Source organism: Erwinia sp. AnSW2-5 (genome assembly GCF_045107195.1).
Taxonomy (GTDB): domain Bacteria; phylum Pseudomonadota; class Gammaproteobacteria; order Enterobacterales; family Enterobacteriaceae; genus Erwinia.
Genome location: NZ_JBJGXA010000005.1, coordinates 460,073 through 513,752 on the forward strand (window position 1 = coordinate 460,073; position 53,680 = coordinate 513,752).

General features: G+C 55.6%; 46 protein-coding genes, 3 pseudogenes and 1 riboswitch (1 of these 50 only partly in view). Of the genes and pseudogenes, 18 read left to right on the plus strand and 31 right to left on the minus strand.

All coding sequences use genetic code 11. The features are described from left to right. Positions 1-1,493, minus strand: the 5' portion of a protein-coding gene (locus ACFL9S_RS06525; protein ID WP_405261015.1) for a phospholipase effector Tle1 domain-containing protein. The gene continues 256 nt to the left of window position 1, outside the view; the window shows 1,493 of its 1,749 coding nt (coding positions 1-1,493); the start codon lies at positions 1,491-1,493; its stop codon lies beyond the left edge, outside the window. Positions 1,494-1,751: 258 nt separating this feature from the next. Here ACFL9S_RS06525 and ACFL9S_RS06530 point away from each other — a divergent pair, with 258 nt between their 5' ends. Beyond that, positions 1,752-2,768: a lipoate--protein ligase A gene (locus ACFL9S_RS06530; protein WP_405261016.1), complete on the plus strand. Its 1,017-nt coding sequence runs from the start codon at positions 1,752-1,754 to the stop codon at positions 2,766-2,768. A gap of 165 nt (positions 2,769-2,933) precedes the next feature. On the opposite strand, the gene uca is transcribed toward ACFL9S_RS06530, so the two are convergent. The 6 genes from uca to ACFL9S_RS06560 all read right to left on the minus strand — a co-directional run bounded on the left by uca (position 2,934) and on the right by ACFL9S_RS06560 (position 10,677). Continuing rightward, positions 2,934-6,530, minus strand: a complete 3,597-nt coding sequence (gene uca / locus ACFL9S_RS06535; RefSeq protein WP_405261017.1) for an urea carboxylase — start codon at positions 6,528-6,530, stop codon at positions 2,934-2,936. Positions 6,531-6,626: 96 nt separating this feature from the next. Further along, positions 6,627-7,262, minus strand: coding sequence for an urea amidolyase associated protein UAAP2 (locus ACFL9S_RS06540; RefSeq protein ID WP_405261018.1), 636 nt, complete (start codon positions 7,260-7,262; stop codon positions 6,627-6,629). Positions 7,263-7,272: 10 nt separating this feature from the next. Beyond that, the gene (locus ACFL9S_RS06545) at positions 7,273-7,980 is read right to left on the minus strand and encodes an urea amidolyase associated protein UAAP1 (RefSeq protein ID WP_405261019.1); all 708 of its coding nucleotides are present in this window, start codon (positions 7,978-7,980) and stop codon (positions 7,273-7,275) included. After that, entirely contained in the window at positions 7,964-8,782 is an 819-nt protein-coding gene (locus ACFL9S_RS06550) for an ABC transporter ATP-binding protein (protein WP_405261020.1), read from the minus strand. The genes ACFL9S_RS06545 and ACFL9S_RS06550 overlap by 17 nt, the downstream gene beginning before the upstream one ends. Continuing rightward, positions 8,779-9,594 (minus strand): ABC transporter permease, encoded by an 816-nt coding sequence (locus ACFL9S_RS06555; protein ID WP_405261021.1) that lies wholly within the window; start codon positions 9,592-9,594, stop codon positions 8,779-8,781. Before ACFL9S_RS06555 ends, ACFL9S_RS06550 begins: the two co-directional genes overlap by 4 nt. Before the next feature lie 24 nt (positions 9,595-9,618). Further along, positions 9,619-10,677: a putative urea ABC transporter substrate-binding protein gene (locus ACFL9S_RS06560; protein ID WP_405261022.1), complete on the minus strand. Its 1,059-nt coding sequence runs from the start codon at positions 10,675-10,677 to the stop codon at positions 9,619-9,621. A 58-nt stretch (positions 10,678-10,735) separates the two neighbouring features. Then, a riboswitch (guanidine-I (ykkC/yxkD leader) is annotated at positions 10,736-10,834 on the minus strand. A gap of 239 nt (positions 10,835-11,073) precedes the next feature. Here ACFL9S_RS06560 and ACFL9S_RS06565 point away from each other — a divergent pair. Further along, positions 11,074-11,340 (plus strand): hypothetical protein, encoded by a 267-nt coding sequence (locus tag ACFL9S_RS06565; protein ID WP_405261023.1) that lies wholly within the window; start codon positions 11,074-11,076, stop codon positions 11,338-11,340. A gap of 175 nt (positions 11,341-11,515) precedes the next feature. On the opposite strand, the gene ACFL9S_RS06570 is transcribed toward ACFL9S_RS06565, so the two are convergent. Beyond that, positions 11,516-13,006, minus strand: a complete 1,491-nt coding sequence (locus tag ACFL9S_RS06570; protein WP_405261024.1) for a putative phage abortive infection protein — start codon at positions 13,004-13,006, stop codon at positions 11,516-11,518. A gap of 318 nt (positions 13,007-13,324) precedes the next feature. On the opposite strand from ACFL9S_RS06570, the gene ACFL9S_RS06575 reads away from it, so the two are divergent. From ACFL9S_RS06575 to ACFL9S_RS06590, 4 genes are all read left to right on the plus strand, one after another. Next, on the plus strand, positions 13,325-14,566 hold the full coding sequence (locus ACFL9S_RS06575; protein WP_405261025.1) for an MFS transporter: 1,242 nt from the start codon (positions 13,325-13,327) through the stop codon (positions 14,564-14,566). 23 nt (positions 14,567-14,589) lie between these two features. Then, the gene (locus tag ACFL9S_RS06580; RefSeq protein ID WP_405261026.1) at positions 14,590-15,663 is read left to right on the plus strand and encodes a sugar phosphate isomerase/epimerase family protein; all 1,074 of its coding nucleotides are present in this window, start codon (positions 14,590-14,592) and stop codon (positions 15,661-15,663) included. After that, complete coding sequence (locus ACFL9S_RS06585; protein ID WP_405261027.1) at positions 15,656-16,807, plus strand: Gfo/Idh/MocA family protein; 1,152 nt, start codon at positions 15,656-15,658, stop codon at positions 16,805-16,807. Before ACFL9S_RS06580 ends, ACFL9S_RS06585 begins: the two co-directional genes overlap by 8 nt. A 117-nt stretch (positions 16,808-16,924) precedes the next feature. Further along, positions 16,925-17,902: a LacI family DNA-binding transcriptional regulator gene (locus tag ACFL9S_RS06590; protein ID WP_405261028.1), complete on the plus strand. Its 978-nt coding sequence runs from the start codon at positions 16,925-16,927 to the stop codon at positions 17,900-17,902. An 82-nt stretch (positions 17,903-17,984) separates the two neighbouring features. On the opposite strand, the gene ACFL9S_RS06595 is transcribed toward ACFL9S_RS06590, so the two are convergent. Both ACFL9S_RS06595 and ACFL9S_RS06600 read right to left on the minus strand, forming a co-directional pair. Then, positions 17,985-18,845 carry a sugar phosphate isomerase/epimerase family protein gene (locus ACFL9S_RS06595; RefSeq protein WP_405261029.1) on the minus strand — a complete coding sequence of 287 codons (861 nt, stop codon included), beginning with the start codon at positions 18,843-18,845 and terminating at the stop codon, positions 17,985-17,987. A gap of 225 nt (positions 18,846-19,070) precedes the next feature. Then, positions 19,071-20,258 (minus strand): PLP-dependent aminotransferase family protein, encoded by a 1,188-nt coding sequence (locus ACFL9S_RS06600; RefSeq protein ID WP_405261030.1) that lies wholly within the window; start codon positions 20,256-20,258, stop codon positions 19,071-19,073. A 583-nt stretch (positions 20,259-20,841) separates the two neighbouring features. On the opposite strand from ACFL9S_RS06600, the gene ACFL9S_RS06605 reads away from it, so the two are divergent. Next, positions 20,842-21,264 carry a hypothetical protein gene (locus tag ACFL9S_RS06605; RefSeq protein WP_405261031.1) on the plus strand — a complete coding sequence of 141 codons (423 nt, stop codon included), beginning with the start codon at positions 20,842-20,844 and terminating at the stop codon, positions 21,262-21,264. A 76-nt stretch (positions 21,265-21,340) separates the two neighbouring features. On the opposite strand, the gene ACFL9S_RS06610 is transcribed toward ACFL9S_RS06605, so the two are convergent. After that, positions 21,341-22,588 (minus strand): MFS transporter, encoded by a 1,248-nt coding sequence (locus ACFL9S_RS06610; RefSeq protein WP_405261032.1) that lies wholly within the window; start codon positions 22,586-22,588, stop codon positions 21,341-21,343. A 283-nt stretch (positions 22,589-22,871) separates the two neighbouring features. Between ACFL9S_RS06610 and ACFL9S_RS06615 the strand changes: the two genes are divergently transcribed. Next, positions 22,872-23,081, plus strand: a complete 210-nt coding sequence (locus ACFL9S_RS06615; RefSeq protein ID WP_405261033.1) for a YdgH/BhsA/McbA-like domain containing protein — start codon at positions 22,872-22,874, stop codon at positions 23,079-23,081. Positions 23,082-23,157: 76 nt separating this feature from the next. On the opposite strand, the gene ACFL9S_RS06620 is transcribed toward ACFL9S_RS06615, so the two are convergent. From ACFL9S_RS06620 to ACFL9S_RS06630, 3 genes are all read right to left on the minus strand, one after another. Then, positions 23,158-25,116 carry a methyl-accepting chemotaxis protein gene (locus ACFL9S_RS06620; protein WP_405261034.1) on the minus strand — a complete coding sequence of 653 codons (1,959 nt, stop codon included), beginning with the start codon at positions 25,114-25,116 and terminating at the stop codon, positions 23,158-23,160. A 284-nt stretch (positions 25,117-25,400) separates the two neighbouring features. Next, entirely contained in the window at positions 25,401-25,973 is a 573-nt protein-coding gene (locus tag ACFL9S_RS06625) for a flavin reductase family protein (protein ID WP_405261035.1), read from the minus strand. Positions 25,974-26,133: 160 nt separating this feature from the next. Further along, the gene (locus ACFL9S_RS06630) at positions 26,134-26,517 is read right to left on the minus strand and encodes a nuclear transport factor 2 family protein (protein ID WP_405261036.1); all 384 of its coding nucleotides are present in this window, start codon (positions 26,515-26,517) and stop codon (positions 26,134-26,136) included. 146 nt (positions 26,518-26,663) lie between these two features. Here ACFL9S_RS06630 and ACFL9S_RS06635 point away from each other — a divergent pair, with 146 nt between their 5' ends. The 6 genes from ACFL9S_RS06635 (at position 26,664) to ACFL9S_RS06660 (ending at position 31,521) form a co-directional block, all read left to right on the plus strand. Next, positions 26,664-27,296, plus strand: a complete 633-nt coding sequence (locus ACFL9S_RS06635) for a TetR/AcrR family transcriptional regulator (RefSeq protein ID WP_405261037.1) — start codon at positions 26,664-26,666, stop codon at positions 27,294-27,296. Positions 27,297-27,360: 64 nt separating this feature from the next. Continuing rightward, complete coding sequence (locus ACFL9S_RS06640) at positions 27,361-27,942, plus strand: TetR/AcrR family transcriptional regulator (protein ID WP_405261038.1); 582 nt, start codon at positions 27,361-27,363, stop codon at positions 27,940-27,942. A gap of 53 nt (positions 27,943-27,995) precedes the next feature. Further along, entirely contained in the window at positions 27,996-29,099 is a 1,104-nt protein-coding gene (locus ACFL9S_RS06645) for an alkene reductase (protein WP_405261039.1), read from the plus strand. Positions 29,100-29,279: 180 nt separating this feature from the next. Next, entirely contained in the window at positions 29,280-29,702 is a 423-nt protein-coding gene (locus ACFL9S_RS06650) for a hypothetical protein (protein ID WP_405261040.1), read from the plus strand. 284 nt (positions 29,703-29,986) lie between these two features. Continuing rightward, positions 29,987-30,178: a hypothetical protein gene (locus ACFL9S_RS06655; RefSeq protein WP_405261041.1), complete on the plus strand. Its 192-nt coding sequence runs from the start codon at positions 29,987-29,989 to the stop codon at positions 30,176-30,178. A 278-nt stretch (positions 30,179-30,456) separates the two neighbouring features. Continuing rightward, entirely contained in the window at positions 30,457-31,521 is a 1,065-nt protein-coding gene (locus tag ACFL9S_RS06660; protein WP_405261042.1) for a mechanosensitive ion channel family protein, read from the plus strand. Positions 31,522-31,557: 36 nt separating this feature from the next. On the opposite strand, the gene ACFL9S_RS06665 is transcribed toward ACFL9S_RS06660, so the two are convergent. The 5 genes from ACFL9S_RS06665 to ACFL9S_RS06685 are packed head-to-tail and all read right to left on the minus strand — an operon-like array spanning position 31,558 to position 37,372. After that, a complete protein-coding gene (locus tag ACFL9S_RS06665; RefSeq protein ID WP_405261043.1) occupies positions 31,558-32,346 on the minus strand; it encodes an ABC transporter ATP-binding protein in 789 nt (262 codons plus the stop codon). A gap of 12 nt (positions 32,347-32,358) precedes the next feature. Then, entirely contained in the window at positions 32,359-33,390 is a 1,032-nt protein-coding gene (locus tag ACFL9S_RS06670; RefSeq protein WP_405261044.1) for a FecCD family ABC transporter permease, read from the minus strand. Beyond that, on the minus strand, positions 33,383-34,372 hold the full coding sequence (locus ACFL9S_RS06675) for a FecCD family ABC transporter permease (protein ID WP_405261045.1): 990 nt from the start codon (positions 34,370-34,372) through the stop codon (positions 33,383-33,385). Before ACFL9S_RS06675 ends, ACFL9S_RS06670 begins: the two co-directional genes overlap by 8 nt. Further along, positions 34,369-35,286: an ABC transporter substrate-binding protein gene (locus tag ACFL9S_RS06680; protein ID WP_405261046.1), complete on the minus strand. Its 918-nt coding sequence runs from the start codon at positions 35,284-35,286 to the stop codon at positions 34,369-34,371. Before ACFL9S_RS06680 ends, ACFL9S_RS06675 begins: the two co-directional genes overlap by 4 nt. Then, a complete protein-coding gene (locus ACFL9S_RS06685; protein ID WP_405261047.1) occupies positions 35,276-37,372 on the minus strand; it encodes a TonB-dependent receptor in 2,097 nt (698 codons plus the stop codon). Before ACFL9S_RS06685 ends, ACFL9S_RS06680 begins: the two co-directional genes overlap by 11 nt. Before the next feature lie 455 nt (positions 37,373-37,827). Here ACFL9S_RS06685 and ACFL9S_RS06690 point away from each other — a divergent pair, with 455 nt between their 5' ends. Further along, positions 37,828-38,223 (plus strand): cupin domain-containing protein, encoded by a 396-nt coding sequence (locus ACFL9S_RS06690; protein ID WP_405261075.1) that lies wholly within the window; start codon positions 37,828-37,830, stop codon positions 38,221-38,223. Positions 38,224-38,249: 26 nt separating this feature from the next. Here the strand turns inward: ACFL9S_RS06690 and ACFL9S_RS06695 are convergent, their stop codons facing one another. Beyond that, the gene (locus ACFL9S_RS06695) at positions 38,250-39,107 is read right to left on the minus strand and encodes a hypothetical protein (protein WP_405261048.1); all 858 of its coding nucleotides are present in this window, start codon (positions 39,105-39,107) and stop codon (positions 38,250-38,252) included. A 1-nt stretch (position 39,108) separates the two neighbouring features. Further along, positions 39,109-40,665 (minus strand): GIY-YIG nuclease family protein, encoded by a 1,557-nt coding sequence (locus ACFL9S_RS06700; RefSeq protein WP_405261049.1) that lies wholly within the window; start codon positions 40,663-40,665, stop codon positions 39,109-39,111. 110 nt (positions 40,666-40,775) lie between these two features. On the opposite strand from ACFL9S_RS06700, the gene ACFL9S_RS06705 reads away from it, so the two are divergent. After that, positions 40,776-41,690 carry a LysR family transcriptional regulator gene (locus ACFL9S_RS06705; RefSeq protein WP_405261050.1) on the plus strand — a complete coding sequence of 305 codons (915 nt, stop codon included), beginning with the start codon at positions 40,776-40,778 and terminating at the stop codon, positions 41,688-41,690. A gap of 51 nt (positions 41,691-41,741) precedes the next feature. Here ACFL9S_RS06705 and yghX read toward each other — a convergent pair whose 3' ends face one another. The 5 genes from yghX to ACFL9S_RS06730 form a co-directional block, all read right to left on the minus strand. Continuing rightward, on the minus strand, positions 41,742-42,629 hold the full coding sequence (gene yghX / locus ACFL9S_RS06710; RefSeq protein WP_405261051.1) for a YghX family hydrolase: 888 nt from the start codon (positions 42,627-42,629) through the stop codon (positions 41,742-41,744). Between the two features lie 78 nt (positions 42,630-42,707). Continuing rightward, complete coding sequence (locus ACFL9S_RS06715; protein ID WP_405261052.1) at positions 42,708-43,652, minus strand: aliphatic sulfonate ABC transporter substrate-binding protein; 945 nt, start codon at positions 43,650-43,652, stop codon at positions 42,708-42,710. Beyond that, entirely contained in the window at positions 43,649-44,521 is an 873-nt protein-coding gene (locus ACFL9S_RS06720) for an ABC transporter substrate-binding protein (RefSeq protein WP_405261053.1), read from the minus strand. The genes ACFL9S_RS06715 and ACFL9S_RS06720 overlap by 4 nt, the downstream gene beginning before the upstream one ends. Next, positions 44,518-45,666, minus strand: coding sequence for an LLM class flavin-dependent oxidoreductase (locus ACFL9S_RS06725; RefSeq protein ID WP_405261054.1), 1,149 nt, complete (start codon positions 45,664-45,666; stop codon positions 44,518-44,520). The genes ACFL9S_RS06720 and ACFL9S_RS06725 overlap by 4 nt, the downstream gene beginning before the upstream one ends. A gap of 165 nt (positions 45,667-45,831) precedes the next feature. Further along, a complete protein-coding gene (locus ACFL9S_RS06730) occupies positions 45,832-46,494 on the minus strand; it encodes a DUF3313 domain-containing protein (RefSeq protein WP_405261055.1) in 663 nt (220 codons plus the stop codon). Positions 46,495-46,602: 108 nt separating this feature from the next. Here ACFL9S_RS06730 and ACFL9S_RS06735 point away from each other — a divergent pair, with 108 nt between their 5' ends. Beyond that, entirely contained in the window at positions 46,603-47,217 is a 615-nt protein-coding gene (locus ACFL9S_RS06735; protein ID WP_405261056.1) for a TetR/AcrR family transcriptional regulator, read from the plus strand. A gap of 30 nt (positions 47,218-47,247) precedes the next feature. After that, positions 47,248-47,544, plus strand: coding sequence for a SelT/SelW/SelH family protein (locus ACFL9S_RS06740; protein WP_405261057.1), 297 nt, complete (start codon positions 47,248-47,250; stop codon positions 47,542-47,544). A gap of 49 nt (positions 47,545-47,593) precedes the next feature. Here the strand turns inward: ACFL9S_RS06740 and ACFL9S_RS06745 are convergent. From ACFL9S_RS06745 to ACFL9S_RS06765, 5 genes and pseudogenes are all read right to left on the minus strand, one after another. Further along, positions 47,594-48,154: pseudogene (locus ACFL9S_RS06745) on the minus strand (DUF2931 family protein); the annotation flags it as partial. After that, positions 48,151-48,441: pseudogene (locus ACFL9S_RS06750) on the minus strand (hypothetical protein); the annotation flags it as partial. The pseudogenes ACFL9S_RS06745 and ACFL9S_RS06750, both read right to left, overlap by 4 nt. 58 nt (positions 48,442-48,499) lie before the next feature. Continuing rightward, a pseudogene (locus tag ACFL9S_RS06755) lies at positions 48,500-48,637 on the minus strand (type VI secretion protein); the annotation flags it as partial. A 283-nt stretch (positions 48,638-48,920) separates the two neighbouring features. Continuing rightward, positions 48,921-50,798 (minus strand): PAAR domain-containing protein, encoded by a 1,878-nt coding sequence (locus ACFL9S_RS06760; protein ID WP_405261058.1) that lies wholly within the window; start codon positions 50,796-50,798, stop codon positions 48,921-48,923. 152 nt (positions 50,799-50,950) lie between these two features. Beyond that, the gene (locus ACFL9S_RS06765) at positions 50,951-53,332 is read right to left on the minus strand and encodes a TonB-dependent receptor domain-containing protein (protein ID WP_405261059.1); all 2,382 of its coding nucleotides are present in this window, start codon (positions 53,330-53,332) and stop codon (positions 50,951-50,953) included. Positions 53,333-53,680: the final 348 nt, after the last annotated feature.

A 53,680-nucleotide genomic window follows, 5' to 3' on the forward strand; every position in this document is an offset into this window, starting at 1 on the left:
TTGCGCGTGGGGCGTTCAAGGGTCAGCGCGGCGCCGCTGCGTTTTTGCAGCGTGCCGTAGCGGTCGGCGGGCATTCGGTCATCATGCCAGGCTCTGAGTTTAATCGTGTTGCCCTGCAGCAGCGGCGCAATGGCCGGAAAATGTTGCAAAGTGCTGAACACTGCCCTGGCATGCCGGTACGTTTTAGTCTCTTTATCAGAAACAGAAACCGGCACGGTTTCAAACTGCGGGCGCGTAAGGAAACAGGCTTCGTACTCGTCGGGGTTATACCCACCGCCTATATCTGAGTGCGCCCCCGGCAACGCCAGTTCCGGCCAGGCAGGTTTTACGCTGTTCAGGGCGAAGTTAAAACGGCACTCATGCTGCGCGGTGATATGGAATACCTTCTCCGCCACGCCGGGGCGCAGCACAATATTCACCTCTCCGGTATCCGCGCTGTGCGGGTTAAAGCCGTTCACTGGCGTACCAATCCCCGCCACGGTATCAAATATCCCCAGGAAGCGTGTTTTACCACCGGGCGAGCCATTGAACTTAACCTCACCTAACCCGGCTTTAATCGCTGCCACAATGGCATCGTCCTGATCAAACACCCGGTTAGCAAAATGCCGTGCCGCTGCCGCACCACGACTAAAACCGAAGATATCAAACTGCAGTTCTTTGATAATACAGTCGTTGGCTTCAGTGAATCTGAAAAGATAATCCTGGATACCCTCTACCAGCAATGCCACCGCCTTGTCGGTTTTACTGAGCACCCCAGTGTTACCCCGTCCAGTCCCCATCCCGTAAGCGCTGTCGCCCTGTCCGCTTTCAGTCCCGATTCCCTCAATATAAATGGCACTCTGTCCATATCCGGTATCGGCGGTAATTTTCTGCTTATACAACCTATTAAGCCAATAAACATTGGTGTAATAACCAAGATAACTTCCTGCGGCAATACCGCTGTGACTCCGTTTCAGCCGCACGCACTGAGTCAGTGCGGATTCGGCATCACCGTCACTCATGCCAAAATGCTCGCCAGCACAGGCATTCTGACGGTCAGCACTGTTATCCGCATTATTCCCCGTCCCATCAAAAAACACCCCAATCGTCAGCGTGATCTCGCGGGGCTTTCTCTTCGCTGACTGGGCGTATTGTTGCGGTACGATGGCCTGGGAGGGGTTGAACAGGGAGATATCAATCGGTGCAACGGATTTTCGTTGCGTTACGCTGGCGGGTTCTTTGCCGTAACCGTCAGGAATGGAGGAAATAAACGTGGCCCCACAGGGGCAGGAACTGACGCTGTCGAGCGTACCGGCCAGCGGCATCCCGCCCACCCTTATTTTGCCCGGTCCGCTGATGATGCGGTACGTCATGCCCGGGTTCTTACCGCAGGAGACCAGACTGCCCTCCCGCGGAAGCTCCGCGCCACGCAGAAAGGCGTTCGAATGACCGCTCAGCACTTCCCCACCGCAGGTGGTTTTATCGCCAACGCGAAGAAAATAGCCTTTTGCCATATGCTGTCCTTAGCCAGTTTACGATGAATATAAAATGCACAAAAGAAAACGTAACCCAAATCAATCTGAAAAAAAATACGCGTCCCGGTAATGTTGCTGTGAATGGAAAATGAAATGGGATCTCAGATTAATATGCGGGCTTGCGCTCAACCTGGCACAGCTTTACAGCGCAGAGCACGCCTGCGCTGACAGCTTTCTGGATGTTTTAGTCGATGATGGTATTATCCCTGCGCCGCCAAAACTTCAATGGAGTCAAGCATGTCCACACTGCGTTTACTGTTATCGGATTCCTGGGACCCGTGGTTTAACCTGGCCGTAGAAGAGACGATTTTCCGCCAGATGCCGGCGACGCAGCGGGTGCTGTTTTTGTGGCGCAATGCCGAGACGGTGGTGATTGGCCGTTCACAGAACCCGTGGAAAGAGTGCAATACGCGGCGCATGGAAGAAGACGGCATCCGTCTGGCGCGACGCAGCAGCGGCGGTGGCGCGGTGTTTCATGACCTCGGTAACTGCTGTTTCACCTTTATGGCCGGGAAACCGGAATATGACAAAAGCGTATCGACCGGGATTATTCTACGGGCGCTGGCGTCGCTGGGTATAAAGGCTGAAGCCTCGGGGCGTAATGATCTGGTGGTGAATACCGCCGACGGCGTGCGTAAAATTTCCGGCTCTGCCTACCATGAAACCCACGATCGCGGTTTCCATCACGGCACTATCCTGCGCGATGCCGACCTCTCGCGCCTGGCCGATTACCTCAATCCTGATGTCAAAAAATTGCAGGCCAAAGGCATTACCTCCGTGCGCTCACGCGTGGCAAATCTGGAAGAGCTGGTGCCGGGCATCACCTTTGAAGCGATTTGCAGCGCGGTCACCACGGCGTTCTTCGATCATTTTGGCGAAACGTGTGAACCCGAGCATATCTCCCCGACCTCCCTGCCCGATCTGCCAGGCTTTGAGGCACAGTTCGCCAAACAGAGCAGCTGGCAGTGGAACTTTGGCCAGGCACCGCAGTTCCAGCATCTGCTGGATACGCGTTTTAGCTGGGGCGGCGTGGAGCTGCATGTGGATGTTGAGCGCGGCAAGGTCAGCCGCTGTCAGATTTTCAGCGACAGCCTGAACCTGGCACCGCTGGAGAAACTTGCCGAACAGCTGCCCGGCACCGAATACCGCCCGGAGGCACTGGCGGCTAAGGTGTCAGAGTTAAAGGTCGAGTTTCCGCAGCAGACGGAGGAGCTGACGCAGCTGGAATTGTGGCTGGCGGAAAGTGTGCGGTAATAAACGCCAGATTGGGATGGTATCGTTGTCGCCCTCTGTTCCGCGCAGGCAGTGCAAAAGGTCGACCAGTGAATTGAACCAGCACCCTATACAACATCACGGGCAGACCGGAAAAAAGGGTCTTCCCCTACAGATCGTGCGCCGTTCTGGCTGTTGATCTGGATATTAAACGCCCATCACCACCACGCATTGCCCGGCGCGCACTGATGACCCCGGTTCCACCCGGATGGACTCAATCACGCCACTACATGGCGCCAGCAGCGGGATCTCCATTTTCATCGCTTCGATAATCACCAGCACGTCCCCCTGCGTGACACTGTCACCCACTGCGCACTTTACCTGCCACAGATTGCCGGTGATCGCACTCTCTACGGCGAGTTTGCCCTCAGTCAGTACCTCCTCTTCGGTGACGTCCACCACCGCTTCATGGCTGTCGAAGTGCGCCTGGCCACTGGCGATCCAGCGCTCGCGTTCGGCGTTAAACGCCGACTGCTGATGCTGACGGAAATCGCTGATGCCCGTTGCCTGCTCCGCCAGGAACTGCTGATAGTCGGACAGCGCCAGTTCGGTCTGCTCGATACGCAGCGGATAACGACCCAGCGGGAAATCGCGGCGGATGCGCAGCAGCTCTTCGGATGACACCGGGTAAAACTTAATCTGGTCAAAGAAGCGCAGCAGCCAGGGTTTGCCACCAAAGTCGGCCACCTCACGGTAGCGGTTCCACATCTGCAACGTGCGCCCGACAAACTGGTAGCCGCCTGGCCCTTCCATGCCGTACACGCACAGATACGCCCCGCCGATACCCACCGAGTTTTCCGCCGTCCAGGTGCGCGCCGGGTTGTATTTGGTGGTGACCAGCCGATGGCGCGGGTCGAGCGGTGTGGCCACCGGCGCACCGAGGTAGACATCTCCCAGCCCCATCACCAGATAGTTGGCGGCAAACACCGTGTTGAACACGGCATCGATGTCCGGCAGATCGTTGATACGGCGAATAAACTCCAGATTGCTCGGGCACCAGGGCGCGTCACGGCGCACCGTGGTCATGTATTTATCAATCGCCAGCTGGCAGGCCGGATCATCCCAGGAGAGCGGCAGCCAGACCACGCGCGAGGGCACGCGCAAATCCTCCTGGCGGATCACCGTCTGCCACCGATCCCGGATCATCGTCAGCAGTTCCCCCTGTGGCAGTGCATCCGGCTGATAGTGAATTTGCAGTGAGCGAATACCGGGCGTCAGATCGATTATCGCCGGATGGTTAAGCGCCTCCAGCGCCTGCATCAGCGCATGACCGCGAAAACGCAGCACCAGGTCCAGTTCCGGCGCGCCAATCTCCAGCAACAGATGAGTATCCCCGGAGAGCCGGGCCACCAGGCGACGATCGCCCTCGCCAATATCCAGTACCACCGGGGAGATCAGCGCCGATGCCTGCCAGACCGGTTCCACCGGAGCAAGCTGTTGCAGCTCAGTATGGCGTGCAGCGTTCAGCTGGCGCGCCGTGGTGATATTCACCGGAACAAAACGCAGGCGGTCGCCCGCTTTAAGCTGACCCACCTGCCACAAATCGGCCTCGATAATGGTGACCGGGCAGACAAAACCGCCGAGGCTTGGGCCGTCCGGGCCGAGGATCACCGGCATATCCCCGGTAAAGTCGACCGCGCCCACTGCATACGGATTGTCGTGGATATTGGACGGGTGCAGCCCGGCCTCGCCGCCGCTGTCACGCACCCACTCCGGTTTCGGGCCAATCAGGCGCACCCCGGTGCGGCTGGAGTTGAAGTGCACTTCCCAGTCGGTGGCAAAGAAGGTGTCGATATAGCCAGGCGTGAAATATTCCGGTGCCGCATGCGGGCCGTAGATCACGCGCAGCGTGCGGATGGCGGGCAGTGCCGGGGCCAGCGCCGCAGGCAGCACGTCACCCGCCGTGCTGTCGCTGAGTTCAGCGAGGTGCAGCACGTCGCCGGTGCGCAGCGCCCGCCCTGCGTGGCCGCCAAACTGACCGAGGGTGAAGGTACTTTTACTGCCCAGGTAATCCGGCACCGCAATGCCGCCGCGCAGGCAGAGATAGCTGCGTACTCCGGCGCCCTCAATCGCCCCGAGGGCTAAGGTGGCGCCCGCCGGGATCAGGAAGCTGTGGTTCATCGGCAGCGCTTTGCCGTCCAGCGTGATGGGGATCGTTGCGCCACATACCACCGCCACGCTGGCGGTATTAAAACGCAGCGTCGGGCCGCTCAGGGTGATCTCCAGCGCAGCCGCCCCGGCGGCGTTGTTCAGCAGGCGGTTGCCGAAGCGCAGCGCCCGGTCATCCATCGGCCCGGACGGCGGCACACCCACCGCCCAGTAGCCCAGGCGGCCGGGAAAATCCTGCACCGTGGTCTGGGTTCCCGCGCTCATCACCTCAACGGTGGTGGCTGCATAGTGCAAGGTATCCAGGAAGCGCGTCCAGGGTTCCCCGCTGGCGAACGGCGTAGCGTGCAGGATCTGTTGCAGGTACTGGCGGTTGACCTCCACGCCGTACAGGCGCGTATCGTTCAACGCGGTGTCCAGCGCGGCGATCGCCTGTTCGCGGGTGGCGCAGCAGGTGATAATTTTTGCCAGCAGCGGATCGAAGAACGGTGCAACGTCGCAGCCGGACTCCACCCAGGTATCGATGCGCAGTGCTTTGCCGTCGGCAGGCGGGAAACGGACGTCGGTCAGCAGCCCTGGCGAAGGCTGGAACTGGCGGCCCGGATCTTCCGCATAGACACGCGCCTGAATGGCATGACCAGTAGGTGACAACGTCACGGAAAGTTCTTTCAGCGGCGGCAGCGTACCGGCAGCCAGCGCGATCATCCAGTACACCAGATCCACGCCCCACACCTGTTCGGTCACGCCGTGCTCCACCTGTAACCGGGTATTCACCTCAAGGAACCAGAACTGCTGTACTGCGCTGTCGTAAACAAACTCCACCGTGCCCGCGCTGCGGTAGTTCACCGCTTTCGCCAGTTTGATGGCGGCGCTGCACAGCGCTTCCGCCATGCCGTCAGGCAGATTGGGTGCCGGGGTCTCTTCAATCACTTTCTGGTTGCGGCGCTGCACGGAGCAGTCGCGCACGCCCAGGGCAATCACGTCGCCCTCTCCGTCACCGAATATCTGCACTTCCAGATGGCGCGCACGTGCGATGTATTTCTCAATAAACACGCCGGAATCGCTGAAGTTGTTCTGGCCGAGACGCTTCACCGCCTCAAACGCCTGGCTCAGCCCGTCGGCATCGTGACAGACGCGCATGCCGATGCCGCCTCCACCTGCGGTGCTTTTCAGCATTACCGGGTAACCCACTTGCTGCGCGGCCGTCAGTGCGGCGTCAACATCCGCCAGCAGATCGGTGCCTTCCAGCAGCGGGATCTGCTGCTCTCTCGCCAGCGCCCGCGCGGTATGTTTTAAACCGAACAGCCGCAGCTGCTGCGCCGTCGGGCCAACAAAGGCAATGCCTGCTGCATCACAGGCTTCAGCAAAGGCGGCATTTTCCGAGAGAAAACCATAACCAGGGTGGATCGCCTGCGCGCCGCTCTCCTTTGCTGCGGCAATGATTTTTTCCACCACCAGATAGGTTTGCGCCGCCGGGCCATCGCCCAGACTGATAGCCTCATCGGCATCGCGGATATGCAGGCTGGTGGCATCCGCGTCGGAAAACACCGCCACGCCGGTGACGTTCATCGCCCGCAGCGTGCGTAAAATACGGCACGCAATCGCGCCACGGTTAGCAATCAGCAGTTTTGTAAACATAGAGGCAGACTCACATCAGGGCGGGCCGTCCCGCCAGAATCCTGGCCGCCTGAGGTCGTCCCCAGGGGAAAATGCGTTATTTCAGCGAATCAGCAATCAGTTCCACACCAGCACTTCGGCGGCGGTGGGGTTCCAGCCGTTGCAGGGGTTATTCAGCTGCGGGCAGTTGGAGATCAGCACAATCACGTCGCATTCGGCGCGCAGTTCCACGTATTTCCCGGCGGCTGAGATACCGTCTTCAAAAGTCAGGCCGCCCTCGGGCGTGACCGGCACATTCATAAAGAAGTTAATGTTGGCGGTGATATCGCGTTTGTTCAGCCGTCCGTCGTGCAGACAGGCACAGAGGAAGTTATCGCGGCAGCTGTGCATGTAGCGCGTATCGGCGTGATAGCGCACGGTGTTACTTTCCTGCGCACAGGCTCCGCCCAGCGTATCGTGGCGGCCGCAGGTATCGGCAACGATGGTCAGCAGCGGATTACCGAGGTTGGAGTACAGCACGCTGCCGCAGCTCAGGTAGGCATTGTTCTGGCGGCGTAAGGTGCGCTGGGCGTCATAGCGTTCACGCGGGCTGGCGGCGCGGTAAAACAGCGTATCCACCGCCTGGTTACCTTCCAGATCGTGCAGGCGCACCGTCTGGCCTTTTTTCACTTCAAACAGGAAGGGTTCTCCCGCCGGAATAGTGTGGCGATAGACTGCATCGGCGGGGTTTTTATCACTGGTGGTTAACGTCATCGGTGGCTCCTTAAACGACAAAGCGCTCAATATTCTGGAAGGCGCGCAGATTTTCCGGGCGCGAGGTTTTACACAGCGTCAGTCCGGCCGGGTCGCTGGCTGCCATCAGAGCAAGCTGCACCGGGCGCGGCGCATATTCCGGGTTCGGGTCCATCGGGTGTTGCAGCGCGGTCAGCACCACCAGGATATCCATCGGCGCGTACAGCTCCACCACGCTGCCCGGCGCGGAATGGTGCGCATGGAAGGTAAACGCACCCTGCTCATCCACCGTCACTTTGCTGAACAGGTTGAGCACCATATGCAGATCTTCGAGGTTGAGGTTCCACTTGCCCATCTCGACCAGCAGGTTATCCAGGCCGTTACGATGAAAGCCGTTACGCCGCTCCTGATAGCGCCCCTGACCGTATTTTTCCGCCACTTCCGCCGCATTCAGTACGCCGCCGAAACTGTCATTCCAGCCGCAGGTGTCGGCGGTGATGGCCGCCAGCACGCGCCCCATATCCGAGTAGAGGCAGTGGCCTGCGCTCAGCTTCGCGGTGTGCTGCCCTTTCAGCGTGTCCGGCAGGTTCAGCCGCTCGCTTTTTTCATGGGCGTTAAACAGCATCAGGCTGACGTTGGCGCCACCTTCAATGTCGGTCAGACGCAGGATCTGCCCCTGCTTCACGACCAGCGAGGTATGGCCGCCGCCGGGTAATGTCTCTTCATAGGGATGTGTCATGTGAAATCTCCTGGTTAACGGATAGTGCTGCCAGCGCCGGATGCGGGATCACCACACCGGGCTGCTGCCGCTGCCGCAGGCGGGTTTCATTGAGCGGCAAATCGTAGGTGACGCGCGCCCCCCAGGCGTTCGGTTCATGGGGGTCAATGCGCACTTTGTCGAACACCAGCAGACGGGTGCCGAGGTTGAAGCCTTCGGACAGGTCGTGGGTGACCATAAACACCGTCAGCTGAGTTTCCTGCCACAGCGACAGCAGCAGGCTGTGCATATCCTTGCGGATGCCGGGATCGAGCGCGCCAAAGGGTTCATCCAGCAGCAGAATGCGCGGGCGCATAATAAACGCCTGAGCAATCGCCAGCCGCTGCTGCATGCCGCCGGAGAGCTGAGCCGGATATTTATCCAGCGCGTGCCCCAGCCCGACCCGTTCCAGCATCTCAGCGGCCTGTTCGCGTGCCGCTTTTTTACGCCGTCCAAACAGTCGTCCGAGCAACGCCGCCTGCGGCAGTTCCAGCCCGATAGCGACGTTATCCAGCACGTTCAGGTGGGGAAACACCGAGTAGCGCTGGAACACCACGCCACGGCTGGCGTCCGGCTCAGCCGTCAGCGGCTGGCCTTCCAGCAGAATGCTCCCTCGGCTCGGTTTTTCCTGGCCCAGCAGCAGACGCAGAAACGTTGATTTCCCGCAGCCCGAGGCCCCGACCATCGTGCAGAACTCCCCTTCGTTAATGCTCAGGTTGAGGTTCTCCAGCACCACGTGGTTGCCGTACTCCTGCCAGATATGGTTGATGTCGATAAAACTCATGATTTTTCTCCCTGTGCCCAGGGGAAGCACAGCCGGTTAAGGCGTCGCAGCCCGAGGTCCATCAGCCACGCCAGCAGCGTGATCCAGATGACGTACGGCAGAATCACGTCCATCGCCATATAGCGGCGCACCAGGAAGATGCGGTAACCCAGTCCGGCTGTGGATGAGATGGCTTCTGCGGAGATCAGGAACAGCCAGGCCGATCCCAGCAGCAGGCGCAGCGAGGTCAGCAGCCGGGTTAACAGCTGCGGCAGCACGACGCGCAGCACCACCGTCCAGCTGTTCGCCCCGAGTGTCTGGGCTTTGATCAGGATTTCCACCGGAATTTCCCGCGCCCGCTGCTCAAGGTCACGCGCCAGCATCGGTGTAATACCAATGACGATCAGCATGATTTTCGACAGCTCATCGAGGCCGAAAACGATAAACAGAACCGGGAGGATCGCTAGCGGCGGCACCATTGATACCACGGTCATAAACGACGACAGCGGCGACCGCCACATCGGAAACACCCCGGAGGCGATGCCGAAGCACAGCCCCAGCAATGAAGCGATGCCCAGCCCGATCAGCAGCCTGCCGAGGCTGACGGCAGTATCCATCCACAGCAGGTATTCGCCGCTGCGCTTGTCCGGGGTAAACGCCATTCGCCAGACCGCATCGGCCATCTGCCCCAGTCCCGGCAGCAGTTTGTCGTGGGGATTGGCCTCCAGCCGCACCGCAGACCCGATAAAGTACGCGGCAATGACCAGCACAAACGGCAGCAGAACCAGCATCAGGTGCATGCCCTTTTCAGGGTGTCGATTAATTTGCCGCATCGCTTAGTCTCCTCAGGGTGATGATCACAGCGTGCCGGCAGCCGCCATCTTCAGATAGCTGTCGTCGAAGCGCAGTTTGATATTGCTGCTGTCGCCCAGGGTCACGTTGCCGGGGAAGCTCATGCCGATGAAATCCGCACTCTGCGCGCCGTCGCCCAGCAGGCCTTTTTCAAAGGAGAAGTTCGCCACACGCTGCATGGTTTTCGCCAGTTCGGCATCGCTGACAAATTTGAGGTTGTCGGCCGGGGTGTAAAACAGGTGGGTCGTTTTCAGCTGGGCCTGATAGCCGCTGAGATCGGTGCCGGAGGCGGCGGCCATCGCGGTCAGCGCGTCTTTATTGCCCGCTTTCATCTGCGCCATCATTTCATACCAGGCGCCCGTCAGTGCCTTACCCAGCGCCGGGTTATCTTTCAGTACCGCGCTGTTCACCACCATCATGTCGATCAGCTCACCGGGCACCTGTGAAGACTCAAACACTTCGCTGGTGTTCGGGGTGTTTTTGATCACCGACAGCTGCGGGTTCCAGGCAACAGCGGCCTGCACGCCATTGGTGGCGAAGGCAGAGACAATATCGGCATCCGAGGTGTTGACCACCGTGACGTCTTTTTCCTGCAATCCGGCTTTTTCCAGCCCGCGTACCAGCAGGTAATGCGACACGGACAGCTCAGGCAGGTACACCTTCATCCCTTTCAGGTCGTTCAGGGTTTTGCCTTTGCCCTTCAGCACCACGCCGTCGTTGCCTTCGGAGTAGCTGCCGAGGATCAGCGCGGTGGAATCCACGCCTCCGGCAGCGGGAATGGTCAGCGCATCCATATTGGTCATGGTGCAGCCGTCAAACTGTCCGGCGGTGTACTGGTTGATGGATTCGATATAGTCATTGAGCTGAGTAACGTGGATTTTAATGCCGTATTTCGCTGCCCACTTATCGATAATGCCGGACGTGGCAATCTGGCCCCACGGCATCCAGCCTGCGTAGAGGGTCCAGCAGACATTGAACTCTTTCTTAGGGGCGGCCTGGGAAGGAAGCGCAACAAGCGCTGAAAAACCGAGAAGACAGACGCTCAGGAGATGGGACAGTTTCATGGTTAACCTCAGGTGGTGGCGAAAAATACCGGGCAGCGCGACACACGAAGGTGTTGCTGTCTCCCGGGCTTTTCTCCCGCCGTGTAACCCCAACCGAGGTCGCCAGCTCTCGGACCAGCCATCCACCTCGTGGACCGGAACCCTAGCCTGCTATTGTATTCAGTGATCGGTGTAACGCTGCTGCTTGTAAGAGATAAAGCAAGAGTTATGCCAGGATTGGTTTTGCGGTAAAACAAGGGGTTGTTGCTGACGCGTTGACGATCACGAGCGTTTATGGGGCATCATTTTCTCGCAGGCTGCATCAGAAGTGTGCAGTGCGATGCGTGGAAATAGCGCTGGTCGCCGATGAATAGTTATATTATAACAATTGCTGTAACTCACCTGCGAGGCTTCAATATGAAACATCCTTACTTCCTGCTGCTGCTCTCTCTTGCTGCGGCTAACGCTGCCGCCTTTCAGCCGAAGGGCGAACATCAGCAGGTCCCGGTGGCTGGCGACACCGCCCGCAACACCCCGGATTTTCTGAGTTTTCATCTGACCCAGGCCAGCGGCATACATCCCGGTAGCTGTGCAGCCACAGCGGTATCCGGCTGCGGCTGCCCGTTCTGTACGCAGTTAAGAAATGCGGCCACGAGAACCGCCACTCGCGTTGAAGGTGTGTAACTAATCTGGGCAATGTCCTGCATTTATGGGTGTCGTCCTGCATATTCTGTCACGTAGAGTTACCGTCAGTTGCCGCAATAAATTTTGCTTATTAATTTGAACAAAATATTGCAATTTATTGACGGTTTCCCTTCTCTGACTCCTATTGCCATAAACGCCCCCGTAAACGGGTCTGTTACGTTATCGGCATATCACCAAAAATCTGATAGCGAAGCCAGCTCGTGGTATTGAGATAAACAACTTTTTCCTCATAATCGACTTTAGCACCAAAAAGAAAGAGTTCTTTCATCCGGTGCTTTTTATCCAACTGACGGTCGGTAACCTCTTCACTTTGCATGCTGGCGACGTAATTAAGTGCATGTAAAAATTTTGCCTGAAGAATTTTCCTGGATTTATTTCGCCGATCTATTTCATAGAAAGAACATATCACCGTCATCAGGTTTTCTTTTTTCACGGCCATAGCAAAGTAACGCATTAAATCTGAAAAAGAATCAATCCCGTCGTCCTTCAACACAAACGCTTTTTTACCATCAGTTGTTTCAATGGAATAAATTCTTCCAGAAACATTTTTAAACTGACTAAGCACAGTATCGTTAAATTCATGAAAATTGTATTCTCTTTCTAACACTTGTGTAGATTGAATGATGTTAAGGTGCTCAAAAAACGCATAACGGCGTAGTAAGAAAAAATATTTAGCGTAGTCATTATACACTCTCACGTCTATTTTTTCGGCAAAACACAAGCTACTTCTATCATCGCGATATATGGCAACGCTATTAAGTGCCACCAAAAAGAGAACATCGTTTGGGATTATCGAACGAATAATGTTTGTGTACTGTTTCTCTTTAACACTGGCTGAATAGTCATTATCTCCGCAGCCTTCCTTTATAGTTTTTAGCGTATGATACAGGATACGCATATATGGACTGAGTGTGTTTTTTGCAAAGGAGTTGCAAGCATCAATAACTTCCTGTGAGGATTTATTGTCCTGAGTGCCGACCAAACGGGTGCATTCGTTAACAACGATATCCGTATTTTCCCCTCTGATGATACTTAACCCCTGCCCGAGGCTCATTTCTTTCATATGCTTAGGGCTAAATATTGCCATTTCTGGTTTTCTTAACTCAGTATTTATCATGTTAAGATAATTATTATGTTGTTCAAGTAGCATACTAAATCTTCTGTCTAATGATTCAGTTTCACGGTTCTCTTCACTATTGTTATTAGAGGCAAGCATCGCCTTTGCAGAACGTCCCGCGTAGTAAGCGGCCCCCATAGTCCCTATTGCCGTTAGTGTATTGAGTACATTCGCCTTTACCAGAGCACCGTCCTTATCGGTGAATGACAACCAGAGACATATGGAAATAATAATAACTTCAATTGACAGGATAAAAAAAACACTAACAGAATAAAGGAAAAGATACCTTTTCGTTACGGGTGTCAGTTTTTCCGGATTGAGCCACTGTATAAAATGGCGCTGCATAAATCGTCGGTAAGATGGCAAGCTGAACAAGTGTATTAATATTTTATTAACGACACCGACATCTTTTTTTAAATCTATTATTTTACTTTTTCGAACCCGGCGGGTCACGCCATCGTTTAACCAGCCTCCAAATACTTTATCTAACCAGACGCCCAGTTTACGGCTGAACCAGATCAATGCCATTTTAACCCCCTCTTGATAGAGAAATATTTTTATATCTTATTAAAAAACGGATTTATTATACGGAGTAATCTGATAAAAAGCATCGACATACATTTATTAATCAATGTTAATTGACGGAATTTTGCTTATCACAGGAGATGTCTGTCGTCAGGCTGACACCACAGGCCCTTGTGCAACACATGCAGGCCGCACCACCAGCTCACGTTGATTGTGACCCACCTCCCACTTCACAGCAATGCCACAGGAAAGCATAAAAGTAATCGATTACATTGGCCGTGAGATTAATTGTAATCGATTACTTCATGAAGGGGTCTGACGATGGTTTCTTCCGTTGAGCATGCAGGCGTTGCCGGCAGTAAACAGGTTTTACTGGTGCCGCGCCTGGCGTTAATGATGTTTTTCCAGTTCTTTATCTGGGGCACCTGGTCGGTGACGCTGGGCCTGGTGATGACCCAGCACAACCTTGGGACGATCATAGGCGATGCCTTCTCCGCCGGGCCGATTGCCTCGATCCTCTCGCCGTTTGTGCTGGGGATGATCGTTGACCGCTTCTTCCCGTCGCAGAAAGTGATGGCGCTGTTGCATCTGGCGGGCGCGGTGATCCTGTGGTTTGTGCCCGGCGCACTGGAAGCGCAGAGCGGTTCGCTGCTGATTGCGCTGCTGTTCGCTTATACGCTGTGCTATATGCCGACGCTGGCGCTCACCAACAACATTGCGTTCCACAGTCTGAGCAACAGTGAGAAAAGCTTCCCGGTGGTGCGCGTGTTCGGCACCATCGGCTGGATTGTGGCCGGGATCTGCATTGGCGTGAGCGGGATTTCTGCCAGCGTAATGATCTTCCAGCTGGCGGCCGCCTGTTCGGTGCTGCTGGCCGTTTACAGCCTGACGCTGCCGCACACCCCTGCCCCGGCCAAAGGCCAGCCGTTCCGCGTGCGAGACCTGTTCTGTGCGGATGCGTTTAGCCTGCTAAAGCAGAGCCACTTCCTGATTTTCGCCATTTGCGCCATGCTGATTTCCATCCCGCTGGGCACCTATTACGCCTTTACCGCCACTTTCCTTGCCGATGTCGGCATTCAGGATGTCAGCAGCGCGATGTCTTTTGGTCAGATGTCGGAAATCTTCTTTATGCTGATTATCCCGCTGCTGTTCCGTCGACTGGGCGTGAAATACATGCTGCTGATCGGCATGGTGGCGTGGTTTGTACGCTACATGCTGTTTGCGTATGGCGTGAGCGATGAGGCGCGCTGGCTGCTGTATGCCGGGATCCTGCTGCACGGCGTTTGCTACGACTTCTTCTTTGTTATCGGCTTTATTTACACCGACCGCGTGGCCGGAACCCAGGTGAAGGGCCAGGCGCAGAGCCTGATTGTGATGTTCACCTACGGCATCGGCATGCTGCTGGGGTCGCAAATCTCCGGCGCGCTGTACAACCATCTGTTCACGGCGGGTAGCCCGCATGTGCTGAGCGACTGGACCACGTTCTGGTTAATTCCGGCCGTTGCCGCGCTGGTGATTGCCGTGCTGTTCCTGTTCTCGTTCCGCTACAAAGAGCAGCGTTAATTTTTACCCTTCAGGAGAATGCAATGAAGACATTAAAAGGCCCGGGTTTGTTCCTGTCACAGTTTATCGGCCAGGATGCGCCCTTTAATACGCTGGATAACCTCGCACAGTGGGCGGCGGATTTAGGTTTCAAGGCGTTGCAGATCCCCTGTAATCACCCGCACATTTTCGATGTGGAAAAAGCGGCGAACTGCCAGACTTACTGCGATGAGATTCGTGCACGTCTGGCGGCGCACGGGCTGACGATCAGCGAGCTGTCCACCCATCTGGAAGGCCAGCTGATTGCCGTGCACCCGGCGTATAACGAGGCGTTTAACGACTTTGCACCGGAGGCAATGCGTCATGATGCCAGCGCCCGCCAGCAGTGGGCGACTGGCGTGTTGATGCAGGCGGCGCAGGCCTCTGCGCGGCTCGGCCTGACGGCGCACGCCACTTTTTCTGGGGCGCTGGCCTGGCCCTATTTCTATCCGTGGCCCCCACGCAAGGCGGCGCTGATCGATACTGCCTTTGAGGCTCTGGCTGCGCGCTGGCGGCCGGTCCTTGACTGTTTTGATCGCTTCGGGGTCAACGTCTGCTACGAGCTACATCCGTCAGAGGATCTGCATGATGGCATCAGTTTTGAGCGTTTCCTCGCGGCAGTGGACCATCATCCGCGCTGTAATATCCTGTTTGATCCCAGCCATATGCTGCTGCAACAAATGGATTATCTGGCCTTTATCGATATCTATCACAGCAGAATTAAGGCGTTTCACGTCAAGGATGCGGAGTTTACGCCATCCGGGCGCAGCGGCGTTTATGGCGGCTATCAAACCTGGATTGAGCGTGCCGGGCGCTTCCGCTCTCCCGGCGACGGCCAGATCGACTTCACAGCGATTTTCAGCAAGCTGGCGCAGTACGACTATGACGGCTGGGCGGTGCTGGAGTGGGAGTGCTGCCTGAAGGACGCGGCCACCGGCGCCCGCGAAGGGGCGCAGTTTATTGCACAAAACATTATTCCGGTGGCGGATCGCGCATTTGATGATTTCGCAGCGACCGGTGAATCAGATACCGCCATTCGTTCGATGCTGGGCATGACAGGAGTGAATCAACATGATTAAAGTGGGCATTGTCGGGTCGGGCTTTATTGGCCCGGCGCATATTGAGGCGATCCGTCGCCTCGGTTTCGTTGAGGTGGTGGCGCTGTGCGACAGTTCGCTGGCGGTAGCGCAGGAAAAAGCGCAACAGTATAACGTGCCTTTTGCCTATGGCGATGTGGCTGAACTTCTCCAGCATCCGGGGCTGTCGGTGGTGCACAACTGCACGCCAAACCATCTGCATGCCGCGATCAACCGGCAGATCCTGCTGGCGGGTAAACACGTTTTCTCCGAGAAGCCACTCTGTATGACCGCCGCCGAAGCCCACGAACTGGTCGCGCTGGCTGAACAGGCTGGCGTGGTGCATGCAGTGAGCTTTGTCTATCGACAGTTTGCGATGGTGCAGCAGGCGGCCAGTATGATCCGTCATCAGCAGGCCGGGCGTATTTTTGCCGTTCACGGCAGCTATTTACAGGACTGGATGCTGCATGACACCGACTTTAACTGGCGCATCCTGCCGGATAAAGGCGGCGTGTCGCGCACTGTGGCGGATATCGGTTCGCACTGGTGCGACACGCTGCAATTTGTCACCGGGCGCAAAATCAGCGCGGTAATGGCGGATTTCTCTATTGTGCATCCGAGCCGCAAAGCCAGCCTTAGCGGCGGCAGCACCTTCACCTCAGGCCAGACAGTGGAGGACTATCAGGAAGTCGCAGTGGAAACCGAAGATTTTGCTTCCGTCCTGCTGCGTTTCGACGACGGCAGCAAAGGCAGCATGACGGTGTCGCAGGTCAGCGCCGGACGCAAAAATCGCCTGGCGTTTGAGATCAACGCCAGCAAACTGTCGCTGAGATGGGATCAGGAAGCGCCGCAGACATTGTGGCTGGGCCAGCGTGACGGGCCGAATCAGCGCCTGTCGGACGACCCCTCCTTGCTGAACCCGGACGTGGCGGCTGCCGCACACTTCCCCGGAGGGCATATCGAAGGCTGGCCGGATGCGTTCAAGAATATGATGCTGAACTTCTACCGCTACATTCAGGTGGGCAAGCAGCCGGGCACGGACGCTGGTAACTTTGCCACCTTCCACGATGGCGCGAATATCATGTTTATTATTGACGCGATGGTACAAAGTCATCAGCAGCAGCGCTGGATCACGGTTCAGTACTGACACTCTTCCGGCCACGCTTTACCGTGGCCGTTCATCCGTTGAATTCAGCCGCTTCAGGAACTGTGTTACCCTGTTTTTTCAACATGGTCAACATGGTCAGCAGGAAGGCTTATCAGGATGTCGATCCAAAAAATTGCCCGCCTCGCCGGGGTGTCTGTCGCTACCGTATCACGCGTGATAAATAACCTCGGCTCGGTGAAACCGCAGAATCGGGAACGCGTGTTAAACGCGATCAAAGAGAGTAACTATCAGCCGAATCTGCTCGCCAGGCAGCTGCGTACTGCACGCAGTAATATGCTGCTGGTGATGGTGTCGAACATTGCCAATCCGTTCTGCGCCGACGTGGTGAAAGGCATTGAAGCCGAAGCCGAGCGCAACGGTTACCGCATTTTGCTGTGCAACTCCGGTTCCGATATCGCCCGCTCTCAGTCCAGCCTGCAACTGCTCTCTGGCAAGATGGTCGACGGCGTGATCACCATGGATGCCCTTTCCGCCCTGCCTGAGCTGACCACCCTGATTGGTGATTCGCCGTGGGTACAGTGTGCGGAGTACGACGAGGCATCCACGGTATCGAGCGTGGGCATTGACGATCATCAGGCATCACGCTTTGTCGCCGGGGAGTTTATCCGCCGTGAACGGCAGCATCTGGCGATGATCAATCACGATCTTACGTATAAATACGCCAAGCAGCGTGAACAGGGCTACCGTGCGGTGCTGGAGGAACAGCATCTCGCGCCCCCGGCGGTGGAATACGCCAGTGAGTTAAGCTATCAGGCAGGTAAAGACGCCATGACACGCCTGCTGCAACAGTCACCGCGCCCTGATGCGGTGTTTGCCGTTTCGGATACGCTGGCCGCCGGGGCGATTCGAGCGCTGGATGAAGCCGGGCTGCGGGTGCCGCAGGATGTGGCGGTGATGGGTTTTGATGGCACGGAGCTGGGGCATATGACGTCGCCGCCGCTGTCGACCATTGAGCTGCCGTCACAGGATATTGGCCGCGAGGCGGTGAGTTTGCTGCTTAAAAAGATTAACGACCCGCTCAGCCCGGCGCAGAAAACCACGTTGCAGTGGCGGTATGTTGAACGGGGATCGTAAGTTTTAAGGGCGACCATGACGAATGTGGATCTCTGCTGCCATAGGGGCTGACCTTCTGTTTCGGCCAGCCCGCTGGCAGACGTTATTTCTCTAACGAAGACAACGCCCCCGCCAGATACTGATTCGCCTGACGAATAATCGACTGCGGATCCTTCGGCAAATCATGCTCAACAATAAACCAGCGCGTATCCGCTTTCACCGCCGCCGGTAGCAGTTCATTCCATGCCAGCAGACCTTCACCCGCCGGGGCAAAATTCATCTCATCGTTACGAATGCCAATCCCGGCATTATCCTTGGCGTGAATGGCGTAAATACGGCCCTGATATTTTCTCAGCAGACGAACCGGGTCCTGGCCACCGCGTGATACCCACGCCACATCGAGTTCTATTTGCAGGTTGGCGGGCGCACTATTATCAAACAGAATTTCCAGCGCAGTCTTGCCCTCATACTTTTTCAGTTCGAAGTCATGGTTATGGTAAGCCAGCACCATGCCCTGCTTTCTCACCTGTCTGCCGAGTGCATCCAACTCGTGCGCCAGCTTTTTCCAGCCTGCGGCAGAGTCCGGGCGATCCGGGATTTGCAGATACGGCACCACCAGCACCTTATTACCCACCGCTTTGTTAAACGCGATGATCTCAGCCGGATTGCTGCGCAGATCGGCTAACTGAACATGGTCAGACGTCACCTTCAGCGGGTATTTCTCCAGCAACATTTTCATCTCAGCAGCGCTGACGCCCTGCGTCCCGACCAGTTCCACCGCACTGAAGCCTGATGTCTGCGCAACGGCAAACTGCTGCTCCAGCGTACCGACGTTTCTCAGCGTATACATTTGCAGCGCGAGGTGTTTTTTCGCGGCGGCTTCATCGGCCAGCACCGGGTGAATCGCGCCCAGCGTCAATGTGCTAATGAATAACGTTGAGGTCACTGCTTTTACCAGCTTCATAACGGTTCCTTAGTGGGTCAGTCATCGGGTTATCGGTATTTTGCTTTCTATGTAATCGATTACTTTCAATGGTAATGGTTATGTAATCGATTACTTATGCTAGCGAGGATCATGAGAACAGAGCAAGTGGCACCGGTTGCAGACGGCTAAATCAGGCGGAATTTATGAAGCAGATCACAGATAATGCGGAGCCAAAGCCGGTTCAGCTCCGCATTCAAACGCAGATTAGAGGTGTTTCTTCAGCAGGTCGGCCAGCGCCGTCATGCCTTTGATGATCTTCTCATCACTGTGGGTGGAATAGCTGAAGCGGGCAAAATTGTCGCGCTGCACGGTCGGGAAGAACGTTGCGCCAGGGACCCAGACCACTTTCGCTTCCGGCACCGCGTGTTCCAGCATAAATTTGGCGGTATCAAACCCTTCCGGGAACTCCATCCAGGTAAACAGGCCACCGTCAGGATCCGTCCAGCTGATCCCCTGCGGGAACTCGCTTCTGACCACCGACAGCATGGTTTCCTTTTTGCGCAAATACTGCGCTTTGATGGTCTGGATATGGTCGTCGATATTGTGTCTTTCCAGATACATCGACACCGCCGCCATATTCAGCGTGCTGCACTGGGTATCCGCGGCCAGCTTCAGCAGCCCCAGTTTTTCGGTGATTTCCGCAGACGCCACCGACCAGCCGAGGCGCAGGCCCGGTGCGAGGATCTTCGAGAAGCTGCCGAAGTAGATCACTCGCCCTTCCGTATCCATACTTTTCAGCGTGGCAACTTTGTCGCCCTGATAACGCACTTCACGGTACGGCGAGTCTTCGAGGATAATAAAGTCATACTGATTCGCCAGCTGGATCAGATGCTGACGGCGCGCCAGCGATAAGGTAATTCCTGTCGGGTTGTGGAAATCCGGCACGGTATACAGCAGCTTAATCCGCTGCCCGGCCTTCAGTTTCTCTTCCAGCACCTCGGTCATCAGCCCCTGCTCATCCATCGGGATAGCCAGATAATTTGGCTGGCAGGTGTTAAAGGCGATCAATGCCCCGAGGAAGGTTGGCGCTTCGGTGGCGACCAGGTCGCCAGGGTTGATCAGCAGTCTGGCCGCCAGATCCAGACCCTGCTGGCTCCCTTGCAGGATCAGAACGTTTTCTTCTTCACAGACGATATTGTCTGCCGCCATACGGCTGGCAATTTGCTGACGCAGCTTGGGCATCCCGGTGGAATGGGTGTATTGCAGTGACACTTCGCCAGGACCCGACAGCAGTTCAGCAAAAATATCCTGCAGTGCCTGTGCCGGGAACAGGCTGGAATCCGGATAACCGCCGCCGAATGAAATAATCGACGGATCTGCACCGAACTGAAGCAGTTGCCTGATTGCCGAAGGCTTCACGCCCTCCATTCTGTCAGCGTAACGCGTGGTCATGTTCCGTATTCTCTTTATTGGTATTGGGCTGGAAATCACGTTATGAGAAGTCCATGCGCTATGTCAATTACTCATCGTAATTTTCACTGTTTCCGTGTGCTTATATATCTTGATGCGGCAGAAATGGCGTAAAATTAACCAACGGGGAATGTCTATCAACGATGGCTGAAGCTGGTTAGAGCAACAAAAGTCGAACCCTAAACGAGCTTGCCATGATGTGGTGGTTTTAAAACCCACAGCAAACACCATTGTTGCAGGGATGAGGGCAGATTGAGGTAAGCCGGACGTCACGCGACAGGACGTCGCGTGTCGAGGCCCGCAGGGATGCGGACTTTGCCGATCCGGCGTGCTCAATCTGGCCTCAGACTTTTAGCGGAACTATTTGCCAATAAAAATGATCCAACATTACGCAAGAAACTGACATTTTCATCTTCTCAAAGAGATTTTTTCAACCAAAAACTCACAAGGAAAGTGTTATCAACAGTTATTTAAAATTGACCAGCACATTAAAAGTCCCCATGACGGAAATATATCGCCACCCGGACATTGGAAGAAAAAACACAACAGAAGCGAGCACGGCAAAATGGTGAAATTTATATTTTCTTTATCCATTATCCTTATGTGTTCACATCAGGTTGGTGCCAGAACCGTCGAACAGGTGGAGATAAAAGAAGTCGGCATCAACTCCAGAGCAGTGAAAAACCCCAACGAAATTGATATGTGTAAAGATTTCAGGCCAACCAGAGAACAAATAATTAACTATTTCAACTCAGCAAGAGAGTTAAATGAGAATGAAACATTACTTCATGAGTATTACTTCCCTTGCATCGCCAAAGGAAATGTAAATCTCGACGAAAATATAAAAGGTGAATGGACATTACAGTCAAGCGGACTGGCGTACATATTAACGGACAAGAAAAAAAATATCGTTTTTTTCTTAAAAGATAATCAATGGGAAGACCCTTATGCCTGCATGTATGGCTTGAGTGGTGAGGATTCCTGTTAAGCATAATGTAGAACAAACACGATGCTGATCCTGAATCCCCACCACCATTATTGAGCCATCCCAGAGGTGATCAGAATCAGCTCGTACTGCTATCGCTTTCCAGCTTCTGCCTGCGTCTTAAATGCGGGAACAGCGTCATCCACAGGCCAACCACCACCAGCGTGCCGACGCCGCCCAGCACCGCAGCCGGAACGGCCCCCATTAGCGCGGCCAGCATCCCGGACTCAAACTCGCCAAGCTGGTTAGACGTGTTAATAAATATACTGTTCACCGCATTGACGCGGCCGCGCATATCGTCCGGCGTATCCAGCTGCACCAGCGCCCCACGGATCACCATACTCACCATATCAAAACCGCCCAGCGCGGCCAGCGCCAGCAGCGACAACCACAGCTGGCTGGAGAGCGCAAAAATCAGCGTCGCCACCCCAAATCCGGCCACCGAGCCAAACATGATCATGCCGACGTTTTTCTCCAGCTTGTTACGGCTCAGCCAGATGCCGACCAGCAGTGCTCCCACCGACGGCGCCCCGCGCAACATGCCCAGCCCCCAGGGACCGGTGTGCAGAATATCTTTGGCGAAGATCGGCAGCAGCGCGGTGGCGCCGCCCAGCAGCACCGCAAACAGGTCGAGGGAGATCACCCCCAGCACATCGCGCCGTTCACGAATAAATTTCACCCCGGCAAACAGCGTCTTGATATTGGCTGGCAGGCGCGGCTGCGGCGCACGAATAAAGCGGATGCGCGCAATCATCACAATAGACAGCAGATAGAACGCGGCGGCCACGCCATATACCACATCTGGCCCGGCCACATACAGCAGCCCGCCCAATGTGGGACCGATAATCACCGCACTTTGCCCGCTGACGGCCGCCGCCGCCGTGGCACGAGCAAGCATCGCAGGCGGCACCAGCGAAGGCAGCATCGACTGCATCGCCGGGCCTTCAATGGCTTTAGCCACGGAGATCAGGAACACCAGGCCCCACAGCGCATTTTTATCCGACCACTGATAGAAGGTCAGCAGGATCAGCGCCAGCAGCGCGCCCCACTCCAGAACCTGACCAAACAGCACAATGCGACGACGGTCGTACTGATCCGCCAGATGCCCGGCCGGCAGCGCCAGCAGCACCGAGGGCAGAAACTGCATCAGGCCGATCATCCCCAGCGCCATAGCACTTTTGGTGATGGCATAGATTTGCCAGCTCACCGCCACCGAGAACATCTGGAAACCGAATGAAGAGAAGGTGCGCGCCAGCCAGAAGCGCACGAACGAAGGATGGCGCAGCAACGATTCGTTACTGTCCAGGTGAGTGTGACTCGACGTCATTAACTATCCCTACCTGCAAGTGCTCCAGCCAGCGCGGAGCTGGCAGACAGCGTCATTAGTTTTGTTTTTTTATCCCGGTGAACCCCGGGTATCGACCTGATTATGCCAGAGAAATCCGATGCGGCTTGGCGTTTATTGTTACAGGCTTAGCACATTTTATTATTCAAATTATTTGACAGTTATTGGCAATAAATTCCGCTTTTTGTTTATTATTAGCAGGCGTAGTATTTACCACATCGAGACAGAACGTCTCACTTACATAAAATACTCTGAGGAATTAACCATGAAAACCATCAAAACTTTCGTAGCAGTTGCCGCTCTTTCAGTCATCTCTTTCGGTAGCTTTGCACAGAGCGTAACCGCCAGTGCATCTACCCTGTCAGCCGCTGAAGCGCAGATTGCCGCTCAGGCCCAGCAGACAGGCAGCAGCTACAAAATCACTGAAGCCAACTTCAACAACGGCGTGCATATGACCGCCGAACTGACTAAATAAGTCACGCACCACCGCGTTCTGCGCATAAAAAAAGCCCCTTTCGGGGCTTTTTGTCGTTATTACGGTGACGTTGTCACTATTTCGCCACCACCAGTTTCTGCAACACCTTCAGCTGGGCCACGGCTTCCTGCATCGCATCAATACCGGAGGTCATCTCGCTCAGCTTATCCAGATTTTCGCTGATGCTTTTACGCTCATTGGCGGTCTGGCTGCTCATCTCCGCAATGGCATTAGCGGCATCGATACTTTCCTGCGCCATTTGTCTGGCACTTTCCACCGTATCCACCGCCACCTTTCTGATATGCAGAATGGTACTAACGGCATCACTGATGCTGTGTGAGGTGGCATCGGCCTGATCTTTCGATGACTGTGCCAGACGGCGCACCTCGCTTGCCACCACGGCAAAACCACGCCCGGCTTCCCCGGCGCGTGCCGCTTCCACTGCGGCATTGAGCGCCAGAATATTGGTCTGGAAGGCAATATTGCTGATGCCGCTGTTAATCGTTGTAATACCGGAGGAGATAGTTTCCAGCTCATCCAGCCCGGCACTGAGCTGGTGCTGCGCCTGCTGGCTGTGCAGCGCGGCATCACTGATGGAGCGGATATTACTTTCCGCCGCCTTGAGTGCATCGCTCTGGCTGCGGGTGGCATTTTCCAACAGCGGTAGTGATTTCATCAGCGGATCCAGCTTTTGCTGATACTCCACCACCTGGTTGACGATGCGGGTTTGCAGCGTGTTCAGCGCTTCCCAGCGGCGCAGCGCACGCTGAGCATAATGGCTGGCGTATGCCGCATACTGCACCGGAAAGTTTCGCATGGCATCGGACGGACGGTTGAAGAATGCCAGCGCCGACAGCGTCTGGTTGATCGGCACGCCGAGGATTTCACCGAAACTGGAGAACCCGGCAGACGGGATCCCGCTAAAGAAATGCGACTGCGGCAGGCGGGCCTGATTACCGACGCGGCGCAGCACGCAGTCATTCAGCAGCATCGCAGCGGGCTGGCCATACAGCGCGGTGAACGCCTCCCAGTCAGTGCGCGTGGCGCTGGCAAAATCGGTCTCTTTCAACAGATGCAGACGGTCACCAAACTCCAGATCGCAGAAGAACTGAATGCGGTCCGGCAAAATTTTGGCGATGGAGCGGATAAAGAACTCCTCCTCCACTTTTACCGCAAACGTCAGTCCCTGGAGACGCGCCTGCAAATCAGCCGGTGCGCACTGTAAGCGTGCGCAAAGGGCTTCAATCACGTTGTGCTGGCGGCCCTGGGCATCAAACAGCGACGAGACAGTTCGCGCCACCGGATCGGCTTCGGCCACCAGCCAGCTCTGCCGGGTTGGCTCAAAGTTCTGGCTTTTAAACGGCGCAAACGATTTGCCTTCCGCCATCTGGCAAAAGACGATCACCGCCTTGCCCTGCAATATCCGCCCGCCATTGCCAATCCAGGTGCCGTCGAAATCCAGCGTTCCGCCCGCAGAGCCGCCAATCGCCAGGCACGGGAAGCGCCCGGACGCATACCAGGCCTGCATCAGGAACCCTTCAGAGGCGGATAAGCCATCACAGAAAATCAGCGCAAAAGTGCGGTCGGCAGACAGCGGCATGTTCACCACCACCCGCTCCAGCTCGTGCTGGATGGCGCTGACACGCTGCTGGGCGGTCTGCGTATCCTGCACATGCAGGTCGACTTCATGCACTTCATGCCGGGCGATGAGGCTTTCCGGCAGCCACAGCCAGCTCCCCTGCTGGCTTGCGCCATCACAATAGGTGCTCTGCCCGCGACCGCTACACAGCGCGCCGTTGGAAGAGAGGGTCACCACGCTGCGGCGCGTACCGTTCAGGCTCTGCCACGCCTGGCTGACACGGCTGAACTCAGCTAACGGGGGAACAAAGCTTAACAGCAGCCCGGCGCTGTTGCGGCTCAGCCCCAGCGCATTCATATTCACCGGGGGTTGGCTGGCATCAAAAACACCCGCGCGCGGCTTGCTGCCGCCTCTTTTCAGCCGGGCAGCCGTGTTCCAGAAAGAAGATTGACTCATTGTTGCCTACTTAAATGCTGACGATGGTTTATTGGTCTATGTAATCCGTCACAGGTGATGCAGTCGAACGGCGATGTTGCCTCCGCTGCCATACAGGGGTTATCGGCACAATAAGGGAAAAGCCTTAACGGCAAGGGTAACAAAGGATGACGGGACGGCAGACTGGCAGGAGAATGGCGGCTATTTCGATCTGTGCTTTGAGGCCTCCGGTGCGCCTTCACTGGATTTCCCTCAGGTGGTATTCGCCTGATGCCACGGGCGGCCCCGATGCGGGCCGCCTGCGGTTACAGCACGTTCAGCGACTCTCCGGTGGCATAAAACTGCCCGCCCGCCACATAGTGCAGGCTGCGCAATGACGGATCGGCGCGGTCAAAATGCCAGTGACCGTCGCTGAACACCCGGGTATCCGCCCAGGCCCCCACCACTTCGCCAATAAACAGATCGTAGGTGTTTTGATTGTGCGGTTCGCTGATCAGACGGCACGCCAGCCAGGCCGAACAGCCGCTGACAAACGGCAGATCGAAGCCCTCAAAGCTGAACAGCTCCACGCCGCAGTTTACCAGTTTATCCGCTTCCGTCGCCAGGCTGCGCGTCCCCACCGCGTGGGTGAGTTGTATCTGCGCCACCGTCGGCACCTGGATCACAAACATGCCACTGCCTTCGACCAGCTCACGGGTTTTGGCGATTTTATCAATCACCACCGTCAGCTTCGACGGCGCAAAATCCAGCCCGCACGCCCACGCCGCCGCCATCACATCTTCCACACCGTTATCACGCGCCGACACCAGGATGGTCGGGCCGTGGTTAATCAGGCGATACGCTTTTTCCAGTTCAACAGGTTGGATGTAATCGTTCATTTTTTCCTCAACAATAAATTCAGCGTTCACCCGTTATATCACCGACAGAAACGATAATCTGCGGTGGGCACTGCCTTGATATGTCGATTCATCTTCATTTCCTCTTTTACCAGCCTGCAAGTATTGCTTGCAGGCTGCATCGGTGAGCTGACGGTGAGTATCAGGATGCGACGTGGGTGTGGTAAATCTTGCTGACCACGGTCCAGCGGCCGTTCACCTTCAGGAGATTGAAAAAGTCGGTGAAGCGAAAGCCTGAAATGTCATCGGTATCAATACGTGCGCTGGCGGCGGTTCCGACGATATCCACGCGTACGATGGCGGCCTTTGCCTCAGGAGAGGGGCGGAAATCGCGGTCAATAACGTCATACAACCCCTGAATTGGGCCACCGGTGAGGTTACCGTCGCCGTCAGCGCCAAAAATAGTGGCCTGTTCACTAAACGCGGGCTTCATGATCTCGCTCTTGGCCTGTTTACCGCCTTCGTTGTACTGATTGAGTACATCCACAATGGCGTTGTATTCCTGCACGTAAGTTTTGTCGCTCATATTTTTCTCCGTAGTAATAAACCGGGTATCCGTTCAGATACCCCTCTTTCACTTGCTGGCTCTATTTTGTAGTGATCACTAAGCAATGTTATTATTGTATAGTGATCACTATGTAAAGTGTCAAGCGATAGATTGAGAGCACAAAAATGCAAACGCCAGGTGTGAACAAACCCAGCGGAAAGCCCAAGGGCAGACCGAGAAGTTTTGATCGTGATAAAGCCCTGCTCAGCGCACTGGATATATTCTGGCGAAAAGGATTTGAGCCAGCATCAGTCGCCGAGCTATGCGAAGCGATGGAGATCAATCCGCCCAGCCTCTACTCCGCCTTTGGGAACAAATCGAAATTGTTTCTGGAAGCCGTGAACTATTACGAAAAGGTTTACTGGAAAGCGACCTGGGAACGGCTGGAAGAGGTAGAGAATATTCACCAGGCCATTGATAATTTCTTCAGTGAATCGGCCGATATACTGCTGTCACCCTCCGCGCCGTGCGGTTGTATGGTGGTGCTTGCAGCCATCAATGTTTCGCAGGAGTCCGCGGATGTTGTCCAGGCTGTCAGCCTACTCAGGCAGGAAGGCAAAGATCTCTTTGATAAGCGACTCACCAGGGCAGTACGCGAAAAGCAGCTGCCGCCCGACACAAATACCGCCGCGCTGGCGACCGTTCTCAACACATTGCTGGAAGGGATGTCGATTGAAGCTAAAGACGGTGCGACGCTCCAGAGCCTTAAAACAACCGGACAGTATGCAAGCGGGCTGCTGCTGGCGAACAAAACCTGATCTCAAAAAATGGCTCACACAACACTAGACGACTGGTCAGTTTTTAATTTACAGTAAGCGGACTATGAAAAAACAAGCGACTCACGTGCGTCAGCACATCATCGATGTGGCCAGAACGCTGATCACTCACAAAGGCTACAGCGCTGTCGGCCTGGCTGAAATTGTTAAAGCCGCCGGGATCCCCAAAGGATCGTTTTATTACTACTTCCAGTCCAAGGAAGAGTTTGCTGAGGCGTTGTTAGAGCACTATTTCAGCAACTACCTTATTCAGGTGGATGAACAACTGCGCGGTGCCGAACCCGCCCGCGAGCGGCTGCTGCGTTATTTTGCCTTCTGGAAAACGACGCAGGGTGCCGACCTGCCGGAAAGTAAGTGCCTTGTCGTTAAGCTTGGCGCGGAAGTGTGCGATCAATACGACAGCATGCGAAGTGTTCTGGCAACAGGAACCCTGAACATCGTGGCCAGGATTTCGGCGTGCATTCTCCAGGGGCAGCAGGATGGTTCATTATCCGGTGAGGATGATGCAGAAGATCTTGCTGAAGAGCTTTACCAGCTCTGGCTGGGTGCTTCACTCATGGCAAAAATTCACGACCCGGATACCTCATTCGACAAAGCAATGAATGCGACAAAGCGGCTGCTTAGATAGCCGCATTTTTTTTACCAATTAACTAGACGACTGGTCAACTATTTGGAGTCACTATGACTGATAACACCACCCGTACCGATTTATTCTCACCCGTTGCGATGGGGAAACTTCAGCTGTCGAATCGTATTGTCATGGCGCCGGTAACCCGTAGCCGTTATGGCGAAGATGGCGTTCCTGACGAGCTTCATGCAACTTACTACGCGCAGCGTGCCAGCGCTGGTCTGATTATTTCAGAAGCCACCAACATCTCTGCTCAGGGCCGTGGCTACGCAGCTACGCCAGGGATCTGGAGTGAAGAACAGGTTGCAGGCTGGAAGAAAGTCACCGATGCCGTTCATGCTGAAGGCGGAAAAATTGTCTGCCAGCTGTGGCACGTGGGCCGTTTCTCCAGCGTTGAGCTACAGCCTGGTCGGGAACGTCCGGTGGCCCCTTCTGCCATCAAAGCTGAAGGCCAGACCTACACTGTTAACGGCTTTGTTCCGGTTTCCACGCCGCGCGCGCTCGAAACAGATGAAATTCCCGGCATCATCGAGCAGTACAAACGCGCGGCAGAAAACGCCCTGCGCGCCGGATTTGACGGCGTTGAAGTACACTCAGCCAACAGTTACCTGCTCGATCAGTTCCTGCGCGATTCCACTAACCACCGCACCGATGCCTGGGGCGGCTCTATTGAAAACCGTGCCCGCCTGACGCTGGAAGTGACTGAGGCCATTGTTAACATCTGGGGTAATGAACGTGTTGGCATCCGCCTGTCACCGGTGACCCCTGACGCGGGTAATACCCCGCCGGACAGCAACGTGATGGCGATGTATGGCTATCTGATTCAGCAGCTGAATCGCTTTAATCTGGCGTATCTGCACTTTGTTGAGGGAGCAACGGCAACCTCGCGTGAAGTGCCTGCTGATGTGGATATGGATGCGCTCAGCGCCCAGTTCGACGGCCCGTTCATCGGTAACAACAACTATGACCTGGAAATGGCCATCAGTCGTCGTAATGCCGGGGTCATTGATGCCGTCGCCTTCGGCCGCCTGTATATTTCCAACCCGGACCTGGTGAAGCGCCTGCGCTATGGTGTCGAACTGACCATCGCGCCGAAAGAAGCCTACTACGGTGGCGGCGCGAAGGGCTACACCGACTGGCCAGAAGCGAATCATTGATAAACATTGATGGCGGGCATTCGTCCCGCCCTTTTAGAATGATCGGGAATGTTGATTGATCATACCTTAAACTGGCCCCATCCCCGCAGAATCGTTGCTCGCTGTGAGTGTTAAAAACCCGACGCCATTGCGATTTGGTATGCCGCATAAAAAATTAGTGGCTCAGACATAGAGAAAATTATGCCGAAAATCATCGACGACAGTTTAATTATTAAAGCCACAATATCAGCAATCTTCAGTAGTGTAGTTGGCACATTGCTGGTTTTACTGTATCTCTCGTTGGGTAAAGCCAACGCACCCGGAATTGAAGTACTTTCTTTTATTTTCACTTATGTACTCATGGCCACGACAAGCATTATTGGGACCATGGTAGGTTCTTTATTAATCGGCCTGCCTTTACTGATGATTGCACAGCGGTTTTTTCCCAATACTTACGTTAAAGGCAGCCTTTTTATAGTATGTTCTACGCTCTTCATCTGGCTGATTGTACTGGCGTGGCCTGTTACCCGGATATTTGAAGCTCATTATTCGGATATTTTACTTTTAAGCCCATATGCTTTCTGCTCGGCTATCGCACTTGCTTATCAGGCTTACTGGAATTGATGCGCATAAAATAAATCAGGTTTGGGCATAAATACCGTAGATCGGCAACACCCATACCATTGACCTTAAGGTGTTGACCTGACCTGATATGCAGACCGTAGCCACTGGCCGACCGAAACAGAGGGTCGGCCGCTACAGGTGCCGGAGACTTCACCACTGGTCGACCGGAAAAGAAGGTCGACCACTACGGGTAAGTTCTCGCGAGGATATGATTTCGATGTACGAACAGGCGCTAACCGCTGACCTGGATTACGCTAAGAGTAAAGCCATAACGGAGCCAGACCATGCCACTCAACATGCCCCTGTTTATCACGTTACTGATTGCCCTGCTCACTCCCGGCGCTACCGCCATCGCCGCCAGCGACAACGGTGCCTGCCAGCAGAACTGCTATGTGCAGAACAGCCGCTGCGACCGCGACAAAAACAGCGACTGTAGCGGCGCACTGCAACGCTGCGTGCAGGCATGTCCGCGCTAAACGTGATATTTGCTCAACGGGATTATCGAATTTTTCTACCAATGCCCGTCAGACATTTTTCCGTAAGGAATGTCCTGTTGATGTCCGTCTGCAGCCGGTTCCAGTCAAAAAATCGGTTTCTTTCCGGGGTTTATTTGTGTTAAGAACGTCAGGCCACTAAATTTTCGGACACTCATCTGCGCTAGCTATTTAATCCGCAGTTGGCTGAAAAAACGGGACGGCGTGTTTATGATCGATCTGACAACTATAGGGTTGTTGGCTGAATATAAGGAAAAAGAATGCCAATGATATTCGGTGAGTTTTCTGGCATGCCATCATGGGTGCCTGCTGTATTGCTCGTCACGCTCTCATTTGCACTGGGTTTCCTGGCCCGTTTTATTCTTCTGAGGTTTATCCGCTACTGGCAGATTCGAGACAGAAAGCTATTCAAATCACTTGAGATGCATCTTCGTGGTTCAATGTTTCTTTTTATCCCCTTACTATTAATTAGCATAGGGATTAATTATGTTAACATTCAGCCCAACTCCCTTCCCTTTATCAATACCATCCTCAATGTATTTATTATATTGTCTTTTTGTTCCATTTTAATTCGATTAACGAATGTTGTGCAGGATATGCTTTTCATTCGCTATGACATTAACCTTTCGAATAATCTTCGTGCGCGTAAAATTCGCACGCAGATAATGTACGTAAAAAAAGTCGCTATCGTACTCCTGGTGCTGTTCTGCCTTTCTCTGGTTCTAGTCAGCATCCCTGGCGTACGAAAATTCGGCACAACAATCCTCGCAGGGGCTGGTGTTGCAGGGATAATCATTGGCTTTGCTCTTCAGAAGTCGCTGGTTAACCTCTTCGCCGGAATTCAAATAGCCTTTACGCAACCGATAAAAATTGATGACGCGGTGGTGGTTGAAAATGAATGGGGCTGGATTGAGGAGATAAACCTGACTTATGTTGTGGTACGCATCTGGGATCTGCGCCGACTGGTGCTGCCCATTACCTACTTTACCGAAAATGCCTTCCAGAACTGGACGCGTAATAACGCACAAATATTAGGCTCTGTTTTTCTTTACCTCGATTACTCCATGCCATTAGCGCCTCTGCGTCAGCATTTTGAAAAAGTCCTCAGCGAAACCAAACTCTGGGATCAACAGACCCAGGTGCTTCAGGTTACCGATACTAATGACAAAACCATGACGATCAGATTATTAATGACCGCACAGAATTCCCCCACGGCCTGGGATTTACGCTGTTACGTGCGGGAAAAAATGATTGAGTTTATTCAGCAAAATTATCCGCAGAGCCTTCCTCACCTGAGGGCGACACTGACCGAGCCAAAAGTTTAAATCGCTCTTTATCCGATCCTCACAGGCACGCCCGCGCTAGCCGTGATGTTTACTTAACGGGATCACCAGCGGCGTACCGTAGAACGGGTCGTCGATAATGCGGCAGTTGAGGTCAAACACCGTTTTCACCAGCCCCTCACTGAGGATAGCCTGCGGAGCGCCTGCGGCCACCACTCCGCGCTGATGCACCGCCACCAGATGGTCGGCATAACGGCAGGCCAGATTGAGATCGTGCAGCACCATCACAATGGTTTTATTCTGCTGGCGGTTCAGGTCGCGCAGCAGATCCAGCACCTCAATCTGATGGGCCACATCAAGAAAGGTCGTCGGCTCATCCAGCAGCAGAATATCGGTGCCCTGCGCCAGCGTCATGGCAATCCACACCCGCTGGCGCTGCCCGCCCGACAGCGCTTCCACCGGGCGATCGGCCAGTTCCTCAACGTGAGTGCAGCGCAAAGCGGCATTCACTGCTTCTTCATCCTGCGCGGACCACTGCTGCATCCAGTTCTGCCAGGGATAGCGCCCCAGGCTCACCAGCTGACGCACGTTAATCCCTTCCGGCGCTACCGGGTTCTGCGGCAGGATCGCCAGCTCACGCGCAACGCGGATGGTCGACTGCTGCTGAATATCCTGCCCGTTAACGCTGACCGTGCCGGACTGCGGTTTCAGCAGACGAGCGAAGGATCGCAGCAAGGTGCTTTTACCGCTGCCGTTGCTGCCAATCAGCACCGTGATTTTGCCCTGTGGCAGGTCGATATCCAGGCCGTCAATAATGGTCTGATTCTGGTAACTCAGGGTCAGATCGCGTGCGGTAATGGCGGTCATGGTTCAGTTTCCTTAGTGGCGCTGGGTGATCAGCAGATATAAAAAGAACGGCGTGCCCAGCACCGCGACAAATATTCCTGCGGGTAAGTCGGCGGGCAGAAACAGCACGCGGCCGATCAGATCCGCCAGTATCAGCACCATCGCGCCGACCATCGCACTCATCAGCGCCTGCCCGGCAAACCCGGCGGCCACCAGACGTTTGCCGATATGCGGGGCCACCAGCCCGACAAACGCCATCGCCCCGCCCCAGGCAATCGCCACGCCCGCCAGCGCTACGCTCACCAGCAACAGCCCGCCGCGCTGCCACTGCACGCGCACGCCAATCCCGCCCGCCAGCCCTTCATCCAGCTGTTGTACCATCACCTGACGGGCCAGCCAGATCAGCAGCGGCAGGATCGCCAGCAGCCACTGCGCCAGCGCTGTCGCCTGCGACCAGGTGGCACCGTACACGCTACCCGTCAACCAGACGTAAGCCGAGAGCGTGGTGGTCAGCGGGCTGAACACCAGAATCAGCGTGGTCACCGCGCCGAGCAGCGCCGATATACCCACGCCAATCAGCACCAGCCGCAGCGGTGATGCACCCTGCTTCCACGCCAGCAGCCAGACGCTGGCGGTGGCCAGCCCGGCACCCGACATCACCGCCAGCGGCAGCAGGCTGTCGCCCAGCGTCATACTGAAGAACGCCAGATAGATCACGGCGGCCGTTCCCGCACCGCTGGTGATCCCCAGCAGATCGGGCGAAGCCAGCGGATTACGAATAATGTTTTGCAGGATCAGGCCGGATACCGCCAGCGCCCCGCCGACCAGCCCCGCCAGCACGATGCGCGGCAGGCGCAGCTGCTGCACGATAAACGCTATCCCGCCGGGATCGTCGCTGCACAGCAGCCGCAGCACGGTCATGGGTGACATTGTCACTTTTCCCTGCGTCAGCGACAGCAGCATCACCAGCAGCAGGATGCCGAGCGCCAGCAGCAGTCGCCACAGCGTGTTCAGATTGATCTGGCGTGAGAAGGCTCCCCAGCGTAGCGCGATAATCTTATCCATAACGCCCTCCGCGCCGCGCCAGCCAGATAAAGAATGGCGCACCGAACAGCGCGGTCATCACGCCCACCGGCACCTCCTGCGGCAGGATCACCACCCGCGCCAGAATATCGGCCACCAGTAACAGTAATCCCCCGCCCAGCGCGCAGCCGGGCAACAGCCAGCGGTGATCGATGGCGATGCCCTTGCGCACCATATGCGGCACCACGAGGCCGATAAACCCAATGCTCCCGGCCAGCGCCACGGCGCTCCCCGCCAGCAGCACAATCAGCACGGCCAACAGCAGGCGCACCGGCCCGGCACGCTGGCCCAGCGCCGTGGCAATATCCTCCCCGGCATTCAGCACGTTGACCTGCCCGGCAAACAGCATCGCCACCGCCAGCCCAACGGCGCTGAGCGTCAGGATCGGCCATGCGGCAGCCAGTTCACGCTCGGTAAGCGATCCGGCCAGCCAGAACAGCAGCGTATCCAGCCCCTGCTGGTCGATCACCAGCATCGCCTGACTAAAGGCGGTAAACAGCGCGGTGATCGATGCGCCAGCCAGCACAATGCGCAGCGGATTAAGCCGCCCGCGCCCGGCGGTGCCAATCAGCCACACCAGCGTTCCGGCCAGCGCGGCCCCGGCGAAAGCACTCCACAGCAGGCCGTTGAGTGATGAGAGTGAAAACACCGAGCTGCACAGGATAATCAGGAAGGTGGCCCCGGCATTGATGCCAAACAGGCCGGGCGATGCCAGCGGGTTGCGCGTCAGCGCCTGCATCAGCGCGCCAGCAACGGCCAGACTGGCCCCGACGGCCAGCGCCATCAGCGTGCGCGGCAGGCGGGAGGTGGTGACCAGAATATGCTGGAGGTTCATGCCATCGTGGCGGGTCAGCGCCGCCAGCACCTGCGGCAGCGATATCCAGTTGGCTCCGCTCATCAGGCTGAGCAGCACCGCCATCAGCAACAGCAGCGCCAGCACGCACAGTTTTATCGCTGGCGTCATGCGGATCGCCCCGTAACCAGCAGGCGTTCGATATCCTCCAGCACCGCATTCGCGGCGATAATCCCGCCGGAGAGCACCCAGGTCACGCTGTCCACCTGCCACACCTGATGCTGCTGCGGGGCCTGCATCTGTTTCCACAGTGGATGGTTGATCAGCGTGCGGTAGTTGTCGCGCACCACGGCTTTTTCCGCATGCAGCATCACGAAAAACAGGTCGGCATTGACCACCGGCAGGCTTTCACGCCCGCTGAGCTTGATCGACACGCCCGAGGCCTGACGCGCCGCCTCATTCCACTGAAAACCGAGTTCGCTGAGGATCATGCCGGGGAAACTTTGCGGCAGATAGCTGCGCAGATGGTCAGCGCGGATATCCAGAACGGAGACCGTCAGCGGCCAGCGTGCGGCGAAGTGCTGCTCCAGTATCTGACGCAGACGGGTGACGCGCTGTTGCCAGCGCAGCAGCAGTTCCGCTGCCCCCTGCTGGCGATTGACCGCCCGGCCCACCGCCGCCACGGTCTGCTTAAATTCGTAGACGTTATCGAGCATCACCAGCGGCGCAATCTGCTTCAGCAACGGCGCCAGCGCCTGGTGACGAAAGCGCGAGGCGATAATCACATCGGGGCGCAGCAGCACGATATCTTCGAGGCTGGGCTGGGTTTCCAGCCCGACGTGCGGCACGTCCTTCAATGCCGCACGCAGATAGCGGTAGGTGGGTTTTTCACTCCAGGAATCCACCACGGCGCAGGGGGTAGTCCCCAGCGCCACGAGGGCATCCGTCGCCCCCTGAAACAGGGTGATCACGCGTAAGGCGGCGCTGCCCTGCGACCTGAAAGGCACCAGCGCACAGGCAGCCACCAGGCCAAAACCCAGCCGCAGCACCCTGCGGCGGTCAACGTGGGTGACATCAGAAATCAACGTTGTAACCCAGCGTCACCGTTCGGCCACGGCCGGAGAAGTAGCGGTCCGGTTCCACCAGGGCACTCTGCGAATAATAGGTGATGTACTGCTTATCAAACAGGTTGGAAACGGCCAGGTTCACCCGTCCACGCGGCAGTTTATAACCGACGGCGGCATCCACCAGCGCGTATCCGCTGAAGTCTTTATCCTCTTCGTCAAACTCGCGGCTTAACGCCCAGTTGGCCTGAATAAAGCTGCTCCACTGCGGCGTCCAGTTTGCTGACCAGCTGGCAATAATGCGATCCGGTGAGACGTTCAGGCCGTCGAGTTTGGCATCCAGGCTGCCGTTATCATCGCTGTCGTAGCGGCCGCGCATATGCGAGTAGCTGAGTTTCAGGCGGTGATCGTCATTGACCGCATAGCCCAGCGTTCCCTCGAAGCCGTCAATTTCTGTTTTCTCGCGGCGCGTGACGTAGAGATCGCCGACGCGATCGACACGGCTGCCGAGTTTGGAGCGGGACTGATAGTAGCTCAGTTCAAAATCAAACGGCTGGTGGTCAACGCGGAAACCGTATTCGGTATTCTCGGTGACAATCGGTTGCAGATTCAGGAAGGTGCCAGCACTCATCCCCGGCTGGTTAATACCGCGCAGCACGCGGCCAACATCCGGCATCGCGAAACCCTGTGAGTAGTTGGCAAACAGGCTGAGTGGCTCGACGGGCGTCCACACCGCGCCGACGTTATACAGGGTTTTATCGAAGCTTGGTTTCCCCCCGCCGACGGTCACGCTGTTGGCGCTGGCAATGGTCTGATAGCTGTCGATATCCAGGCGCGCATATTCGTACCGCACGCCGCCGGAAAGTTTGAGTGAATCGACGGGCGCGACTTCCAGCTGCACAAACGGCGACAGATCGGTGTATTTTATTTCCGGCACATAGGTGCGGTGCGTGCCCCACAGATCCTGCTTCGACTGGTCAAACAGCGTGTCAAAGCCCAGGGTGACTTTCAGGTAGTCATCCCAGATATCGTCTTTGGTCAGCGCCATTTTGGTGCCGTACTTGGTGGTGACGGCGCGCGACTGATCGTACAGCGTGCCCACCGGGGCAATACTGGCATCCTGGAAGGAGCCGGAGAGCGTGGAGCCGAACAGCGCTTCATACTGCTGGTAATACGCCAGCGCCGACAGTTTCATCCCCGCCAGATTGTAGTTGTCGTAGGTCAGCGCCGCGCTCCACACCTCATTATGCGGCGCTTCGCCTTCCGGCGTGCCTTTGATCGAGGTGGTCGGGATGCCGCGTTCGCGGTCACCCGTCACGCTGAGATAATCATTTTTGCCCTTGAGCTGGTAGTAGCTGGCGCTGAGCTGGATGCGCTGATCGTCATCCAGCCAGTAGCCGACTTTGCCTAACAGGTCATATGCGCGGGAGTTCATCAGGTCGCCCTGGGTGTTATCCACCCCCACCGGGCGGTTGTTGCCATCCAGATACAGCCCCTGATCTTCGTAACTCACCGAGAACAGGTAATCGAGATACTCTTCGCGGCCGTTAACGCCATAGGTGGTTTTGTATCCCATCGTGTCGCCTTTGAGCTGCGAGGTCGGGGATGAGGCTTCAACGCCAAAATGCTGATTAAACGCGCCCGGCTCCGGCCGTTTGGTGATCAGGTTAATCACCCCGCCTGCCGCGCCGATGCCGTTGCTGGCGTTAGCGCCGTGGATCACTTCGATGCGTTCGATCATTGAGGCATCAATGGTGTGCATTTCGCGCCCGGTAGGACGCAGCGGGTTCGACTGAGGAATGCCATCAATCATCACCAGCGGTATACGCCCGCGCAGGGTTTCGCCGCTGCCGCTCATTTTCTGCCGGCTGGGTGAAAACGACGGTAACAGGTTGCTTAAAATCTGTGAGGTATCCGAGGTGATCTGCCGCTGCTGTTCAATCTGCTGTTTGGTAATGATGGTGATAACCTGCGGGGAGTCTTTCTTCTCACTGGCGGTACGGCTGGCGCTGACCACCATATCTCCCCCGCTATCGGCGGTTTCTTCAGCATACAGTGGCCATGCCATTAGCAATGGCATCAGCGAACATAGCGCCCTGACTTTCATCTCACGATCCTTTTACCTGGAGGAAAACCCGCTGTGGTGCAGGTTGAATGTGCCTCAGGGCACAAGTGGTAATGCGAATGGGATTATTATCATTATCATTTAATGTAACAACCGGAATAATTAGACATTTCTCCTTACGCATTCCTTACGACCCAAAGGGACTTTAGGTAAAATTTGACTTAACCATCTGAAGAAGAAAAGAAAGTATCAGGTATCGATCCCGCTGAGGTGGTTCAGACCTGGCGGCATTTTTTGGACAAAAGTGTGATGTAAATCACCTTATTCCGTCTCAAAAAAACAGATGTGGCGCGAAAAAAGGCCGAAAAATGCCAGTATGACTTTCCAAAAAACGTATTTATGAATTTTTTTCACGACTTCTAACGCTCAGACGTTCTCAATCCCCCGCCACAAATCCCCTATGATGAACGGACATTTTTGTAGAGGAAAAAGGCATGATCGAGATTATTAAACACGGCAGCAAGCCGACAGCGGCTGGCCCGGCGGATTATTTCACCGGGAAGGTCGAGATTAATGCGCCGTTCAGCGCCACGGAGCCGGCCCGCGTGGGCGGTGCGACCGTCACGTTTTCCGCCGGGGCGCGCACCGCGTGGCACACTCACCCGCTGGGGCAAACGCTGATTGTGACCGCAGGCCAGGGCTGGGTGCAGGAGTGGGATAAAGACGCGCAGGCGATTGCTACCGGCGACATCGTCTGGATCCGCCCCGGCGTGAAGCACTGGCACGGTGCCGGAGCGGATACTACGATGACGCACATCGCCATTGCCGAAGCGCAGGATGGTAAAGTGGTGGACTGGCTGGAACATGTGAGCGACGCGCAGTACCAGCGGTAACTCACCGGGCGAGGTTTGCCTCGCCGCTAAATCACTCCGTTAAAACGCATCACTTCCAGAACGACCAGCCCGGCGGCAAGCGCGCTTGTAGCAAACAGCAGGTAATCCCGCAGTCCTGCGCGTTTTAATCGGGTCGTCTTCTCTAATTCGCTGACCCGCGCAGCCATGCCGGTTGCGGCGCTTTCCTGCACGGCCAGCTTGTCCATCAGTAAGGCAAACTGTTGCTGGTGCCGATCAGCCTGCTCTTCCAGGACCAGGGCCAGTTTCCCTGACTGTTGCCATTGCTCCTGCTGTTGTCGCTCGAGTGTTGGGACAATCTGCGCCAGGGTGGCAAGCTGCGTTGCATGCTCCTCCTGACTTGCCTGCAAGCGTTGAAGCATCTCCTCCTGCTGCCAGCTCAATGACTGTAGCTGGCTAATCGCCTCTTCATGTTCCTCGACACGCTGTGCCTGTTCCAGTTTGTCTTCCACCTGGGATTTCAGATGCTCAAGAATAACCAGTGAGTTTTCACGGCTGCTGAGATCCAGGATCGTGTCGTTGTGTTTGAGGTCCCGAATCGTATTCATTAACGCCTGATGAAACTCTTTCAGCACGACATTTTTTTCTGACTGGATTTGTAATAAACACTGGATCACTTCCTGGGTGATATTCAGACTGCCCCCCAGGCTTGCAATCATCGTCGCTAAGTCAGTGTCATTTTTCGAGGTGATGCTGCCACCAAAACGACTGAAAAAGCCCCGATTATTGAAGTCATCTGCCGCATTTTTTATCTTTTTACTTCTCTCTTGTTCCTCTTTCAGCTTTTTGCCTATTTCGTGAATATTTTTTCTGAAACTGGCGATGCTGGAGTCTTTGTTCTTCTCAACAATCGTGACAACCGTCATATTACTGCGCTCCCAGCTTTTTAATTTCATCGGCAAGAGAGAAACGAGTCAGTCTGATGACATCACTGTTCAGCTCTGCCGTATGCTCCCGGGTTTCACTCATCAGATTCACCGTGCTACCTGCATATTTTTGCAGTTCAGCCACCATATCCACACTTGTTTCATGGTTAGCAACCAGCTGCTGAAAAGCCTCCCGTCCTTTTGCGGTATAAGCGGGTTCCGTTGAGAGTATAAGGCTGACGGCTTTAGGGACGATATCGGCCAGAAGATAACTGCTCAGCCCAAATCCCATCGCGCACAGAGAGGCAGAAATATAAGGAGCAAAGGGAGCCAGTGGAGCAAAAAGAGCCACCATACCGGATTCAATCACCGGTTCTACCGCATCCCAGAACACCAGCGTCCCGCTGGTGATAATGACTTCAGAAACCTTATAGATGGTTTCTTCTCTGGTCATGGTTTTGCTCCCTTTCATCAGCGAGAGTGCCGCCATGCCCAGATCATAGATATTTTTTGCTAACTGATAAATTTTACCAATCGCCTGAGACAGTGCATTTAACACGAACTCGAATAAACCTCTGAGCAGGTTTAACGGGGCTTTAATCAGGTTAACGATAACCTGCCATATTTTATCAAAAAAGCGTTTCAGACGAATTTTCACCTGTGATTTCTGGGTGATAAACAGGTCAACAACTTCATCTTTCAGTGCTTTAATCATCGTGGTACTGAGCGTTTCAAACACATCCCATCCAACATTTTTTAATGCCTCTTTCCCTGCGCCAAAAGCCAACCCTCCTGCTTCATTTAACGCATCTTTCATTTTTTTTGCTTCGATATTCGAGCGTGTACCCTGTTCTGTGCTCAGTTCTTCTTTCTTATTTACCGGGGGTTTCTCATTTTTTAAAATGTTGGCCTCGACCGCTGCCGCCGTTTCTGCTGAATCCATGACCATAAATTTGACGGTGCAGCCCTCTTCAAATTCCGCCGCCATTTTGTATTCTGTGCCATTCTTTCCGGCGTTTTTATTTTCATTCAGATGCCCGGCATGCCACCGTTTCTGTAAATCCTTCGCATCGCCGATATACCGCACTTCACCGGCGCTGTCATAAACCACATAGACACCCGGAGAATTCGGCACATCTTTCAGGCCTTCCGGCACGCCATTCTTGATGGTGAACTGCCCATCAAACTTCATGGTGGAAATAGAGGAAATGCCATGAGTGAAACTTTTGCTTATCATTTCCTTCCACTGAACACCCCGATTCGCCACGGCAAGCACACTCGCGGACGACGTCGCCTTAAGCGTATCATCTACCGTCGTGCTGAGGTCAGGGGCCTTGGTATTCGGTTGAGAATTTCGTTTATTACGAAAACCGCCGATCAGTTTTCGTGCAACATTATCAACGGTTTTATCAACAATACTGTTCAGCAGGGGGTTAAGAGTATTGAGTTCCGGGTATTCCTGAATCATGGTAGGTGATGACATGATGGTGTTGTCTCTCTGGCGGTGGCGGGCATGACGCTCCTTTACAATCACTATCGGCCATTGGCTCTGAAACATAAGCTTTTTTATCCATTTTTCACCCCCTTCTGCCCTGTTGAATTTTTCGCATAAGTTAACGCCAGGCGATACACTGCCTGCCTTACCCCTGCGATGTACCGAGGTTCCGCGTGCTAAAAGACAATTTCAACGATCTTATTTCCCTGATGGTGGTGGCGCAGGAACGCAGCTTTACCAAAGCGGCCGCGAAACTCGGGGTATCACAGTCGGCGCTCAGCCACTCGATTCGTGCGCTGGAAGAGCGACTGGACCTGCGTTTACTCACGCGCACCACACGCAGTGTGGCGCCCACGGAAGCCGGTGAACGCTTGATCAATTCCATCGGCCCGCGCCTGACAGAGATCGAGTCTGAGCTGATAGCCATTACCGAAATGCGCGATAAACCCGCCGGGAATATTCGGCTTACCGCTGGGGAGCACGCGGTGCAATCCGCCATCTGGCCTGCCCTGCAACCCTTTCTGCGCCAGTACCCCAATGTGAATGTGGAAATCACCGTTGATAACACCCTGACGGATATTGTCAGCGGTCGCTACGATGCCGGGGTACGTTTAGGTGAGCAGGTGGCGAAAGATATGATTGCGGTGCGTATCGGACCCGACTGGAGTATGGCGGTGGTCGGTTCACCGGACTATTTCACCCGCTATGGTCGCCCGCAAACGCCGCAGGACTTGCAGCAGCACAACTGTATTAATATGCGCCTGCCGACGATGGGTGGATTATATGCGTGGGAGTTTAAGAAGGATCAGCGGGAAATTCGCGTGCGCGTGGAGGGGCAGCTGATTGTGAACACCCTGGCACCGCGCATTGACGCCGCATTGTCCGGCCTGGGGCTGGCCTGCCTGCCGGAGGATACGGTGGCGGATCATCTTGCCAGCGGCAAACTGGAGCGCGTGCTGCTTGACTGGAGTGAGCCTTTTGTCGGCTATTACCTCTATTATCCCAGCCGTAAGCAGCACACTGCGGCATTTTCACGCCTGATTGAAGCATTGCGCTATCCGCAGCGTTTAGCTTCTGAACCTGAATAATAACCGGGCGAGCCTCCCTGCTCGCTCTGTCCGTCATCTCTTTTGATCCACTTACACCAGATACTGTTTAAACCAGGCGAGGGTTCGCTCCCACGCCAGATCCGCCGCCGCTTTGTCATAACGCGGCGTCGAATCATTATGGAAGCCGTGGTTCACGCCTTTATACACATAACCCTGATAGACTTTGTGCTGCTCTTTCAGCGCGGCTTCATACGCAGGCCAGCCCTCGGTGATGCGCGTGTCCAGCTCCGCATAGTGCAGCAGCAGCGGCGCTTTGATTTTTGCCACATCTTCCGCTTTCGGCTGGCGACCATAAAACGGCACGGCCGCACCCAGTTCGGGATAGGCCACGGCAGCCGCATTCGCTACCCCGCCGCCATAGCAGAAGCCGGTAATGCCCACTTTGCCGCTGGCGCTATCATGCTTCATCATAAATTCGATGGCGGCAAAGAAGTCGTTCATCAGCTTGGTCGGGTCAATCTGCTGTTGCAGTTCGCGCCCTTTCTCATCATTGCCCGGATAGCCGCCCACCGAACTTAATCCGTCCGGGGCCAGCGCGATAAATCCGGCTTTCGCCACCCGCCGCGCCACATCCTCGATATACGGATTCAGCCCGCGATTCTCATGCACCACCACCACCGCAGGCACTTTGCCGGTGATTTTCGCCGGGCGAACCAGGTAACCCTTCACGCTACCGTGACCCTGCGGCGACGGATAGTGAATATACTCCGCAAGAATATCGGGATCGGTAAACTCGACCTGCTGCGCATAGGCATAATTCGGCGTCAGCAAGGTGCCGAGTGCCGCCGCCGACAGGCCACCGACGACAAACTTTGCCGCGATATCGAGGAACTCACGTTTAGTGATTTTACCGTGTACATAGAAGTCAAAATATTCGAGCAGTTCAGGAGGGAAATCTTTTGCCGTCATACGTGTCATTTGGCAGGCTCCGTACGGTGCATAAAACGTGGGGCCGACTTTTTGCGGTCGGCCCGGTTTGGCAGGATAGCGCGGGAGTTACAGTTCCACGCTGTGACCCTGGATATCAGGAATAGCCTTAATCAGCCCCTGTTGCAAGTACCACTCGGCAACATGCTGAATATGCTGGCGCTGATCGGCACCGACTGATGACAGAGGAACGGTATTTACCTCGCCCAGCTGGTCACCCAGCCCTTCGCCCAGGCGGCCCATCTGCTGCGCCCAGATTTTCCCGGCTTCATGCGGGTGCGCTTTGGCCCAGACATTCTGCTCTTTCATCACCTGCCAGACGATTTTCACCACCTCCGGGTGCGTGCGGTTAAACTGCTCAGTGACGAAGTAACCGACGGCGTTTTCCGAACCCAGCTGTTTGCCGTTGGTCAGCAAACGCCCTTCGTAGCTCTGACGCGCCAGCGACAGGAACGGGTCCCACACCGCCCAGGCATCCACATGACCGCCGACAAAGGCACTGCCGCTGTCGGTCGGCGTCAGGTACTCTTTCTGCACTTCGCTCTCTTTGATCCCGGCGCTCTGCAACGCACGCGACAGCAGATATTCTCCGGTGCCGCCTTTATTCACCGCCACTTTTTTACCGCGCAGATCCGCCAGCGTTTTCAGCGTGGAGTCGTTGCGCACCACAATGCCTTCGCCATCGGGCGACATCGCCTGATAGCCAAAGAACACCAGCGGCAGCCCGGCGGCAATCGCGGTGACAAAGGCGGTGGAGCTGCCGGTAGTCATATCAATGGCGTTGGCATTCATCGCTTCATAAGCGGGTGCTGCCGAGGAGAACGGCCCTGCCCACACCAGTTTGACGTTATGCGCAGCCAGCGCTTTTTCCAGGCTGCCATTCTCTTTCGCCAGCGCCAGATCGGTCGGCGCACGTAAGAAACCAATCCTCAGGGTGATCTCATCGGCGGCCTGTGCCGTCATCGTCATCCCTAAAGCCGCAGCGACCAGCCAGCGCAGCACTCCCTTATTCATGCCTGTACTCCATTGTCGAGCGCGACGTTCATCGTCAGCGCCTGGGTGATAAATCGGGCGGCCAACAGATCGTCGGCCTGTTGTTGCTGCTCTGCCAGCAGTTCCGGGGTCACCCGGTGAATGCCCCACGGACGGGATCGAATGGTCGCGAGCCAGCTGGTCACGCTGAGTGAGCCGGAAAGATGCTGATGGATCAGCTCCGCCGCCTGCTGACCATTTTCGGCGATCCAGCGGTCATTCTCGGCCAGTATCGTCAGCAGTATATCCGCCTGCTGTGCAGACTGACGCAGCCAGCGCTCGCGGCACCAGAACAGGGAACGGTTACGGATCACCTCGCCCACCTGAACAAGGCAGCGCACCTTTTTAGCATCCTGTGCGGCGGTTAGCCAGGGATCGATAGAGGCCCACAGATCCACTCGTCCCTCGCGCAGTGCGCGGGCAGACTCACTGCCGTTGAGGTCGATCAGCTGGATATCGTCCAGAGTCAGGCCATTCTGCAACAGCAATCGGGCAAGGAAATGATCGGTAAAGGAGCCTTTCATGCAGGCAATGCGCGCGCCCTTGAGATCGCAGGCGTTCTGGCGCGGGCCGTCTTTCATCCCCAGCAGCGCACAGTTTGCCTTCCGGTCGGGTGAGGCCGCCAGATAAGCCACGTCGAGACCGTTGCCCTGTGCCAGTAGCGGCGGCGTGGAACCGGTGCCGACGACATCCAGCCGCTGCTCGGCCAGAAAGGTTGCACTGTCGCCGCCGTGCAGGTAATCCGTCCAGACCACCCCGCCATGCTGCGCGAGTGCCGTTTCCAGTACGCCGCGATGGCGCAGAATAAACAGGGAAAGATTGTTCGGGTGGCTGCCAATACGTAAGATCATCCGCGATCCTCCTGCTGGCCCACCGGGCTGTCCCACAGGTTGCTCCAGGTGAAGGTATTGCCGGTATCATCGGCCACGTGCGTCACGGTGGGTTGGTCCAGCGACAGACGCGGCAGCACCAGTTGGCTAAAGCGCTGTGCTTCTTCCACCAGCGGGAAGCCGGAGAGGATAAACACCTCCACCCCTGCCTGCTGATAGTCGCGCAGCACGCGCTCAACGGTTTCCGGGCTGCCGACAATCGCGGTGCCCGGCCCCGGACGGACCAGGCCAATGCCGGCCCACAGATTCGGGTAAATCTCCAGCTCGCGTGGGTTTTCCGGGCGGGCGTTATTGTGCAGTGCGCTCATGCGCGCCTGGCCGACAGAGTCCGATCCAGCAGCCAGCGCCTGGCAGGCCGCAATCGCTTTATCGTCCATTGAACGGTACAGCTCTTCTACCGCCTGCCACGCGGCGTCATCCGTTTCGCGCACAATCACATACAGGCGGATGCCAAAGCGCAGCGTGCGCTGATGCTGCCGAGCTTTCAGCTTAACGGCGGCAATTTTCTCTGCGGCCTGCGGCGGTGTTTCCCCCCAGGAGAGGTAGGTATCAATATGTTTTGCCGCGACGTCCTGCGCCGCTTCCGATGAGCCGCCGAACCACAGCGCAGGCGGTGGATAGCCGCCGTTGCCCAGCGCCAGGCGGGCATTGCTGATATGCAGGTGTTCACCCTCGAAATCCACCGTCTGTTCCGCCAGCAGCGGTTTCAGTACGGTAAGAAATTCATCGCTTAACTGGTAACGCTGGTCGTGTTCCAGATGCAGGCCATAAGCGCCCAGGGTATTTTTATCACCGCTCACCACATTGAGCAGCACACGCCCCCGGGAGAACTGATTAAAGGTCACCGCCATTTTTGCCAGCAGCGTGGGGGAAATCAGTCCAGGCTGGATCGCTATCAGGAATTTCATCCGTTGTGTCAGCGGGATCAGCGAGGCCCCAACAATCCACGGGTCGTGCGCCCCGGTGGCCAGCAGCGCGCCGGTAAACCCCAGATTATCCACCGCCTTTGCCACGTCCTGAAACCAGGCGTAGTCGATTTTACGACTGCCGGAGGCGGTCCAGGGCTGCGGCCCGTCGGGGGCGGTGAGATACCAGTAGATTTCCATTTAGGCTTCCTTCTTTTTTTGCCTGAAGTAAACGACAGCAATAACAAAGCCGCACAGGCAGAACAAAGAAGAAATCGGGGAAAGTTCAGCGTTAAAACGCATTTAGACAAAAAGCGGCTCTGCGGCCGCTGCTGTTTTCGGGTATTTCCGGCTATTGGCGTCAGATTATTTCATCAGCGTTAGCAGCTGGTCAGCCCCTTTATCAATGCCCACTTTAGCGGCAGCCAGAGAACCAAAGCTGGCCCCGACGTTCATTGCATTGGGATACTGCTTCGTCACCCAGGCCTGCAACAGCTGATGAGTATCGGCCTGATAGATCTCAACGGCGTAGCTGACAGAACCGTTCATCAGCCCTTCGCGCCCACGCACCGACTGCACGATATTGTACGGTCCACCCGCCAGATCGAACTTGGTGAACGTGCCCAGCACCGGCGTGGTGGTTTCGGCCCCGGTGAGCGTCAGCTTAATGCGCAGCGCCTGTGGCGAGGGATGCAGGCTGGGAGTAAAGCGGGTTTTCAGCACCTCGTTGCAGCGCTGATAGAGGTAGTCGGCCAGCTCCTGACGGTCGGCCTGGCTGAGATCGCCAAACTGATTATCCGCCCCCTGATAGACGATGACCGGATCCACCGTGACTGCGGTGTATTTTTTCCAGTCAACCTGGCCTGCGGTGCGCCACGGCTGGCGATAAGCATCTTCACCGCTGTTCGGCCGCAGCTGTTCAGCCGACGATAGCCCGGCATAACGCGGCGGCTGCATGCCCGCACAGCCTGCCAGTGTCAGCGAAAGTAATAATAATGACGTGCGAAAAACCTGGGATTGGGTAAACATCTGTTGCCTTCCTCATAAGTGAACCGTACTGTACGGTATAGTTATGCCCTGGCAGGATTTTTCTGTCAATAAAATGTACACTCGGGTTTATTTTTCGCGGGAGAGCCGATGAAAGTCCGTACTGAAGCACGCCGTGAGGCAATCGTGGAAGCTGCCGCGCAGCTTTTCCAGGAGATGGGTTACGAGCGCGCGTCAATGAACGAGCTATCGAAGCGCCTTGGCGGCTCCAAAGCCACGCTGTATAACTATTTTCCCTCGAAAGAGGAGCTGTTCAGCGCGGTGATCCGTACCTATGCCACGCAGCATCTGACGGAAGCCGCCAGCATACTGAACGATCCGGTGGCGAAAAGTGTCACGCTGGAAGAGAAGCTACAGCGCTTTGGCGAGCAGATGTTGCAAGTGATGACCACGGATAATACCGCCCTCTCGGTCTATCGCATGGTGGTGGGGGAAGCCGGGCATTCGGATATGGGGATGCTGTTTTATGAATCCGGCCCGCGTGAGAGCGTGGAAAAACTGGCGCGGTTGTTCTCGTCAGCGATGGATAACGGCACGCTGCGCCTCGGCGATCCGCAGGTACGTGCCTTGCAGTTTCTGGCACTGATTACCGCTGAAATAGAAGTGCGTATTTTCCAGCGTACCGCTCCGCCACTGAGCGAGAAGCGGGTACGCGAAATGACAGCCTGCGCGGTGCGGATGTTTATGGCCGGGGCAGGAAAATAATCTTCTCAATACGATGGTGAGGTTACTTGCGTGAGTGAATTACCTGTAGTCACGATTCAATATTGTTCCCAGTGCAACTGGATGCTGCGCGCCAGCTGGATGGCGCAGGAACTGCTGCATACCTTCAGTACCGATCTCGCTGCCGTTACGCTGATCCCCGGTACCGGCGGCGTGTATGAGATCACCGTTAACCAGCAGGTGATCTGGAACCGTAAAACCGACAACGGCTTCCCGGATGCCGCCGAGATCAAACGCCGCCTGCGCGCTGTCTGCTTCCCGGAGCGGGATCTGGGGCATATTGATCAGCACGTCAAACCCGCAGAATGAAAGCAGGCCGCCCAAAGGGCAGCCTGTTGTTATTTGTTCGGGAAAAACGTTACCAATTACCGTAGGGATATTTTTTCCCTTTGATAAAGTCTTCAGTATCTTTTCCGTACTCATAGCCGTTGGAAAACCGTGTTATTCCCTGGCAAATTTCTAATTTATCCCCGGACAGGGTTTTCAGCACGGACGGTGTGACGCGATAATTAGGCTCAGAACCACTCCCCTGTAACCAGACGGCGACTTTTCCCTCCGGGGCCAGACCAATTTGCACTCTGTCGTAATACGTCGCTCTTCCCCGGTGATCCCGGTACTCAGTCGGCCTGAGCATTTTTTCCAGAACGGGTTTGGGGATTGTCAGTAGGGTCTCATACACTTTTTTATCGATAATCGAGTCCCAGCAAAAAATAATAATTCGGGGAGGCCGCTTAACGTGATTCCAGTAGCCACCAGAGGCCCGATCCTTGTCATTCCACTCCCCAATAACACCGGGCAGTGCGGATGTGCGGTTCAGCGTGTTAAAGCGATAGTCGTTTCCATCAGCGTCAAGAACAGCGGCGAACGTCACCAGTGCTGGCAGCGCTTTCGGTGTAAAAAAGTCAAAAGTCCACTCTGTTTAACGTGATTCCAGTAGCCACCTGGAGCACGATCCTTGTCATTCCACTCACCGATAACTTTAGACAGATTGGGAGTACTGTTCAGCGTGTTAAAGCGAGAAACCGTACCATCTGCATCCTGAACGACAGCGAACGTCACCAGTGCTGGCAGCGCTTTCGGTGTGAAAAAGTCAAAAGTCCACTCTGTCGGCATAGCGTTATGCGCGGCGGTACCGGGCAAAGATTTCCCCTGACAGGCCGTCAGTATCAGTAACGGCAGCAGCCAGGTCGTGCGAGTTATTTCCATATTTCATTCCCATCCATATTGTAAACTGTACGCTGCCAGCGCTTATCCGGCCGGTTGGTTACCAATTACCATAGGGATATGATTTTCCCTTTATGAAGTCCGGTGTCTCTCCGTAATATTTATATCCGTTAGGATGTTTAGTTATTCCCTGGCAAATTTCTAATTTATCCCCGGACAGGGTTTTCAGCACGGACGGTGTCCATATTTCATTCCCATCCATATCGTAAACTGCACGTTAAGACAACAAATTGACCGCTAAGCCTCAAAGGATTTCAGGAAGATCCTTTGGGGGCTTAATAGGTTTATTACCAACTACCGTAAGGATATTTTTTCCCTTTGATAAAGTCTTCAGTATCTTTTCCGTACTCATAGCCGTTTGAAAACCGTGTTACTCCTTTGCAAATTTCTAATTTATCCCCGGATAGGGTTTTCAGCACGGACGGTGTGTATCAGTAACGGCAGCAGACAGGTCGTGCGAGTTATTTCCATATTTCATTCCCATCCATATTGTAAACTGTACGCTGCCAGCGCTCGTCCGGCCGGTTGGTGAACGTCACCAGTTTCGCCGGTTTAACCGCACCGCTGATCGTCCCCCGGTCATCTCTCACCACGCTGTTCCAGTTAGCTGAGCAGTGGATATATTTTTCGGCCAGCATCAGGATTTCCGGCGCGGTAAAGCCCGGTGCAGACTGACCACGCCTTACGGACCGGCCCATTGCAATTGCTTTTTCACACAGACTGTTTAGTTCTGCCCGCAGTGACAGGTGGTCATCTCTAGGCAAAATAGGATCAAACACCGCCCCGGCATCCTGCGCCGCATCAAGCATCACCCGCAGCACCACCTTCGACCAGTCGTTATAGGTTAGTCGCTCTATCACCAGCGCCGCAGCGCTGCGTTTTTGCAGCGCGCCGTAGCGATCGGCTGGCATTCTGTCGTCATGCCAGGTATCCACCTTCACCTCCACCGCATTCAGCAGCGGCGCTATCGTTGGAAAACCGTCCATCGCTGTAAGCTGCGCACAGGTTTGTCGGTAAATCCGCGTTTGCGTATCGGGGGTGGAGAGGGGGACGGTTTCAAACTCCGGCCGGGTAAGAAAACAGGCTTCGTGCTCTTCGGGGTTGTAGCCGCCGCCGATATCAGAGTGCGCCCCGGGCAGTGCCAGCTCCGGCCATGCCGGTTTCACGCTGTTCAGCGCAAAGTTAAACCGGCATTCGTGCTGCGCGGTGATATGGAACACTTTATCCGCCACACCCGGACGTAGCACCAGATTAACGTCCCCGGTATCGGCGCTGTGCGGATTGAGGCCATTAACCGGCGTCCCGATGGCCGCCACCGTATCAAATATGCCCAGAAAACGGTTTTTCCCGCCAGGCTTACCGGAAAACTCAACGCCATCCAGCCCGGCCTTAATCGCGGCAATAATCGCGCTGTCCTGACTGAACACCCGGTTAGCAAAGTGCCGCGCCGCAGCGGCTCCCCGGCTGAAGCCAAAAATATCAAACTGCAGCTCTTTGATGACGCAGGCACGGGCATCGGCGTGTCTGTTTAAATAACCCTGAATACCGGCAACCAGTGCAGCGACTGCTTTATCGGTTTTTCTCACCACGCCGGTATCGCCCCGGCCGGTGCCTATCCCGTAAGTGCTGTCGCCCGCCCCGTCTTCCGTACCGATACCTTCGATATACATAGCGTACTGACCGACTCCCGTATCAGGCTTCATATCCGGGTTGTACAGCGTATTCAACCAGTATACGTTGGTGTAGTAACCAAGATAACTTCCAGCGGCGGCGCCACTGTGGCCACGTTTTAGTCGGACGCACTGGGAATACACAGATCCAGCATCAGCATAATTCATTCCGAAATGTTCACCGGAACAGGCGGCCTGACGGTCACCGCTGTTATTCGCATTGTTACCTGTGCCATCAAAGAACACGCCGAGGGTCAGCGTGATTTCCCGCTTCTTCCTCGCAGCCTGTGCATGCTGTTCAGGCTCGCCGGACTGCTGTGCCTTTTTCTCCGCTGCCCTGGCTCGTTCGGCCGCCCGCCCGGCGTTGCAGTCGCTCTGGTAAGTATGCGAGCGAACAGACGGGACAAAGCGGGCGCGACAGGGGCAGGTACTAAAACTGTCCAGCGAACCCGCCCACTCTTTCGGGGCACCGTTCACCGAGTAGGTGTCCCCCATCCCACCGCAGACGCGGAACAGCCCTTCGTGCTTCCCGCAGGTCACCGGGTCACCTACCCTGACCTGCTGACGAACAACCCCATCAATGTGGTAAGTATCATCAGACGCACCAGAGACAATGCGGCCTCCGCAGGTGGTTTTATCCAGGTGATAGAGAAAATATCCTGTAGCCATAATCCCTCATGAATACAATGGTTATAAAGTCAGCGCATCATACCTCAATCATGACTTAACCCAAATCACAGGTTTCTGATTACCGGGATGCGGCAGACATAAAAAAGGCCGATCATCATCGGCCTCAGGTATCAGCAGGAAACAGTAATCAATCAGAAGTCGACATTCACACCCAGCTGGAAGTTACGTCCTGGCTGGACGGCCAGTGAGCGGTCGTTGATATCCCTCTGAGTTTCCCCGGTCATATTACGGCTGCTGAGATAATCCCAATATTTACGATCGGTCAGGTTATATATCCCGCCACTCAGTTTGACGTTCTTCGTTACTTTCACCCAGGCCGTCATATCCACCATGCCGTAACCCGGCACGCGCGCATATTCCGTTGTGGAATCGGTCAACGCAGCCCCGGTGTTCATGTAGCTGTTGCGATTGGTGCTCTGCGCCTGCTTCCCTTTCACAAAGGTCGCGGTGATCGCCGTGCCGAAGCGCTGCGCCGGATCGTCAAACCCTACGCCAACCACGGCTTTCATCGGGGCGACGCTGTCGAGGTCAACATACTTGTCGCCATCATAGCGGGATTTTGCCTGGCCTTTGTTATAGCCGAGTGCGAAGGTGGTGCTCAGGCCGTTAACCGGTTCAAACCAGGTGCCGTAGTTGATTTTGGTGCTGACTTCCCCGCCCCAGATATAGGCTTTATCGCGGTTTTCGGCCTGATAAATAGTGCCAATATTCGCCGGAACGTTGACGAACTTATCGGGTGCAGTAGCGCGAGAATAGCGCGTTGAAGCAATAAAGTTCTTGTAGGTGTTGTAGAACATCGCGCCTTGCAGCGTTACGCCTTCCGTCGCCTGGCCCTTTACGCCCCATTCAAAGTTGTTACTGGTTTCCGTCTCCAGATCGGTATTGCCCAGCAAGGCATACTGGCGGTTGGCTAAATAGTTGGAACCAAGGTTCCATGAACCATACAGCTGGCTGGCGTTCGGGAACTGCGCGCCGCGCTTGTACTGCACGTAAGTCATCAGCTGCGGGGTAATATCATAGTTGAAACTGATGGACGGCAGCAGCTGCGTATCGCTGTTGGTTTTCCCGTACAGCTTCTCCGCATCGGCTGGCGTCAGCACATCCGTGCCCGCGGCCATATTGCCGAGGTTCTGCGGTTTGGTTTCCTGATGTGCCACGCGCACGCCCGGCACCACGGAGAACGCATGTCCATCAAGGTCAAACGCAATGCTGTCCTGCACAAACGCACCCAGCACCAGGGTACGGCTGTCGCCCTCAGGTTTGGTGGTCATGCTGGTGCCGCTCTGTGCCGGAGACTGGCTGAACGGGCGTTCGGTTTCTGAAATGCGCCCGTTGATCCCCGCCAGCAGGTCGTGGCGCCCCAGGGTTTTAGCCAGCTGGGCTTCGTAGCCGTACGTTTCCACGTTGTAGTCAGAGTAAACGCGTTGCAGGGTACCGGTGGTGCCTAACGGCATCAGCGTATTGTCGTGCGCTTCGGTGTGCTGGTAATAGATTTTATTGCTCAGGCTGTCGACCCAGTCGTTACCCGGTGTCCACTCATCTTTCAGGCTGACGCCCCAGCGGCGGGTGTTACTTTGCTGATTCGCATCGCCCAGTAAGGTATTGCCGTTATTGTCCCAACTGTCGTAACGGCTGTGATTCACCTTGCTGTAAAAATCGACCGTTCCGGTCAGCTTGTGCTCATCGCTGGGCTGCCAGATACCGGAAGTCAGCAATGCATCGGAGTGCCAGTTTTCCGGGTATGCGTCGAGTTCATCGCTGTTATTACGGGTCTGCTGACCATCGCGGCGGCTGTACACCATCAGGCCTCGCAGGGTTTCATCCCCGGCGGCGGCGGTAATGCCGTTGTGCCAGCTGCGGCTGGAGGAGTCGTAATCGCTCTGGAAACCAAATGCGGTGTGTTTACCCGGCGTCAGGTAATCATCGGCGGATTTTGGCAGGAAGGAGACGGCGCCGCCGAGTGCCGTGTTGGCTCGCTGCGTAGACGTTGCGCCGGATTCAATCTCAACGCGGCCGTAGAGGTAAGGGTCAATATAGTCACGGCCAATGCCGAAGGTGTTCACCCCGGCACGGCTGGCGTAGCTGCGCCCGGTCGCTTCTGGCTGCGGGATGCCGTCGACGTCCAGCGCCACGCGGTTACCTTCCAGGCCACGGATGTTATAACCGGTGTAGCCGCCACGGTCGAAGCCGCTTTTTCCTGAGGAAGAACCACTGCTGCTGCCTACCGCGCCGATCAGCGGTTGATAACGCATAATGGTGCCGAAGTTATTGCCACCGCGCTGCTGCATATCGGCAGCATTAATGGTGACTGAACTTCCTGCCAATTTCTTCACTTCTGGCGACAATACGGTCATCACTGCATCATCCTGCGGCGTGTTTTTTTGGCGCGCTTTAGCGGCCGAGTCATCGGTCTGCTCAGCAGCGGTAAGAGGGGTGGAGACGGCAGCGGTGAACAGTGTCCCTACAACGAGAGACGTGTGCAGTAACCCCGTGCGGGATGGAAACTTAATCATGCGAAATACCTGCGATATTATTATGGGTATTCGCTCAACAACGGCTTCAAAAAGAACACATAACAAGACCCTGGATCAGGGTAAACAGCTTTATAATTTGAGGTATCATATACAAATGATAATCATTATCAACAATAATGTTGCAGATGATTGCGATTTACTGCGTCATTAGTTCTTTTGTTTTACATTTGAGAGGCAGGTACTGACGTAACGGGGTGACCGAAAAAGAAGGTCATCCCCTGAGGTATCCCCATAAAGTAAGATCGGCATGACGAGCAGTCGACCAGTGAAGCTGGTCTGCACGTGATGTTGAGCAGGGTGCGGGCCCTGTTTTACGGGGCGATCGGA

What these genes read in the sequence shown, in the direction of transcription:
- ACFL9S_RS06530 (WP_405261016.1), top strand. Translation starts at nt 1,752, where the DNA reads ATGTCCACACTGCGTTTACTGTTATCGGATTCCTGGGACCCGTGGTTT.
- uca (WP_405261017.1), bottom strand. Translation starts at nt 6,530, where the DNA reads ATGTTTACAAAACTGCTGATTGCTAACCGTGGCGCGATTGCGTGCCGT.
- ACFL9S_RS06540 (WP_405261018.1), bottom strand. Translation starts at nt 7,262, where the DNA reads ATGACGTTAACCACCAGTGATAAAAACCCCGCCGATGCAGTCTATCGC.
- ACFL9S_RS06545 (WP_405261019.1), bottom strand. Translation starts at nt 7,980, where the DNA reads ATGACACATCCCTATGAAGAGACATTACCCGGCGGCGGCCATACCTCG.
- ACFL9S_RS06550 (WP_405261020.1), bottom strand. Translation starts at nt 8,782, where the DNA reads ATGAGTTTTATCGACATCAACCATATCTGGCAGGAGTACGGCAACCAC.
- ACFL9S_RS06555 (WP_405261021.1), bottom strand. Translation starts at nt 9,594, where the DNA reads ATGCGGCAAATTAATCGACACCCTGAAAAGGGCATGCACCTGATGCTG.
- ACFL9S_RS06560 (WP_405261022.1), bottom strand. Translation starts at nt 10,677, where the DNA reads ATGAAACTGTCCCATCTCCTGAGCGTCTGTCTTCTCGGTTTTTCAGCG.
- ACFL9S_RS06565 (WP_405261023.1), top strand. Translation starts at nt 11,074, where the DNA reads ATGAAACATCCTTACTTCCTGCTGCTGCTCTCTCTTGCTGCGGCTAAC.
- ACFL9S_RS06570 (WP_405261024.1), bottom strand. Translation starts at nt 13,006, where the DNA reads ATGGCATTGATCTGGTTCAGCCGTAAACTGGGCGTCTGGTTAGATAAA.
- ACFL9S_RS06575 (WP_405261025.1), top strand. Translation starts at nt 13,325, where the DNA reads ATGGTTTCTTCCGTTGAGCATGCAGGCGTTGCCGGCAGTAAACAGGTT.
- ACFL9S_RS06580 (WP_405261026.1), top strand. Translation starts at nt 14,590, where the DNA reads ATGAAGACATTAAAAGGCCCGGGTTTGTTCCTGTCACAGTTTATCGGC.
- ACFL9S_RS06585 (WP_405261027.1), top strand. Translation starts at nt 15,656, where the DNA reads ATGATTAAAGTGGGCATTGTCGGGTCGGGCTTTATTGGCCCGGCGCAT.
- ACFL9S_RS06590 (WP_405261028.1), top strand. Translation starts at nt 16,925, where the DNA reads ATGTCGATCCAAAAAATTGCCCGCCTCGCCGGGGTGTCTGTCGCTACC.
- ACFL9S_RS06595 (WP_405261029.1), bottom strand. Translation starts at nt 18,845, where the DNA reads ATGAAGCTGGTAAAAGCAGTGACCTCAACGTTATTCATTAGCACATTG.
- ACFL9S_RS06600 (WP_405261030.1), bottom strand. Translation starts at nt 20,258, where the DNA reads ATGACCACGCGTTACGCTGACAGAATGGAGGGCGTGAAGCCTTCGGCA.
- ACFL9S_RS06605 (WP_405261031.1), top strand. Translation starts at nt 20,842, where the DNA reads ATGGTGAAATTTATATTTTCTTTATCCATTATCCTTATGTGTTCACAT.
- ACFL9S_RS06610 (WP_405261032.1), bottom strand. Translation starts at nt 22,588, where the DNA reads ATGACGTCGAGTCACACTCACCTGGACAGTAACGAATCGTTGCTGCGC.
- ACFL9S_RS06615 (WP_405261033.1), top strand. Translation starts at nt 22,872, where the DNA reads ATGAAAACCATCAAAACTTTCGTAGCAGTTGCCGCTCTTTCAGTCATC.
- ACFL9S_RS06620 (WP_405261034.1), bottom strand. Translation starts at nt 25,116, where the DNA reads ATGAGTCAATCTTCTTTCTGGAACACGGCTGCCCGGCTGAAAAGAGGC.
- ACFL9S_RS06625 (WP_405261035.1), bottom strand. Translation starts at nt 25,973, where the DNA reads ATGAACGATTACATCCAACCTGTTGAACTGGAAAAAGCGTATCGCCTG.
- ACFL9S_RS06630 (WP_405261036.1), bottom strand. Translation starts at nt 26,517, where the DNA reads ATGAGCGACAAAACTTACGTGCAGGAATACAACGCCATTGTGGATGTA.
- ACFL9S_RS06635 (WP_405261037.1), top strand. Translation starts at nt 26,664, where the DNA reads ATGCAAACGCCAGGTGTGAACAAACCCAGCGGAAAGCCCAAGGGCAGA.
- ACFL9S_RS06640 (WP_405261038.1), top strand. Translation starts at nt 27,361, where the DNA reads ATGAAAAAACAAGCGACTCACGTGCGTCAGCACATCATCGATGTGGCC.
- ACFL9S_RS06645 (WP_405261039.1), top strand. Translation starts at nt 27,996, where the DNA reads ATGACTGATAACACCACCCGTACCGATTTATTCTCACCCGTTGCGATG.
- ACFL9S_RS06650 (WP_405261040.1), top strand. Translation starts at nt 29,280, where the DNA reads ATGCCGAAAATCATCGACGACAGTTTAATTATTAAAGCCACAATATCA.
- ACFL9S_RS06655 (WP_405261041.1), top strand. Translation starts at nt 29,987, where the DNA reads ATGCCACTCAACATGCCCCTGTTTATCACGTTACTGATTGCCCTGCTC.
- ACFL9S_RS06660 (WP_405261042.1), top strand. Translation starts at nt 30,457, where the DNA reads ATGCCAATGATATTCGGTGAGTTTTCTGGCATGCCATCATGGGTGCCT.
- ACFL9S_RS06665 (WP_405261043.1), bottom strand. Translation starts at nt 32,346, where the DNA reads ATGACCGCCATTACCGCACGCGATCTGACCCTGAGTTACCAGAATCAG.
- ACFL9S_RS06670 (WP_405261044.1), bottom strand. Translation starts at nt 33,390, where the DNA reads ATGGATAAGATTATCGCGCTACGCTGGGGAGCCTTCTCACGCCAGATC.
- ACFL9S_RS06675 (WP_405261045.1), bottom strand. Translation starts at nt 34,372, where the DNA reads ATGACGCCAGCGATAAAACTGTGCGTGCTGGCGCTGCTGTTGCTGATG.
- ACFL9S_RS06685 (WP_405261047.1), bottom strand. Translation starts at nt 37,372, where the DNA reads ATGAAAGTCAGGGCGCTATGTTCGCTGATGCCATTGCTAATGGCATGG.
- ACFL9S_RS06695 (WP_405261048.1), bottom strand. Translation starts at nt 39,107, where the DNA reads ATGACGGTTGTCACGATTGTTGAGAAGAACAAAGACTCCAGCATCGCC.
- ACFL9S_RS06700 (WP_405261049.1), bottom strand. Translation starts at nt 40,665, where the DNA reads ATGTTTCAGAGCCAATGGCCGATAGTGATTGTAAAGGAGCGTCATGCC.
- yghX (WP_405261051.1), bottom strand. Translation starts at nt 42,629, where the DNA reads ATGACACGTATGACGGCAAAAGATTTCCCTCCTGAACTGCTCGAATAT.
- ACFL9S_RS06715 (WP_405261052.1), bottom strand. Translation starts at nt 43,652, where the DNA reads ATGAATAAGGGAGTGCTGCGCTGGCTGGTCGCTGCGGCTTTAGGGATG.
- ACFL9S_RS06720 (WP_405261053.1), bottom strand. Translation starts at nt 44,521, where the DNA reads ATGATCTTACGTATTGGCAGCCACCCGAACAATCTTTCCCTGTTTATT.
- ACFL9S_RS06725 (WP_405261054.1), bottom strand. Translation starts at nt 45,666, where the DNA reads ATGGAAATCTACTGGTATCTCACCGCCCCCGACGGGCCGCAGCCCTGG.
- ACFL9S_RS06730 (WP_405261055.1), bottom strand. Translation starts at nt 46,494, where the DNA reads ATGTTTACCCAATCCCAGGTTTTTCGCACGTCATTATTATTACTTTCG.
- ACFL9S_RS06735 (WP_405261056.1), top strand. Translation starts at nt 46,603, where the DNA reads ATGAAAGTCCGTACTGAAGCACGCCGTGAGGCAATCGTGGAAGCTGCC.
- ACFL9S_RS06760 (WP_405261058.1), bottom strand. Translation starts at nt 50,798, where the DNA reads ATGGCTACAGGATATTTTCTCTATCACCTGGATAAAACCACCTGCGGA.
- ACFL9S_RS06765 (WP_405261059.1), bottom strand. Translation starts at nt 53,332, where the DNA reads ATGATTAAGTTTCCATCCCGCACGGGGTTACTGCACACGTCTCTCGTT.